36 protein-coding genes, 1 tRNA gene and 1 pseudogene are annotated in these 41,413 nt (G+C 63.7%); 17 read left to right on the forward strand and 21 right to left on the reverse strand.

Going from position 1 to position 41,413, the window contains the following annotated elements; all coding sequences use genetic code 11:
* Positions 1–173: 173 nt before the first annotated feature.
* The 11 genes from G3O06_RS26170 to G3O06_RS26220 all read right to left on the reverse strand — a co-directional run bounded on the left by G3O06_RS26170 (position 174) and on the right by G3O06_RS26220 (position 13,890).
* Positions 174–830 (reverse strand): TerD family protein, encoded by a 657-nt coding sequence (locus G3O06_RS26170; protein ID WP_174999532.1) that lies wholly within the window; start codon positions 828–830, stop codon positions 174–176.
* A 100-nt stretch (positions 831–930) separates the two neighbouring features.
* Complete coding sequence (locus G3O06_RS26175; protein WP_174917686.1) at positions 931–1,947, reverse strand: DUF475 domain-containing protein; 1,017 nt, start codon at positions 1,945–1,947, stop codon at positions 931–933.
* A 44-nt stretch (positions 1,948–1,991) separates the two neighbouring features.
* Positions 1,992–2,738 carry a VWA domain-containing protein gene (locus G3O06_RS26180; protein ID WP_205817962.1) on the reverse strand — a complete coding sequence of 249 codons (747 nt, stop codon included), beginning with the start codon at positions 2,736–2,738 and terminating at the stop codon, positions 1,992–1,994.
* A gap of 20 nt (positions 2,739–2,758) precedes the next feature.
* Positions 2,759–3,859, reverse strand: coding sequence for a toxic anion resistance protein (locus tag G3O06_RS26185; protein WP_205817963.1), 1,101 nt, complete (start codon positions 3,857–3,859; stop codon positions 2,759–2,761).
* A gap of 433 nt (positions 3,860–4,292) precedes the next feature.
* The gene (locus G3O06_RS26190) at positions 4,293–5,630 is read right to left on the reverse strand and encodes a virulence factor (protein WP_205817964.1); all 1,338 of its coding nucleotides are present in this window, start codon (positions 5,628–5,630) and stop codon (positions 4,293–4,295) included.
* Between the two features lie 127 nt (positions 5,631–5,757).
* On the reverse strand, positions 5,758–6,021 hold the full coding sequence (locus tag G3O06_RS26195; protein ID WP_089445997.1) for a PAAR domain-containing protein: 264 nt from the start codon (positions 6,019–6,021) through the stop codon (positions 5,758–5,760).
* A gap of 9 nt (positions 6,022–6,030) precedes the next feature.
* Positions 6,031–7,512 (reverse strand): virulence factor, encoded by a 1,482-nt coding sequence (locus G3O06_RS26200; protein ID WP_205817965.1) that lies wholly within the window; start codon positions 7,510–7,512, stop codon positions 6,031–6,033.
* Positions 7,509–9,773, reverse strand: a complete 2,265-nt coding sequence (locus tag G3O06_RS26205; protein ID WP_205817966.1) for a hypothetical protein — start codon at positions 9,771–9,773, stop codon at positions 7,509–7,511. The genes G3O06_RS26200 and G3O06_RS26205 overlap by 4 nt, the downstream gene beginning before the upstream one ends.
* A 23-nt stretch (positions 9,774–9,796) precedes the next feature.
* The gene (locus G3O06_RS26210) at positions 9,797–12,562 is read right to left on the reverse strand and encodes a type VI secretion system tip protein VgrG (RefSeq protein WP_205817967.1); all 2,766 of its coding nucleotides are present in this window, start codon (positions 12,560–12,562) and stop codon (positions 9,797–9,799) included.
* A 200-nt stretch (positions 12,563–12,762) separates the two neighbouring features.
* The gene (locus tag G3O06_RS26215) at positions 12,763–13,215 is read right to left on the reverse strand and encodes a hypothetical protein (RefSeq protein WP_205817968.1); all 453 of its coding nucleotides are present in this window, start codon (positions 13,213–13,215) and stop codon (positions 12,763–12,765) included.
* 45 nt (positions 13,216–13,260) lie between these two features.
* Positions 13,261–13,890 carry a LysE family translocator gene (locus G3O06_RS26220; RefSeq protein WP_205817969.1) on the reverse strand — a complete coding sequence of 210 codons (630 nt, stop codon included), beginning with the start codon at positions 13,888–13,890 and terminating at the stop codon, positions 13,261–13,263.
* Between the two features lie 347 nt (positions 13,891–14,237).
* Here G3O06_RS26220 and G3O06_RS26225 point away from each other — a divergent pair, with 347 nt between their 5' ends.
* The 4 genes from G3O06_RS26225 to G3O06_RS26240 all read left to right on the forward strand — a co-directional run bounded on the left by G3O06_RS26225 (position 14,238) and on the right by G3O06_RS26240 (position 18,289).
* Positions 14,238–16,418: a TonB-dependent siderophore receptor gene (locus G3O06_RS26225; protein WP_205817970.1), complete on the forward strand. Its 2,181-nt coding sequence runs from the start codon at positions 14,238–14,240 to the stop codon at positions 16,416–16,418.
* Positions 16,419–16,475: 57 nt separating this feature from the next.
* Positions 16,476–16,566, forward strand: a tRNA-Ser gene (locus G3O06_RS26230).
* Positions 16,567–16,919: 353 nt separating this feature from the next.
* Positions 16,920–17,528: a DUF2939 domain-containing protein gene (locus G3O06_RS26235; protein ID WP_174974253.1), complete on the forward strand. Its 609-nt coding sequence runs from the start codon at positions 16,920–16,922 to the stop codon at positions 17,526–17,528.
* A 182-nt stretch (positions 17,529–17,710) separates the two neighbouring features.
* Positions 17,711–18,289: a hypothetical protein gene (locus tag G3O06_RS26240; RefSeq protein WP_241020253.1), complete on the forward strand. Its 579-nt coding sequence runs from the start codon at positions 17,711–17,713 to the stop codon at positions 18,287–18,289.
* Positions 18,290–18,354: 65 nt separating this feature from the next.
* Here the strand turns inward: G3O06_RS26240 and G3O06_RS26245 are convergent, their stop codons facing one another.
* From G3O06_RS26245 to acs, 3 genes are all read right to left on the reverse strand, one after another.
* Positions 18,355–20,370, reverse strand: coding sequence for a sodium:solute symporter family protein (locus tag G3O06_RS26245; protein ID WP_205817972.1), 2,016 nt, complete (start codon positions 20,368–20,370; stop codon positions 18,355–18,357).
* 3 nt (positions 20,371–20,373) lie between these two features.
* Positions 20,374–20,718: a DUF4212 domain-containing protein gene (locus G3O06_RS26250; protein WP_205817973.1), complete on the reverse strand. Its 345-nt coding sequence runs from the start codon at positions 20,716–20,718 to the stop codon at positions 20,374–20,376.
* Positions 20,719–20,801: 83 nt separating this feature from the next.
* Complete coding sequence (gene acs, locus G3O06_RS26255; RefSeq protein WP_174999523.1) at positions 20,802–22,784, reverse strand: acetate--CoA ligase; 1,983 nt, start codon at positions 22,782–22,784, stop codon at positions 20,802–20,804.
* 316 nt (positions 22,785–23,100) lie between these two features.
* Here acs and G3O06_RS26260 point away from each other — a divergent pair, with 316 nt between their 5' ends.
* The 9 genes from G3O06_RS26260 (at position 23,101) to G3O06_RS26300 (ending at position 30,410) form a co-directional block, all read left to right on the forward strand.
* A complete protein-coding gene (locus G3O06_RS26260) occupies positions 23,101–23,997 on the forward strand; it encodes a DMT family transporter (RefSeq protein WP_205817974.1) in 897 nt (298 codons plus the stop codon).
* A gap of 113 nt (positions 23,998–24,110) precedes the next feature.
* Positions 24,111–24,734, forward strand: coding sequence for a TIGR00645 family protein (locus G3O06_RS26265; protein WP_205817975.1), 624 nt, complete (start codon positions 24,111–24,113; stop codon positions 24,732–24,734).
* Positions 24,735–24,768: 34 nt separating this feature from the next.
* Complete coding sequence (locus tag G3O06_RS26270) at positions 24,769–26,292, forward strand: fumarate hydratase (RefSeq protein WP_174918925.1); 1,524 nt, start codon at positions 24,769–24,771, stop codon at positions 26,290–26,292.
* Positions 26,293–26,486: 194 nt separating this feature from the next.
* Positions 26,487–26,963 carry a bacterioferritin gene (bfr, locus tag G3O06_RS26275; RefSeq protein WP_039370101.1) on the forward strand — a complete coding sequence of 159 codons (477 nt, stop codon included), beginning with the start codon at positions 26,487–26,489 and terminating at the stop codon, positions 26,961–26,963.
* A 39-nt stretch (positions 26,964–27,002) separates the two neighbouring features.
* Positions 27,003–27,863, forward strand: a complete 861-nt coding sequence (murI, locus tag G3O06_RS26280) for a glutamate racemase (RefSeq protein ID WP_205817976.1) — start codon at positions 27,003–27,005, stop codon at positions 27,861–27,863.
* A 150-nt stretch (positions 27,864–28,013) separates the two neighbouring features.
* Positions 28,014–28,250 (forward strand): (2Fe-2S)-binding protein, encoded by a 237-nt coding sequence (locus G3O06_RS26285; RefSeq protein WP_057929462.1) that lies wholly within the window; start codon positions 28,014–28,016, stop codon positions 28,248–28,250.
* A gap of 218 nt (positions 28,251–28,468) precedes the next feature.
* Complete coding sequence (locus G3O06_RS26290) at positions 28,469–29,200, forward strand: energy transducer TonB (protein ID WP_174918923.1); 732 nt, start codon at positions 28,469–28,471, stop codon at positions 29,198–29,200.
* A gap of 36 nt (positions 29,201–29,236) precedes the next feature.
* A complete protein-coding gene (locus tag G3O06_RS26295; RefSeq protein WP_174918922.1) occupies positions 29,237–29,968 on the forward strand; it encodes a MotA/TolQ/ExbB proton channel family protein in 732 nt (243 codons plus the stop codon).
* A gap of 13 nt (positions 29,969–29,981) precedes the next feature.
* Positions 29,982–30,410, forward strand: coding sequence for a biopolymer transporter ExbD (locus G3O06_RS26300; RefSeq protein ID WP_174918921.1), 429 nt, complete (start codon positions 29,982–29,984; stop codon positions 30,408–30,410).
* A gap of 424 nt (positions 30,411–30,834) precedes the next feature.
* On the opposite strand, the gene G3O06_RS26305 is transcribed toward G3O06_RS26300, so the two are convergent.
* Positions 30,835–31,809 carry a LysR family transcriptional regulator gene (locus G3O06_RS26305; protein WP_174974237.1) on the reverse strand — a complete coding sequence of 325 codons (975 nt, stop codon included), beginning with the start codon at positions 31,807–31,809 and terminating at the stop codon, positions 30,835–30,837.
* A 122-nt stretch (positions 31,810–31,931) separates the two neighbouring features.
* Between G3O06_RS26305 and G3O06_RS26310 the strand changes: the two genes are divergently transcribed.
* From G3O06_RS26310 to G3O06_RS26320, 3 genes are all read left to right on the forward strand, one after another.
* A complete protein-coding gene (locus G3O06_RS26310) occupies positions 31,932–32,804 on the forward strand; it encodes a pirin family protein (RefSeq protein ID WP_205817977.1) in 873 nt (290 codons plus the stop codon).
* A 99-nt stretch (positions 32,805–32,903) separates the two neighbouring features.
* Positions 32,904–33,386, forward strand: a complete 483-nt coding sequence (locus G3O06_RS26315; RefSeq protein ID WP_174918919.1) for an SRPBCC family protein — start codon at positions 32,904–32,906, stop codon at positions 33,384–33,386.
* Positions 33,387–33,524: 138 nt separating this feature from the next.
* Positions 33,525–33,770: a hemin uptake protein HemP gene (locus G3O06_RS26320; RefSeq protein ID WP_174918918.1), complete on the forward strand. Its 246-nt coding sequence runs from the start codon at positions 33,525–33,527 to the stop codon at positions 33,768–33,770.
* A 274-nt stretch (positions 33,771–34,044) separates the two neighbouring features.
* Here G3O06_RS26320 and G3O06_RS26325 read toward each other — a convergent pair whose 3' ends face one another.
* From G3O06_RS26325 to uvrB, 5 genes are all read right to left on the reverse strand, one after another.
* A complete protein-coding gene (locus tag G3O06_RS26325) occupies positions 34,045–35,442 on the reverse strand; it encodes a 4Fe-4S binding protein (RefSeq protein WP_205817978.1) in 1,398 nt (465 codons plus the stop codon).
* The gene (locus tag G3O06_RS26330) at positions 35,439–36,281 is read right to left on the reverse strand and encodes an FTR1 family protein (RefSeq protein ID WP_027784952.1); all 843 of its coding nucleotides are present in this window, start codon (positions 36,279–36,281) and stop codon (positions 35,439–35,441) included. Before G3O06_RS26330 ends, G3O06_RS26325 begins: the two co-directional genes overlap by 4 nt.
* Positions 36,282–36,338: 57 nt before the next feature.
* Positions 36,339–36,671 (reverse strand): cupredoxin domain-containing protein, encoded by a 333-nt coding sequence (locus tag G3O06_RS26335; protein ID WP_034190351.1) that lies wholly within the window; start codon positions 36,669–36,671, stop codon positions 36,339–36,341.
* A gap of 55 nt (positions 36,672–36,726) precedes the next feature.
* Complete coding sequence (locus G3O06_RS26340; protein ID WP_174918916.1) at positions 36,727–37,278, reverse strand: iron transporter; 552 nt, start codon at positions 37,276–37,278, stop codon at positions 36,727–36,729.
* Between the two features lie 220 nt (positions 37,279–37,498).
* Positions 37,499–39,589, reverse strand: a complete 2,091-nt coding sequence (gene uvrB / locus G3O06_RS26345; RefSeq protein WP_174918915.1) for an excinuclease ABC subunit UvrB — start codon at positions 39,587–39,589, stop codon at positions 37,499–37,501.
* Positions 39,590–39,852: 263 nt separating this feature from the next.
* On the opposite strand from uvrB, the gene G3O06_RS26350 reads away from it, so the two are divergent.
* Positions 39,853–41,052: an amino acid aminotransferase gene (locus G3O06_RS26350; RefSeq protein ID WP_043188767.1), complete on the forward strand. Its 1,200-nt coding sequence runs from the start codon at positions 39,853–39,855 to the stop codon at positions 41,050–41,052.
* Between the two features lie 119 nt (positions 41,053–41,171).
* Here the strand turns inward: G3O06_RS26350 and G3O06_RS26355 are convergent.
* Positions 41,172–41,413 (reverse strand): annotated as a pseudogene (locus G3O06_RS26355) (3-hydroxybutyrate dehydrogenase); the annotation flags it as partial.

A 41,413-nucleotide genomic window follows, 5' to 3' on the forward strand; every position in this document is an offset into this window, starting at 1 on the left:
TCGGGCGCACGCGCAACCGGCGTCGCGGCCGCGGGCGGCGCATCGAACGCAAGACGCCCGGGCGTACGCTCGGGCGTCGTATCGAACTCGAGCCGCTTGGGCTCGTCGGACGGATTCGTCATCGCTGCTTCCTGCCCGGCGCGGCGGTGTGCCGCCAGCCGGGCTGCCGCCAGTCAGACCGCGCCGCCGTACGCGCGCACGAAGTCGCCCAGGCCGCGGTTGTAGCCGGCGCCGACGGCCTTGAACATGAATTGGCCGTCGCGGCGATAGAAACTGCCCACCTGCACCGACGTCTCCATCGAGAAGTCTTCCTCGAGCGCGTACTTCGCGATCACCGCACCCGATACTTCGTCGGCGATCTGGATGTAGCTGTGGCGCACCTGGCCGAAATTTTGACGGCGCGCTTCGGCCTGGTCGATCGTCACGACCACCGAGATTTCCTCGACGTCGGCCGCGAGCTTCGTCACGTCGATGAAGATCACTTCGTCGTCGCCGTCGCCGCTGCCCGTGCGGTTGTCGCCGCTATGCACGACGCCCATGCACTTCGACGCGGGCATCCCGCGTTTCGGGAAATCGTCGCCCGGCTGGATGAAGGTTTCCTTGCGCTCCATCGTGCGCACTTCGCTGTTGTAGAACACGAAGTGCTGATCCGAGATCAGCTTCGGGTTGCTCTGCGCGTCGTACTTGCACAGGAACACCGACACGTCGAGATCGAAGTCCGTACCCGTGTCCGTCGCGTTCGCGTCCCAACCGAGACCGATGCGGAACTTCTGCGTGCCGGGCGCTTCCTTCGACAGGTTGACGCGACCGCCTTTCGACAAATTGATCATCTGAACCTCTTCTGCTGGAACCGCCGTTGCGCCGGCGGCAATGCCGGGCCGCCCTGCGCGGCCCCTCGTTGATGGTGTTCGACCCGCGAGTGACGCGTGGTCACTCGCCTGCGACGGCAGTGCGGTCTTCCTTGCGCTGCACGACGATCGACGACCACACGGCCGCGGCGATCATCGCCGCACCGATCAGGCCCGTGATGACCTCGGGCACCTCGAACTTCACGCCGAGGAACATGATCGTTGCGAGCGCGCCGATCGCCCAGAACGCGCCGTGCTCGAGATAGCGATACTGCGCGAGCGTGCCCTTCTTCAGCAGCACGAGCGTCATCTCCCGGATATAGGCCGCACCGACGCCGAGGCCCAGTGCGATCAGGAAGATGTTGTTCGACAGTGCGAATGCACCGATCACGCCGTCAAAGCTGAACGACGAATCGAGCACTTCGAGATACATGAAACCCGCGACGCCTTCGCGCACCACGCGCGTGCCCGTCTCCTCACCGCCGATCAGGTCGCCGATGCCGTGCGCGATCACGAAGCTGATCACGCCGAACGCACCCGCGAGCAGGAAGCTGACTTGCTCGGCGGCCGGCACGTAGAACGACGCGATGATCACGATCGCGAGCGTCAGCGCCACTTCCAGCGCCGTGACGCGGCCGAGATGGCGCATCGGGCCTTCGAGGAAGCCGATCCAGTGCTCGTCCTTCTCGGTGTCGAGCATGAACTTGAAGAACACCATCAGCAGGAACGCGCCGCCGAATGCGGATACCTGGTGATGCGCGGACGTGAGGATCGCCGCGTACTTCTCCGGCGACTCGACCGCGAGCGTCAGCGCGTCCCACATGCCGATGTGGCCGATCACTGCGACGATCAGCAGCGGGAACACGAGCCGCATGCCGAACACGGCGACCGGCAGGCCGAACACCATGAAGCGGTTGCGCCACTTCTCCGACCAGTTCTTGAGCACCGATGCATTGACGACCGCGTTGTCGAGCGACAACGAGATTTCGAGTACCGACAGGACCGCGACGATCAGCATGTCCTTTACGCCGCCGAGGAGATAGGCCGCAACCAGCGCGAGCACCGTGAGCGACAGCGGGATCTTGAAGTCTTTCAACATGATGGGGGTAATCGAGTTCTGGATAAAAGATGGGCGGGCCGTGCTTACTTCGCACGCACCCAGTCGCAGAATTCCTGCGTGATCAAATGTTCGTAGATCTGTTCGTCGCTGATGTCGAGCGATTCGAGATGCAGGAAGCCGACGTTCGGCATCTCGTCCGCGACTTCCGCGAGGAAGCCGAATTCGCTCGGATCGCCAACGCCGACGAGCGACCAGTACAGCGGGTAGTGCTGCGATTCGGCCAGCAGCTGGCGCACGCGCTTGCGGTCGTTCTTCGGATTCTGGCCGTCGGTGACGAACAGTACCCACGCGGGCAAGTGGCCGTTCACCGGCGCGGAGGCAGCCGGCGCGGGCGTGTCGTCCGCAGCGCCGAACAGCCGGCTCAGGAAGCCGCGCGTCTCTTCGCGCTTCGGCGACGGCTCCGGCGCGCGGAAGAAGAAGTCGACGATGTCGTTCATCACCGGCGCGTACTGCGTGCCGCCCCACTTGTCGATCCGCGCTTCGAGCACGTGGTCGGAGATGTACGAGCCGTAGTTCTCCGGCGTCGCGGTCGGCAGCCGGTCGTAGCCTTCGGTGAAGGTCCACGTGTCGACTTCGCCGTTGTCGTCGAACTTCAGAGCGATACCGAGGATCCGGTCGTGCGTGTCCTGGATGACGCCCGACTGATACAGCGGCTTCGCGGAGCCGGAGATGTCGAGCGCCGCGCCGACGCGCACGACGGGCGGCTTCAGGATCTGGCGTTTTTCGAGGACGATCGCGACCTTCGCCGCGCGTTTCTCAAGCGTAATCATGCGGTGTTCTCTCGGTTCTTTCAGTTGTGCTTCGGAGCGAATCGGGTGATCAGGTCCTGTTCGAGCTGGCGCAGGCGCGGTGCGTCCTGCTCACGCTGGCGCTTGCCGTCGGCGATGATCTGCGTGACGTCGTCGAATGCGCCGAACAGCTGCTGCTGCGCGTATTCGAACGTGTCGGTCGAGATCACCGGGCGCTGGCCGAGCCTCGCGACTTCCTGCGCGTTCTGGCGGTTCAGGTCGGCCTGCGCGCGGATCGCTTCGTCAGCCGCGTCGTACGTCGCGTTCGCGAGCGCTGCCGCGCGCTTCGTGCTGAGTTGCTCGAGGTAGAGCGCGAACGCGTTGGTCCACGCGGGGATCAGCACGGTCTTGATCGTCATGAACTTCGACGTCAGCGTGCGTTTCTGGTCCTGCTCCATCCGGATCTGCGGTGCGAGCTGCTTCGACATCAGCATCGCGCGGTCAAGGTCGTCGAGCTTGCTTTCGAGCGCGTCGACCTTGCGCTTCACGTCGAGCAGGCGTTGCGCGGCGAACGCGTCGTCCGCCGGCTGCTGGCCGGCCGCGAGGTGCGCGCGCAGCGTCGCGAGCGCCGTTTCGCCGTGCGCCTTCGACTGCGCGAGCTCCTGGTGCAGCGCGTAGTTGTCGTTGTACATCCGCTCGAGTTCGTCGATGCCGGCCTTCTGGCGCTGCGCATGGTTCTCGAGTTCGACGACGAGCGTGTCCATCCGCTTGCTCACCGATTCGTATTGCGACAGCAGCTTCTCCTTGGTCGAACGGAACAGCCGCGTGACCTGCGTGAGCAGCCCGCCCTTGTCGGCGCCGCGCGGGTCGAGCCCCTTCGCGGTCGCGATCAGTTCGTTGAGCTTGTCGCCGAACTGGTCGGCATCCGACGCGCGGACGCTCGCGAGAATCTGCTGGGAAAAGGCCGCGATCCGCGTGCCCTGCGTCGCGCCGAGCTGGTCGATCTCGTCGACGGTGATCAGGTGGACATTTTCCGCCGGACGTGCTGCCGGCACGGCAACGGCGGCGGGCACGGTGACGGGCGCTGCAAAGGGTGACGAAGACGGGGTGGAAGGACGATCGCTGACCGCATCGGAGTTCTTGTCGTCGAATAGCGGCTTCATGTGGCTACCACGTTTCCTTTTCTGCTTTTTGCTGCGTGTTGTCATGCGCGCGAGGCGCGCATCCGCGATTGCCGTCGTGCTCTCTCACGGGCGGCAGACGGACAATAAAGGGCGACGACGCGGTGCGTCAAGAGATGCAAATCTTTCAATTTCCATACGTCTTGTAATGTATGCGATGGAAATCTTGATACGGTTCCGAATGACGTGAGGACAAATGCCTTGATGGAGCGTGAATCTGCAATTCTCGGGAAACGTAGGCAGCGAGCAATGGAAAGTATTTTGAAAGAATTTATCTATTGCTATTCCGCTGAATGTTACAGATTGCTTAATGCGGCGGGAGCCATTGTCGCGACGCATCATGCGGCGGTGAATCCGCCGAAACCCGTCATGCAGGCACGCGCGATGCCTTGCGGCAGTCATCCTGTGGCGGGCTCTACTCCGAATAGCCCTGCGACGCCGGACGTGCATCGTGACGACGGCCCCACCACGGCAAGTACGCGTTGTTTTCACCGCGTGCGCGAAACCAGTTCTTGCTGGTGTCGATCGGTGTCAGCTTCGACGGTGCAACCACTACCACCGCGGTCGGATGGTCGGTGTCGGTCGTTCCCGCCACGAGCACGTTTCCGCCAAGGTGGTTCGCTCGGCCGATCGCCAGTGCTACATCGGTCAAGGCCGCGCCGGCACCCATATCACCGAGCAATGCCGACGTATTGAAGGTCTGTGCGCGGAGGTCGTATTCCGCCAGCACTTCGGTCAGTGATTGCGACAGCGTGGCGACCCTTGCCGACGCGGCATCGCTGCCCTTGCCTGCGTCGTGAATGACGTAGTTCAGTGACGAGACAGCGACGCCGGCATTGCTCACCGCTGCGTCGACCGTCGATCTCCATGCCTGCACTGCGCGAGTCGCGCCTTGCTTCGCGTCGAAATCGTCGACGTTGCTTCGCGCAGCCTTGCCGATCCATGCCAGCGGTTCGCGCTCGGTCTTCAGATTCGGGCTGGCAAGGAACAGCAGCACCATGTTCTCGTTGATCTGTTCGTCCTGCGGCGGAAAGCGCGGCGCGTCCCAGTTCATCACCCAGACGCTTTTGTCGGGGTGAGCGGCCAGATAGTTCAGTGCGGCGTTCAGCGACGTGAAACCGGCGTTGCCTTGACCTGACGTCACGTGCACATCGGGCGGCGTATCGTGGCTCCATAGATCTTTTGCGGACGGGTTGCCGATTTCGAACATGCTTGCAATCTCGTCGCGCAAATATGACGCTGCCCGCTTGGGGTTCAGTCGATCGCCGGGAATGGCCAGCTCGACGTGTATGCCAGCCAGTTCTCTCCAGTTCCACCGCCAGCGCGAGCTGACGGTATAGAAGTAGTCGCTGTTCATGAAATAGCGCGTTCGAAAAAGTACCAGGAGTTCGTTGATGTACTTTTCATAGAACCCGGAAAACGACTCACGGCCCCGGCTACCGTCCGCGACGATAGCTATCGGTTGCAAGGTCGTATATTTCGCGGGGTTGGTTCGCACCATATCGTCGTTGCTGTTCGGCTTGACCAGCCCGAGCGTCCACAGCAATTGCCACTCGGTCGGATAGTCACGTCGCTGCAGTGGATTGAGCCATGCAAGTCCAACGACCTGGGCAACGAACGGCACTGCGGATGCCCCCTCGACGGCCTGCGCCGTTGCGGTGTTCATCTCCGCACGCACCGGCAAGACCAACAGGATTGTCGCCGCCGCGATCACCACGGACCCGACGTGTCTGACAAGAGTGAAACGGGACATGAATATTCCTAATCGAACCGGTCAGCAAAGCGTTGACTGCCGACCCGGCGGCACCGGAGCCCGGTCGAAACCGGAACCCCGTCTTCAATCCCAATGGTGAGTTCGTCGCGGCAACCGTCCCGGCGACTCATTCCCGCCCGGACGATGCCAGACTCGAAATCAGCGTCGCGCCACACGATGTCTTGTGACCATCGAACGCGGCGGGCTTTCCGTCGACGATCACCTGCGGATCGCCTTCGGCGATAACGCAAGCCTGATGCCCCGAGATCGGACAGACACACGTGTCACCAAGCCGGGCCACCGGCCGCCCCATCACTTCGCTGACCGCGCTGCCGGTCACGACCTGGCCGCCGTGGCTCGTCGCGTCACCGACTCGAATGATTCCGCGCATGCGGGCTCCTTATTCCGAATAGCCTTGTGTCGTCGAGTCCGAATCGTTACGACGCCCCCACCAAGGCAAATACGCATTGTTTGCGCCACGTGCGCGGAACCAGTTCTTGTTCGTGTCTATTGGCGTCAATTTCGAAGGTGCGACGACAACCACCGCAGTCGGATGCTCACTGTCGGTCGTTCCTGCTACGAGCACGTTTCCGCCGAGGTGATTCGCTCGGCCGATCGCGAGTACGACATCCGTCAGCGCCGCGCCAGCGCCCATGTCACCGAGCAACGCCGACGTGTTGAAGGTCTGCGTACGGAAATCGTATTCCGGCAGCACTTCCGTCAGCGTTTGCGACAGCGAGGCGATCCGTGTCGATGCAGCATCGCTACCCTTTCCTGCGTCGTGCACGACGTAATTCAACGACGACACGGGTACGCCCGCATTGCTCGCCGCCGTATCGATCGTCGACTTCCATGCCTGTACCGCGCGGCTCGCGCCTTGCTTCGCCTCGAAATCCTTGACGTTGCCTCGTGCAGCCTTGCCGATCCAGGCAAGCGGCTCACGCTCGGTCTTCATATCTGGGCCAGCCAGAAACAGCACCACCATGTTCTCGTTGATCTGTCCATCTTGCGGTGGAAAGTTCGGCGCATCCCAATTCACTACCCACGCGCTTTTGTCCGGATGTGCAGCCAGATAGTCCAGCGCTGCGTTCAATGACGTAAAGCCCGCATTCCCTTGCCCTGCCGTCACGTGTACATCGGGTGGTGTATCACGGGTCCAAAGATTTTTCGCGGACGGATTACCGATTTCGAAGATGGTAACGATGCGATCGCGCAGATAGGTGCCAGCTAACGCAGGATCAATTCGGCCGGAAGGAACTGCCAGCTCGACATGCATGCCTGCCAACTCTCGCCACTTTCGTTGCTCGCTCGGGCTGACGGTATAAAAATAACCTTCGCCAGTAAAATACGGTACACGGAAGAGTATCAGCAGCTTATCGACATATTTCTCATAAAAACCAGAAAAAGATTCTCGCCCACGACGACCATCCGCAACAATGGAAATTGGCTGCAACGTCGAATATTTATTCGGATTCGTTCGAACCATATCATCGTTGACGTTCGGCTTGACCAGACCGAGCGTCCACAATATTTGCCATTCGGTAGGGTAATCCCTGCGTTGTAGCGGATTCATCCAGCCAAGCCCTACGACCTGAGCAACGAAGGGTTTGGATGAACCAGCTCCAGCGATCGAGGTTGCCTTATCTGCCGACGATGCAGCGACTGCGCGTGGAGTTGCAATCACCGTTGCAAATGCAAACACCATGACTGCCACGAGGCCAGGGACCAACACCAGTCGTTTCATCAGATTACCCATACTCAATAACTCTCCCGCCGGCTTGCCGGACGAAATCAATATCAAAAACGATGCCCCTAAAGCAAGGAACAATGCAAGACCAGCAACCCCGACCCGACGCGGCCAAGTGGCAATGACCGCTCTCATAACCTCCCCCCCAGTTTCAGGAAAAATCCGCCATCTCGCTCGTCATATATCTTTGGCGGCATCTTTGCATGCTCATCTTTCTTTGCCCACTCATGCAAAAATAAATCCCCATACTTTCCGGTTTTTATATAATCGGCCAAATTAGAATTCGGATCACCCTTCGCTGCATCACTGGCGAATCGCCAGTCTGCCTGAATTCTTGCATTCTCAAAGTCATCTTCGGTCAGATAACAAAGGCCAATCGCCACATCATAGGCCAGTGCCATTTCAGCATGGTCCTTGTTGGTCATGATGGTCGAATGGTTGGTGGGGTTGTTCTTGTCCCCTCCGTTCAAGATCGCGAAGATCTCCTTGTTTCTCCATTCGGTGTAGTCAGCGCTCGCTGCGTCCGGATTGTCCTCTCCGATCACTTTTCCTGCCTCGTTGACCCAGCGGCGATTCCCTGATCTCCGCGCTTCCATCCGGAGAATGGAACGATCCTCGTATCGCTGCGCAGCCTCGGATGCTGCGTCGCCCTTCGCTTTCAGCGCGTCGCCCTCAGGCGTCGCGAATTTTTCTGACTTTTTGTCGAAGTTATCGTAGGGATCGTCATCCCGTTTGTTCTCCTTGTTGGCATCGAGCCCAGCCGACGGCGGATCGTAGCCCTCGTTGAAGGCTCCTTCTTCGAGCCGTTTCCCGTCCCCATCGCACGCGCCCGATGGCTTGCCATAGCGCAACGCCTTTGGAAAGAAGCGCGTTTCCTTGTCGAGCATCGGTGCGGTAATCGGGATTTCCCATTTGTCCGGCGGCAGGGCATTGACCTCCATGTCCGACAAGTTGAACAGGTAGAGGGCCGGGCTCGTTACAAACGTGAAAAGCTTCGCGATCCACCCTTCATTGGAATGCATGCCTCGCGCAAAACCGTACCGCGCGGGCGGTGACGGCGGATACCAAAACCCCTCCGTTTTGTTCTTGCTGCTACGCCAGTCATCCTCCCAATACCGGTATAGCTTGTTGTCACCGCCGACTTCGAAGTTCGACGCGAACACACGTTGCGAGAAAACACCCCACGCGTTCGTCGCGCTGATCTCTTCGATGTTCATGCCGCGCCAGCCGATCCCTTGAACGGTCAACGCAGAAATGACCTGGTCATGCGGGCAGCAATACAGTGTCACTCTCCCGTAGGTGTTTTTCTGGTACAACCCGTGCGCCTCCCGGTCCTTGGCAGCGCTATACGGTTTACCCCCGTTCTTCGACGGTCTTGCGTTTTCCATTGCCCGATCGAGATCCTCCGCAGGCATTTCCAGATCGGCTCGAGCGCGCAGGATATCGAAGTACTCCCTAAGCGTTTCCTTGCGTGCGACATAGGTCTCGCGCCCCACGTGCCCGTTCTTGTCGCGTACCCCGCGCTGTGCCCAGGTATCGGTGAAGTTGCTCTCCACGAGGCTGTACGGCGGATTGGCGAGAACATAAGTGTCCGCGACGCAACGTCCTTTCTTGCCCCACTGATCCGTCACCTCGGGCAACCGGTCGCCGAGAAATGCAGCGGCGAGACCGATCATGTTTCCCTGGCTGTGGCACACGATCGTGATCGGCACGTCGGCCTGCCGCTTGCGGATCGATTCGACCAGGCGCGCAAGTCGCAGTGCCCCCAGCACGCCATAGGTGCGCGGCGGTGTCGAATAGATCTTGCGATTGCCGATCGAATTCATGTGCTGGACGGTCAGCCACAGAAAAAGCCGGTCGTGCAACCCGTCATTCCACAGATCCGGCAGACTCGAACACCCGCCCGCGAACGGCCCGCCGCCCCAGTAATTGTTCTCGTTGAGCATGATCTTGTCGCCATACTTCTTCAGCTCGTCAGCATTCGCTGAATAGCCCCACCGGAAGTGAATGACAGGCGAAAAAGACGGATCGGGCTTGATGTACGTCTGCGAGGACATTTCCGGATTCAGAAATCCGTCAGGCGTCAGGCTGTCGATATAGCTGACTGGCGTCATCTGCCCGGCAACCGGCCCGCACTGGAAAAGTTGATCGTCGTACCGCCCCATGCGCCGGTTCAAGCCATCGCACAACCCTTTCTCGGCGTCCTTGAACCACTCGCCCTCCGAATTCACCCCGTGAACGAAAATGACGACGCCCGGCAGCGGCATCTGCATCACGCATTGGAGGTCGTTGCGGTTGAACAGCGTCGTCCCCGCGCCACCACCCACTGCCGTCTGCGACGGGTCGTCCGTCGACGGCTGCCCGCCCGGGTTCTGCGAAAAGTTGTAGTTGAACATGTTGTTTTTCTTGAAGACTCAGCTCAGGTTCTCGACTTGAAGAAGCGCACCGCCAATTGTTCGAACTGATCGCTGCTGACCGGCGCCAGCTTGCCTTCCGCGTCGGTCTTCCCCTTGATCAACTCGCCCGATGCCTTGCGCACCTCGGCTTCCATCCCTTCGACCGGTTGCCCGTCGGTCGCCCGGACCAGCTTCGGCACCCGCCCCAGCGAGCCCTGGTCGAACTTCGGGAAATCGGTGCTCATGCTCGCCGGCCCGGCCCACGTATGCGACGCAGACTTGACGGTGAAACTCCCCGGACACCCGAGCTCGATATCCCCGCCCTGCAGCTTCAGATACGCGCCGCCCGACGTCACGAACACGACCTGCTCGCTGGCCATGCCCGCGAGCTTTCCGCCCCCCGCCGTCATCTGGATGTTTTTCGCGGAATCGATCTGCGTATCGTCGTTCTGGCTCTGCAGCGCCACCTTCCCCTGGTTGGCGATCGCCGAGACCCCTTCGCTGTGCGCGAACATCGCCACGCCATGGCCGGCCTGCAGGTTGATCCGCTGCCCGCTCGTGTACTGCAGGTGGTTCTGCGCGACGATATCGACGTTGCCGCCGGCATGGGTCGTGACGGTCTTCGGCGTCGCGATGCTGATCCCGGCCGGCGCGGTAATGCCGATCGCCGCCATCGACTCGCCGCCGCCGGCGGCTTCCCCGTTCGGCCAGCCTTTCACCGTGGTCATCAGCGCGTCGTGCGGCTGCGTATCGGGCGCCACACCCTGATGCTGTCCCGCATAGTCGCCGAGACTCTTGAACAACTCGACGCATTCCTGCATCAGTTGCAGATACTCGTCCCGCGCAAGATGGCCGTCGCTCGCGCGCAGCCGTTCCCAGGCCGAGATCAGCATCGCCTTGCCGCTGCGAATCGCCACGTGCGCATCGCTGCGCAACTCGGCACCCTCGCCACGCGCCGCGCCCTGGCCGTTGTCGCGTGGCTGCGTCAGATAGCCGAGGTTCAGCTGGCTATGCGCATGCTCGCTCGCCAGTTGGCTGCTGATCTGCCCCGGCGTATCGTCGAAGCGGATCTGGTTGTACCGCTGCCCCTTGATTTCCTTCGTCTTCGTGCCGGACAGGTAACGGTTGCCCGGCAGCGCGCCGGTGTGGCTGAAGGTCGCCGGCATGTTCGGCCCGTTGGCCAGCACGCCCATCACGACGAGCCGGTCCGGATCGCCGCTGATATGGCCGATCAGCACCTCCATGCCGACGCGCGGCAAGGTATTCGCGCCGAAGCTCGGCCCGGCGAGCGCGCAGGCGACACGCACCGGCGCGCTGTCGGTCGGCGTGCCGCTCGTGCCGGCGCCCTGCGCATGCGCGTGATCGTCCGCGCTCAGCCCCTGGATCTGCACCCGGATGCGGCCCATTTCATCGCAGAACACCTCTTCCCCGTCGGGTCCGACGACGACGGCCGTCATCGGATGCACGGGCGGCAGGTCGACATGGGGATCGTAGGCCGGGGTCAGCGGCACGCCGCGTCGCACGCACGAGAACGTGTTCTCGTAGCGCCTGTCGTTTTCATCGCCTGGCTTGCTGTTCACGTCAGTCGGCACCGCGTTGAACAGCACGCGGCTTGCCGCGAACAGCGACTGCGCGCGCTCGTTCAGTTCCTTCGGCAGGTTGTTCCGTACGCGATGATGAAGCGACGTGACGACGAACTGCCGCTGCTCGGCCGGCAATGTGTCGAGCTGCGGATGCTCGGCGAGCGCAAACCAGTGGCCGACGGCCAGATCGCGCACATTGCTCACGCCGTCGATCGATTCGGCGCGCAGTTCGTGCGCAAGCATGCGGTCCTTGCCGATCCGGTCAAGATCGGACGACGAATTTCCGGCGTGCGGAATATCGATGACACTGTCGGCCAGCACATGCCCGAGGTCGTTGCCGCCATCGCCCTGGTCGACGATCGTCGCCTGTTCGGTTTGCGACATCCGGCCGGTCTTGTAATCCCACGTCGGCCGCACGATCTTGCCCGGGATCAGGCTGCGGCTCGTCGCCCATAGCGTGATCGAGTCGCGCTCTTCAGTGGCGGCGTCGCGGTGATAGCGAACGGTACCGGCAACCGTCTCGTGCAACTTCATCGAATCGTCGGCAAAGACCAGCGTATGAACCGGCGTGTCGTTCGCGTTGCCGTTCGCCCGCTCGCCAGCCTTGCCTGCCTTGACGAAGACGGTCGCGCCGTCGCGCCGCAGCAGCCGCCGGATGAAGTGCGCGTCCGACTCATTGACCTGCCGCGTGAGTTCGCGCGCCGGGTACCGTTCGCCCTGCAGGCCGGACAGGTCGAATTCAAATGCGCCCGCAAGCGCCGAGCTGCGCTGGCGCCACTCCTGAAGCAGCACGCCCAGGATGTCGGGCAGGTTCTTGGTGCGGAACAGTCGCGAATTGGTTCGCCGCTCCATCACCGACAGCACATCGCGAACCGTCAACTGGTAACAGGTCAGCGAACCGTCCGACTGTCCGGCACGGACTTCGGTGACGATGCCGTTGATGGTGTGGAGACGCCCGCGATCGGTCGTCATCTCGACGGAAACCGGTAGCCCGATGAAGCTGCGGATCGGGAGATCGGCCCGTGCGGACACGCAGGTCAGATGCCCCTCGATGCCCGTCATCAACCCTTCGCGGATATCGGCATACTGGAGCGCGAGCACCTGCTCGAGCGTCTTCTGGGCAGGCCCCCAGTTCATGCGAACCGGTCGATTGTTCTGATCGACCACCCCGGACGCAAATGTGCGTAGCAATTCGGCTGTATTCACAGCATGACTCTCAGGATTTTGTTTTACTTCATTGTTCACCGGGCAATCACGCCCGCTGGTCCGTCCTGGGAGTGCTGCCCGCCTGGTTTTTTGGCGAGCATATCAAATTTGTCAGGCAGGTGACGAAATTTTGAAAGGATTTAGAGCGCTTTGTGTAATGCTCCTGACCAGATTTAAAACTTCACAATCTTTCTAATTGATTACGCGCCGTCCGGCGGCACCCGATCGTCGTCATGGCGTCGCTCCAGCACTTGCCGCATACCTAGCCGCGGCAACACGAACGGCACCGATCGGTCACGAATCGTGAAATCCCACCGTCCGTCGATGTCGACGAACGTCGCGCTGAAATGCCGGTCGTCGGCCCATGTCATGTCGTCCAGATGGCACGACACGTACATCGCGCCGACCGTGCGCCGCGCGAGCTCCTTCAACGGTTCCTTCGACACGAGCGTGAACGTGACGGCCTCCTCGAACAGGCAGTCGTAGTCGGTGACGAGCAGATAGGCGGACGGCGTCTCGAACTGGCGGAGCAGCACATAGCCGGACACGGTGAGGCCGCAACGCTCGCCGCTCACGAGCACATGAGTGCGCGACGGCCAGGTTTCATACGGACCGTCGTGCATTTCGAGCGTGAAGCGCTCGATCGGCTTCATCGCCGGGCCGGTTGGCCAGGAACGTGTTCCCGAAACATCGCCGCGTCAGTTCACGGCCTTGCGATACAGCGCGACATACCCCGCGAGCATCAGCAGCAGCGACCCGCTGACGCGGTTCAGCCACTTCTCCCCGGCTGCTTTCCACACGCGCACCGAATGCACGCCGAGCAGCGCGTAGCCGGTCATCCCGACAACGTCGATCGCGACGATCGTCGCCGCGAGGATCGCGTACTGCGGCGCGATCGCATGCGACCGGTCGACGAACTGCGGCAGCAGCGCGGACATGAACAGGTAGTACTTCGGGTTGCTCATTGCGACGAAAAAGCTCTTCAGGAACGCGGTCCGGCGATCGGGCGTCGCGGGATCGAGCGCCTGCGCAGCGGCAGAGCCGCCGGATGACAGCAGCATCCGTACGCCGACATAGGCGAGCCACGCAGCGCCGGCCAGCTTCAGCGTGACGAATGCCGTTTCCGACGCGTCGAGCAGCATCCCGAGACCCAACCCGACCAGCGCAACGAGCACGACATCGGCCGTGACGGCACCCAGCATGCCGACCATCGCGTGACGCAATCCGTACCGCGAGCCGTTGCTCATCGCGAGCAACACCGTCGGGCCGGGCGTCGCGACGCCGACGGACAGGATCAGGGCAAAAGCGAGCAAGGCGGACAGCGACATGGCGTGGCGTTCCTTCTGAAGGGAGCTTGCGTACGGGAAGGCGTCGCCGTCTCCCCCGCGCGGGCCGCTGCCGGCACGCGCGAATCATGACGACGAAGTTGAACGGCTCATGATCGCATGTTCGCTTCGCTGTCCGCTCGGTGGCGATGCGACCTCGATCCCGCCCCGCGCTCGCCCGCCATCCCGGATAGTGAGCGATCATTTTCGTAAACGACAATGATTCTCGTTTACGTTAGACTCCGCCGCTCGATAAAAAAAACGTCCGCGACAGCACGGACGCATCACACCGCCCGGATTCCGACTTGCCGCCCTGGGATGGATTACCGACCACACCCGATTTGCGTCCCATGTCGACACTTTCGTTACCCGCCCGGCGTCTCACGCCGATTGCCTTCGGCATTGCGCTGACCTGCGCGCTCGCTACCTCCGCGCAGGCCCAGCAGGCCGCGTCCGCCGCCACTGTCGTGCCCGACACGTCGGTGCTGCCGTCGATCAACGTAACGGGCGCCGCCGAGCCGCTTCCCGGCGACCTCGCGCCGACCTACGCGGGCGGCCAGGTCGCGCGCGGTGCGGACTACGGCGTGCTCGGCCGGCAAAAGGCGAGCGACGTGCCGTTCAGCATGACCACCTACACGTCGAAGCTGATCGAGGACCAGCAGGCACGCACCCTCGCCGACGTGCTCGACAACGATCCGGCCGTGCGCAGCGCGTCCGGTTACGGCAACTTCTCGCAGGTATTCATCATCCGCGGCTTCCAGCTCGCCGGCGACGACGTATCGCTGAACGGCCTGTACGGCGTCACGCCGCGACAGCTCGTCCAGACCGATGCGGTCGAACGCGTCGACGTGCTCAAGGGCGCGAATGCATTCCTGAGCGGCGCATCGCCGAACGGCTCCGCGGTCGGCGGCGGCGTGAACCTGCAGTTGAAGCGCGCGGACGACAAGCCGCTTACGCGCGTGACCGTCAACGGCGAGGTGTCCGGCTCGATCGGCACGCACATCGACATCGGCCGCCGCTTCGGCAGTGAGGGCCAGTTCGGCGTGCGCGTGAACCAGTCGATCGGCGGCGGCGACACGGCCGTCAGCGACGAGCGCCACCGCAACAACGTGACGGCCGTATCGCTCGACTGGCGCGGCGACAAGCTGCGCCTGTACGGCGACTTCCTGTACCAGCGCGAGCGGATCGACAACGGCCGCCCCGTCGTGCTGATCAGCGGCAACCAGGTGCCGGCCGTCCCGTCCGCGACGCACAACTATGCGCAGCCGTGGAGCTTCAGCGAGCTCGAGGATACGGTCGGGATCGTGCGCGCCGAATACGATTTCCTGCCCGCATGGACGGCCTATGTGTCGGCGGGCGCCCGTCATACGAACGAGCACGGCGACTACTACACGCCGACCTACTCGTCGTCCGGCACGACCGGCTCGCGCCTGAGCGTGCCGCACAAGGAGGATGCCCAATCGGCCGAAGCCGGTGTGCGCGGCCGCTTCACGACCGGCCCCGTGTCGCACTTCGTGACGGCCGGCGCGTCGTTCATCCGCATCGACAGCCAGTCTGCGTACACGATGTCGAGCGCGTTCCCGACGACGCTCTACGATCCGGCGCCGGTCGCGTTCCCGCCGACCGCCTATGCGGGCGGCGACATGAGCGACCCGGGCACGGTCACCAAGACCTGGCTGCGCAGCGTCGCGGTGTCCGACACGCTCGGCTTCCTCGGCGACCGCGTGCTGTTCACGATCGGCGCGCGCCGCCAGTCGATCTCCGTCGACAATTTCGACTACACCGGTGCCGTGTCGTCGACGTACAGCGACGCGATCACGACGCCCGTGTTCGGTCTCGTCGTCAAACCGTGGCAGAACGTATCGATCTTCGCGAACCGCAGCGAGGCGCTCGCGCAGGGCGAAATCGCGCCGAACACCTCGCGCAATGCGGGCCAGTCGCTGTCGCCGTTCCGGTCGAAGCAGGTCGAGGCCGGCATCCGCTACGACACCAGCAAGTACGGCGCGTCGCTCGCGCTGTTCCAGATCGAGAAGCCGATGGCATACACCGATCCGGTGTCGAAGCTGTTCGGCGCCAACGGCACGCAACGGCACCGCGGCGTGGAAACGGCCGTGTACGGCGAACCGTGGAAAGGCGTGCGGCTGATCGCGGGTGCGACGTACATCAACGCGACGCTGCAGAACACGGCGGGCGGCGCGAACGACGGCAACCGGCCGATCGGCGTGCCGACGTTCCTGCTCAACGCGGGCGCCGAATACGACGTGCCGATGCTGCGCGGCCTCACGCTGACCGCACGCTGGATCCACACGGGCCCGCAGTACGTGGACGTCGCGAACACGGCGTCGATCCAGGCGTGGGACCGCTATGATCTCGGTGCGCGCTACGCGACGGAACTGTTCGGCCGGAAGACGACGCTCCGTGCGACCGTGCGCAATGTCACGAACAAGTCGTACTGGTCGTCGACGACCGGCGGGTACCTGACGCAGGGCGATCCGCGCTCGGTGTGGCTGTCGATGACGACGGATTTTTGACGATCGCGGAAGGGAGTGGCGGGCTGCCGCAAGAGTTTGCTATACTCTCGATCTTCCGGAGAGATGGATGAGTGGTTTAAGTCGCACGCCTGGAAAGCGTGTATAGGTTAATCGCCTATCGGGGGTTCGAATCCCCCTCTCTCCGCCAGAGTTGATAAAAAAGCCCCGCAGAATCAATGATCTGCGGGGCTTTTTGTTTTTTGACCCATCATCAGGCCGAAACCCGGCCGGGTCACTGAACCGGCCGGGTCACTGAACTTCACCGCTTCTCATACCCACGGTAGTTGCTCGCTCCCACTACGTCACGCGCAATGAACGACGGCTCACCGTCAGGTTCTTGTCGCTCCATTGTCTTTCTCGGCCAGACGACGCCCATCCAGTCCGTCATTCGAAATTGAATAACGATCGCAAATCCGTATCACGGATTCAGCTTCTCAAATTTTCCGGCATGCCACCGTTAAAATGACACCCCGATAAGCAATATGAACGCGTGTAGAGACCATGAAGAAGAAACAACTGATGGCGATCGCCGGGATCGCAATAGCCGCGGGCGTGGCGTCCAGTTACGCGAGCCCGTACATCACCTTGTATCAGATGCGATCGGCCCTGACCGATAACGATGCCGACTCGTTTTCTTCCCATGTCGATTTTCCATCGATGCGCGAAAGCCTGCGTGCGCAAGTCATGACCATGATGCACGCGAAAATGGCGAACTCCCCCGAGATGAAAGGCAATTCATTCGCCGACCTGGGAATGGTGATGGCGATGGGCTTTGTGAATCAGGCCATCGACACGATGGTTACGCCGGCGGGAGTCATGACCATGATGGCTCAGGGCGCGGCCAAGCCCGCGCACGCCAATGCGCCGGCATCCTCTCCCGAACCATCGGAAACGGCTCATGCAGGGTCCGACGGTGGCGCCGCACCGCAAACAACGAGCAGCAAGCCGAAGGCCGACTATTCGGTCGGCTACAAGAACTGGTCGACTGTCACCGCAACTGCGCGAAAAGGAACGGACGACGAGGTGACGTTTATCTTCAAGCGTGACGGCCTCTGGTCCTGGAAGTTGAGCGCAGTCAATCTGCCGATCGACAAATTCGGTTCAAACTGATCGCCGGGAAACGGACCGGACCCGGCGCCCTTGCGTGGCCGGCCCCCGCTTCCTCGTCTGGGCCGAGCGTGCAGCGCGCAGCTAACCCCGAACACAGCACACTAAAGATGTGTATTCTCCTGACGATATCCAGGGTTTCATCACCGCGAGTCAGATCCATGCGATTGAGTCCACGGTTCGCCATGATGGCTGTCACGGCGACGATGCTGTCCGCTTGCGCAACGGCATTTTCGCCAGCGACGATCAGCACCACCGTCGCGGTCACATCTCCCCCGCCGCTCGAAAAATCGCAGCGCGACGGCGGATCGTCGACCGACCTGTCGGTCATCGGTCAGCCAGCATCTCCATTTCGAACGCTTCTTTCCGTTCGCGAATGCGCTGCCGCCAAATGCGCGGCGGGAATCGCCAAGCCGACGCTCGCGGTCACGGTTCAGCGCGTGTCCGAAGGACAGGCAGCAATACGCTTCTCGGTCAACGGAGAGATCGGCAGCAGCCAGACGCTGAAATCGCAAGCCGGGAAAGCCACGTCGGAAGTGACCATGTCGATCCCGTCGGGCGTGACGCCGATCAACGATCAATTTGCCGTTGAACGGGTCGCGACGATCAAGGTTGGCGAGTTCCGACACGTGGCCTTGCCGCATGGCATCCGTGCCTATGTCTGCGTCGCGATACCGAACGCAAATGGCGTGACGGACGGGAGCTGTGATTTCAGCCGGGTGCAAACGACCAAGGGCGCCGAGTTCGGAATTTCGGCACTCTGACCTGCTCGTCACGGCACCAGTAAGGGCTGGTCGCGGCACTTGAGCAATGCCGAACGACACCCGTGTCACGGATGCCGGATGTAGTCCACCAGCGCCCGCGTATATTCATCCGGCTTTCGATCGAACAGACTCACGACGATCGCCACCGCGAACCCCGCCGGCACCCCGAACACCCCCGAGCTGATCGGTTCGATCCCGAACCACGTGCGCCCCGCAAACCCCGTCAGCTGCGTGAAGTACGGATAGGTCGACACGATGTAGTACACGCGCACCGCGAGCCCGGTCACCATCCCGGCGATCGCGCCGCGCGTCGTCGTGCGCTTCCAGAACACGCCGAGCACGAGCACCGGAAAGAAGCTCGAAGCCGCGAGCGAAAACGCGGCGCCGACGAGAAACAGGATCTTCCCGGTATTGAGCGACGCGACATACGACGCGAACAAGGCAACACCGAGCAGCAGCACCTTCGAGATCGTCACGCGCCGCTGGCTTGATGCGTCCGGCGCGACCATGCAGTAATAGACGTCGTGCGACAGCGCGTTCGCGATCGTCAGCAGCAGCCCGTCCGCGGTCGACAGCGCCGCGGCAAGCGCACCGGCTGCAATCAGTCCCGACACGACATACGGCAGCCCGGCGATCTCCGGCGCGGCCAGCACGACCATGTCCGGCTGCATCTGGATTTCCGACCAGTGCACGATGCCGTCGCGAATCACCTCGACGACGCTGATCAGGTCGGGTTCGAAGTGATGCCATTGCGTGACCCACGCCGGCAATTCGGCGAACGGCCGCCCGACGAGGTTCGCGAGGATCTCGTACTTGATCAGCACCGCGAGCACCGGCACGCTCAGGTAGAACAACGCGATGAAGAACAAGGTCCAGCCGACCGAGCGCCGCGCTGACGCGACCGACGTGGTCGTGTTGTAGCGCGTCAGGATGTGCGGCAGGCTCGCGGTGCCAAGCGACAGGCACAGCAGCAGCGCGAGGAAGTTCCGCTCGCGCGGCTTGCGTTCGTCGTCGCTCGCGGCGGGAAACGGTTCGTGCATCGGCACGGGAGGCTCGGCCCGGGCCAGCAGATCGTCACGCGCCTGTGTCCACGCGACACGCGCCGCCGCCGGATCGCGCGGGAAGTCGGCCAGTTCGCGTTCGCGCTGGCTGATCTCGCGCAGCGGCCCGTTGTGGCGCCGCAGGTCGGCAAGCTGGTCGGTGAGATGACGGCGGGCGTCCGCATAGGATGCCGGCAGCCGGTCAAGGCGCGTCTGGATATCCGCGGCTTGCCGACGATACGCGTCGCGCACCTGCTGTTCGTCAGCCGCATCGCGCACCTGCGCCTCGCGCGCCGCGACGCGCTCCATCAGCTTGCCGTAGCTGAACTGGGGCACGGGGCCGAGCCCGTTCTTCATCGCGATCAGCGACACCGGAATCAGGATCGCGCTGATCAGGATGATGTACTGCGCGACCTGCGTCCACGTGACCGCGCGCATCCCGCCGAGAAACGAACACACGAGAATGCCCGCGAGCCCGCAGAAGATCCCGATCGCGAAATCGACGCCGATGAAGCGCGTCGCGATCAGGCCGATCCCCTGGATCTGCGCGACCAGGTACACGAACGAACACAGGATCGCCGCGCCGGCCGCCAGCGCACGCACGGCCGTGCTCGAAAAGCGCGTCCCGAGAAAATCGGGAATCGTGTAGCGCGCGAGCTTGCGCACATAAGGCGCGAGCAGGAACGCGACCAGGCAGAACCCGCCCGTCCAGCCCATCACGTAGGCAAGCGCGTCGTAGCCGGTCGCGTAGAGCGAGCCGGCCAGGCCGATGAACGACGCGGCCGACAGCCAGTCGGCCGCCGTCGCCATCCCGTTGAACGCGGACGGCACGCGCCGCCCGGCCACGTAGTACTCGACGAGATCGGACGTGCGCGACAGCAGCCCGATCACCGCATACACGGCGATCGGCACGAACAGGAACACGTAGCCGATCCAGACGCCGGAGCCGGTGGCACGCTCGATCCGCCACATCAGCAGCACGAATCCGAGAAACCCCAGCGTGTAGAGCGCGTATGCGCGGATCAGTCGGTGCGTCAGCATGAATCAGCGCCCGCCGTTCGCAACGCCAGCGCGTGCCGCATGATCGTCGTACGCACGGCGCAGCGTACGGTCCGCGCGTTGCATTAGCCCGATGTAGACGACGATCAGCACGAGGTACACGAGAATCGCGCCCTGCGCGCCGACATAGAACGGCAGGCTGAACCCGGCGAAGCGAACCTCGGCGAGCGCGGGCCCGAAGAACGGCACGATGAACGACACCGAAAAGCCGATCACCATCAGCACCGCGATCAGCGCGACGTTGAAGCGCCAGTAGCGCGCGTGGGCACGCACGAGCGGCTCGGGAACGGGCGGTGGCGCAGCAGGCGCCGAACGGGTCGGAACGGTCATGCCGTTATGTAACAAAAAGCCCCTGCGCGGGCAATCGGGATTGCCGCGCAGGGGCTCGTGCGCGTGATGCGCAACCGGTACGGTCAGCGCACTTCGGCGAGCTGCTCGAGGATGGCCGGGTTCTCGAGCGTGGACGTGTCCTGCGTGATCGCCTCGCCCTTCGCGAGCGAACGCAGCAGGCGGCGCATGATCTTGCCCGAGCGCGTCTTCGGCAGGTTGTCGCCGAAGCGGATGTCCTTCGGCTTCGCGATCGGCCCGATCTGCTTGCCGACCCAGTCGCGCAGCGTCTTCGCCAGCGCCGCGGCTTCCTCGCCTTCCGGACGCGAACGCTTCAGCACCACGAACGCAACCACCGCCTCGCCCGTCGTATCGTCCGGACGGCCGACCACGGCTGCCTCGGCCACGAGTTCGTGCGAGACCAGCGCCGATTCGATTTCCATCGTGCCGAGCCGGTGGCCCGACACGTTCAGCACGTCGTCGATCCGGCCCATGATCGTGAAGTAGCCGGTGTCCTTGTCGCGCACCGTGCCGTCGCCGGCGAGATACAGCGTGCCGCCGAGTTCCTCGGGGTAGTAGCTCTTCTTGAAGCGCTCCGGGTCACCCCAGATCGTGCGGATCATCGCGGGCCACGGGCGCTTGACGACGAGGATGCCGCCCTGCCCGTTCGGCACGTCCTGGCCGGTTTCGTCGACCACCGCGGCCATGATGCCCGGCAGCGGCAGCGTGCACGAACCGGGCACGGTCGGCGTCGCGCCCGGCAGCGGCGTGATCATGTGGCCGCCCGTCTCGGTCTGCCACCACGTGTCGACGATCGGGCAGCGCTCCTGGCCGACGTGCTTGTGATACCACATCCACGCTTCCGGATTGATCGGCTCGCCGACGGTGCCGATGATGCGCAGGCTCGACAGGTCATAGCTCTTCGGATGGACCTTGTCGTCGGCATCGGCCGCCTTGATCAGCGAGCGGATCGCGGTCGGCGCGGTGTAGAACACGGTGACCTTGTGGTCGCCGATCATCTTCCAGAAGCGGCCGGCGTCCGGATAGGTCGGCACGCCCTCGAACACGACCTGCGTGCCGCCGCATGCGAGCGGGCCGTACGTGATGTACGTGTGGCCCGTGACCCAGCCGATGTCGGCCGTGCACCAGAACACGTCGCTGGGCTTCCAGTCGAAGGTCCACTTCATCGTCTGAGCGGCCCACAGCAGGTAGCCGCCCGTGCTGTGCTGCACGCCCTTCGGCTTGCCGGTCGAGCCCGACGTATACAGGATGAACAGCGGATGCTCGGCACCGACCCATTCCGGCTCGCACTGGTCGGATTCGCCGGCCGTCAGTTCGTGCATCCACAGGTCGCGCTCGGCGTGCCAGTCGATCTTGCCGCCGGTGCGGCGATAGACGATCACGCTCTTCACGGCCTCGCAGCCGCCCAGCGCGATCGCTTCATCCGCGATGCTCTTCAGCGGCAGCGTCTTGCCGCCGCGCGCCTGCTCGTCGGCCGTGACGAGCGCCGTCGCGCCAACGTCGACGAGCCGCTCGTTCAACGACTTCGCGGAGAAGCCGCCGAACACGACCGAGTGCGTCGCGCCAATGCGTGCGCAGGCCTGCATCGCGACGATGCCTTCGATCGACATCGGGATATAGATGACGACGCGGTCGCCCTTGCCGATCCCGCGCTTCTTCAGCGCATTCGCGAAACGCGACACGCGCGCGAGGAGATCCGCATAGGTGACGCGCGTGACGGTGCCGTCGTCGGCTTCGAAGATCACCGCGACGCGCTCGCCGTTGCCGGCTTCGACGTGACGGTCGAGACAGTTGTACGACGCGTTCAGCTCGCCGTCGTCGAACCACTTGTAGAACGGCGCGTTGGACTCGTCGAGCACTTTCGTGAACGGCTTGTGCCACGCAAGACCCTCGCGCGCGAGACGCGCCCAGAATCCTTCGAAATCGTTCTCGGCCTCGGCGGCGAGCGCACGATAGGCCGGCATGCCGGAAATGGTCGCCGCCTGTTCGAGCGCCGCGGGCGGCGCAAACTGACGGGTTTCGTGAAGAACCGATTCAATCGCAGACATCGACTACCCCTTGGTGAACATGAATCCTCTGCATGGCGGCGCGATCGTGCGCGCCGCGTGTCTTGGCCGGCGCAAGCGCGCCGCTGTCTCCTACCCATCACCCGCGCACGGCCCGAGGGCTACTGCGCGATGCTGCGCCGCACCACGTCGCGCATGGCGACCGGGCGACCCGACAGTGTCCACAATAAGCGCTCGAACTTACCCGTCACTTACGCGGCACGGCCGTTTCGCCCGCCGGGCGGCGCCCGCTTGCAGCTTTACGCTGTAACGAGCGCGACCCTACAATCCTAACTGAACTCGCCTTCCGGATTCCAGCTTGAATCGCTACGCTTTCTTTCTCGTGCTGTCGATGCTGTTCGTCGGCAGCAATGTCGGTATCGGCAAATCGATCGTCGTCTTCGTCCCCGTCGCCATCCTCGCCACGCTGCGCTTCGTGATCGCGATCGCCGTGCTGTGGCCGCTGTTCAGCCCGGTGAAGATGCGCACGGTCAAGCGCGGCGAATGGCTGAACCTGTTCCTGCAGGCGTTCTTCGGCACCTTCATGTTCACGCTGCTGATGCTGAACGGTGTGCAACGCACGAGCGCGGTCGCCGCCGGCGTGATCACCAGCACGATCCCGGCGATCGTCGCGCTGTTCGCGTGGCTGATCCTGCGTGAAAAACCGAACGGCCGTGCGCTCGTGTCGATTGCACTCGCGATCGCCGGCGTCGTGACGATCAACCTCGCGAACGGCAGCGCGGCCGGGCACGGCGCGTCGTCGTCGCTCACCGGCAACCTGCTGATCCTTGGCGCGGTGTGCTGCGAATCGATCTACGTGATCCTGTCGCGCCGCCTCACGCAGACGCTCGCGCCGATCGACATCTGCGCGTACACCCACCTGTTCGGCCTGTGCCTGATGCTGCCGCTCGGCGCGACGGCCATGTGGCGTTTCGATTACGCGAGCGTGCCGGCCAGCACCTGGGCGCTCGTCGTCTGGTACGGCCTGTCGGCCAGCATCTTCTCGTTCTGGCTGTGGATGAAAGGCATCCGGCACGTGCCGGGCAGCCTGGCCGGCGTGTTCAGCGCCGTGCTGCCGGTCGCGGCCGCAGCGTATGGCATCGCGTTCCTCGGCGAGCGCCCGGCGCTCGCTCACGGCATCGCGCTCGCGTGCGTCGTCACCGGTATCGTGCTCGCGAGCCTGCGCGTGAAACGCGTGCCGGCTGCCGCCTCCTGATCCGTCCCTGGAAGAGCCGGCGCGTCACTGCAGTCGCGCCGGCCGACGCGTTACAATAGCGCGCCTTTTCAAGATTACCCCCGATACCTGCGCACCGCGCCCGACTTTCCACCATGTCTGCCCCGCATTCGCCCGGCCGCCCCGCGCGTCGCCCGCTTCGCCCCCTTCCCGCGCTGATTTTCATGAGCCGCTGGCTCCAGGTTCCGCTTTACCTCGGCCTGATCGTTGCGCAAGCCGTCTACGTGTTCCTGTTCCTGAAGGAAGTCTGGCACCTGCTGTCGCATGCGACGAGCCTGGACGAAGTCAGCGTGATGCTCGCGGTGCTCGGCCTGATCGACGTGGTGATGATCTCGAACCTGCTGATCATGGTGATCGTCGGCGGTTACGAAACGTTCGTGTCGCGCCTCGGCATCGAGGGCCACCCCGACGAGCCCGAGTGGCTCGACCACGTGAACGCGGGCGTGCTGAAGGTCAAGCTGTCGATGGCGCTGATCAGCATTTCGTCGATCCACCTGCTGAAGACGTTCATCAACCCCGACCAGCACACGATGCACGCGATCATGTGGCAGGTGATCATCCACGTGTCGTTCCTGGTGTCGGCGCTCGTGATGGCGTGGGTCGACCGCCTGACGACGCACACGCACCCGGCCCATTTCCACGAGCCGCACGCCCACGAGGCGCACGCGCCCGCAGCGAACGAGCCCCGCAAGCCGGCCGACGCAGCCGTCAACGCATAAACGCATTCCCCACAGTCCCCACAGAGTCTCAGCCATGACCGTCATCAAACAGGAAGACCTGATCCAGAGCATCGCGGATTCGCTGCAGTACATCAGCTACTACCATCCGCTCGACTACATCCAGGCCCTCGGCCGCGCGTACGAGCTGGAAGAAAGCCCGGCCGCGAAGGATGCGATCGCGCAGATCCTCACGAACAGCCGCATGTGCGCGGAAGGCAAGCGCCCGATCTGCCAGGACACCGGCATCGTCACGATCTTCGTGAAGGTCGGCATGGACGTGCGCTGGGACGGCGCGACGATGGGCCTCACCGACATGATCAACGAAGGCGTGCGCCGCGGTTACACGCACCCGGACAACGTGCTGCGCGCGTCGATCGTCAATCCGCCGGAAGGCGCCCGCAAGAACACGAAGGACAACACGCCGGCCGTGATCCACTACGAGATCGTGCCGGGCGACAAGGTCGACGTGCAGGTTGCGGCGAAGGGCGGCGGCTCGGAGAACAAGTCGAAGTTCGTGATGCTGAACCCGTCCGACTCGATCGTCGACTGGGTGCTGAAGACGGTCCCGACGATGGGCGCGGGCTGGTGCCCGCCCGGCATGCTGGGGATCGGCATCGGCGGCACGGCCGAAAAGGCGATGCTGATGGCGAAGGAATCGCTGATGGAGCCGATCGACATCCAGGAAATCATCGCGCGCGGCCCGAAGGACTGGGTCGAGGAACTGCGCGTCGAGCTGCACGAGAAGGTCAACGCGCTCGGCATCGGCGCCCAGGGCCTTGGCGGCCTGGCGACCGTGCTCGACGTGAAGATCATGGCCGCACCGACGCACGCGGCATCGAAGCCGGTCGCGCTGATCCCGAACTGCGCGGCGACGCGCCACGCGCACTTCGTGCTCGACGGCTCGGGCCCGGCCAAGCTTGAAGCGCCGTCGCTCGACGCGTGGCCGAAGGTCAACTGGGAGCCGAATACCGAAACCAGCAAGCGTGTCGACCTGAACACGCTGACGCCGGAAGAAGTCGCCAGCTGGGCGCCGGGCCAGACGCTGCTGCTGTCGGGCAAGATGCTCACCGGCCGCGACGCCGCGCACAAGCGTATCGCCGACATGCTCGCGAAGGGCGAGAAGCTGCCGGTCGACTTCACGAACCGCGTGATCTACTACGTCGGCCCGGTCGATCCGGTCCGCGACGAAGTGGTCGGCCCGGCAGGCCCGACGACGGCCACGCGCATGGACAAGTTCACCGAGACGATGCTCGCGCAAACCGGCCTGATCTCGATGGTCGGCAAGGCCGAGCGCGGCCCGGTCGCGATCGACGCGATCAAGAAGCACAAGGCGGCCTACCTGATGGCGGTCGGCGGCGCGGCTTACCTCGTGTCGAAGGCGATCCGAGGCGCGAAGGTGCTCGCATTCGAAGACCTCGGCATGGAAGCGATCTACGAGTTCGACGTGCAGGACATGCCTGTAACAGTTGCTGTCGATTCGTCGGGCACGTCGGTGCACCAGACCGGTCCGAAGGAGTGGCAGGCGAAGATCGGCAAGATCCCGGTCGCAGCCGCTTAAGCGCGATCGAACGAAAGGCCGGACGGAAGTCCGGCCTTTTTACTTCTCATTCTCATTATTGTGTGCGGCCGGTCATACGAGGCTGATTCTCATTACACGCAAAAGGCAGGCCCGGCAAGGCTTTGAGGCTTGGCTTTTCTCGTTCGAGCGATTATCTTTCGGTTTCTGAAGCCCCACTGAACAAGGAACAAGCCATGCAAGGCGACAAGAAAGTCATCGAATATCTGAACGCCCAGTTGAAGAATGAACTCACGGCGATCAACCAGTACTTCCTGCATGCGCGCATGTACAAGCACTGGGGCCTCGAGAAGCTCGGCAAGCACGAGTACGACGAGTCGATCGGCGAAATGAAGCACGCCGACTGGCTGATCGAGCGCGTCTTCATGCTCGACGGCCTGCCGAACCTGCAGGACCTGCACAAGCTGCTCGTCGGCGAGGAAACCGAAGAGATCCTGAAGTGCGACCTGAAGCTCGAGCAGATCTCGCAGTCCACCTGCAAGGAAGCGATCGCCTACTGCGAATCGGTTCGTGACTATGTGTCGCGCGAGATCTTCGAAAAGATCCTCGACGACACCGAAGAGCACATCGACTGGCTGGAAACGCAGATCGACCTGATCGGCAAGGTCGGCCTGCAGAACTACCAGCAAACGATGATGGGTACGCCGGAGTAAACTCTCTCCACGCTTCCCGTAATCGCCCCCAGCCCGTTCATGTCGACACCTTCCGTTATCGCAGCGACGGCCTCGGCCGTCGCCCCCATCGGCATCTTCGATTCAGGGCTGGGCGGCCTGTCGGTGCTGCGCGCCGTACGCGCGCAGCTGCCCGACGAATCGTTCATCTACGTCGCCGATTCGCACCATGCGCCGTATGGTCCGCGCGATGAGGCGTTCATTACGGAACGCACGCTGGCAATCGGCGAGTGGCTGGCCCGCGAAGGGGCAAAAGCACTCGTGATCGCCTGCAACACGGCGACCGCACGCGCGATCGCCGCGACCCGCGAACACCTGTCGATGCCGCTCGTCGGCGTCGAGCCGGGCATCAAGCCGGCCGCCGCCGTGTCCGCGAGCGGCGTCGCGGGCGTCCTCGCCACGCAGTCGACGCTGAACAGCCCGCGTTTCCGGGCGCTGCTCGACCGCTACGGCGCCGGCCGCCGCTTCATCTGCCAGCCCGGCCACGGGCTCGTCGAGGCCATCGAGCGCGGCGACACGAATTCGCCCGCGTTGCGCGCGTTGCTCGACAGCTACCTGCAACCGATGCTCGACGACGGCGCCGATACGCTGGTACTCGGCTGCACGCACTACCCGTTCTTCACCGAAACGATTCGTGACCTTGTGGGCGACCGCCTGACGATCGTCGACACCAGCGATGCGATCGCGCGCCAGCTCGTGCGGATGCTCGACGAGCGCCACCTGCGCGCCCCCGCCGGCACGCGCGCGACGCCGCCCCGCTTCTGCTCGACCAGCGACGGCCGCCAGTTGCAGGTACTCGCATCGACGTTGCTCGGCCTCACTGCGCCGATCGAATCCGTCACCATTTCCTCGCCGAACGCGCGCGCCTGCGCGACCGCCTGATACCGGCCGGCACGCCCTCTTCCGCGTGCCGCTCCCCCACCCCGACGTTTCAAGGGTCCGATGACCGTAAAAAAAGCCCGCCCCAGGCTTGTCAACGTCCGCAAATTTAATGATAATAATTCGCATTACCGTTAGCTATCGCAACTCATCATGATCGTCTGCGTGTGCAAGTCTGTTTCCGATCGCAAGATTCGCGCGTCCCTCGCTGAGGGCGTGAACTCTTTCGATGAACTCCAGTTCGAGCTCGGCGTGGCCACGTGCTGCGGCAAGTGCGAGGAGTCCGTACGCGACCTCATGGCCGAACAAGGCGTCTGCGCGAGCCAGTGCGGTGTCGAGCACCATGCTCACCCGATCCCGGTCACGTTCTACGACCGCAAGGCCGCCTGACCGGCGCCGAGTGTGCGTATGCGGCCCAGGCCGCATTTTTTGTTTTGACCGTCAGCAAGCCACCGTCTGCGCGAGCCAGCGGCTTACCTGCCAAGGAGCCTGTCATGGAATTGCTGATCGGATTTGTGACCACCGTTTGCATCTCGCTGCTGATCTTCCGCAAGTGATGCCGATTCACCCGCCGCGCCCCGGGTGCGACATCGTTCTTTCAAGCTAACATGCAGGCTTCGCATCTCGCTCCTGCCGGCGCCATGCCGGCTGCACCACGTATGAATCCCCGTGTGATCGTTGTCGCGGTCGGTGTGCTTGCCGCACACGCGATCATGCTGACGGCCGCCTGGCTCCATCGCAACGCACCGCCGCCGCCGAAGGAGATCGAGGTTCAGTCGATCACCGCGCAACTCATTCCGCCTGCGCCCCCTGCCCAGCCGGTCGCGGTCCAGTCGGCCGCGCAGCAGCCCACGCCGCCCAAGCCCACGCCGCGCGTGAAGCCGAAGGTCGAGCCGAAGCCGGTGCAGAAAGCAGTGCCGACGCCTCAGCCGGTCTCGCAGGCACCGTCGCCGACGCCCGCGCCGGCAGCCGTCGCTCCGACACCGGCTCCCGCCGCGCCGGCGCCTGCTGCGCCCGCTGCGGCGCCTGGCCCGGCTCGCGAGACGATGCAGGTCAGCGCACCGAAGAACGTCTCGGCGCTCACCTGCAATTTCGTGAAGCCGACCTATCCGTCGATGTCGCGCCGTCGCGGCGAAACGGGCACGGCCTATGTTCACTTCATCATCGGCGTGACGGGCAAGATCGAAAGCGTCCAGCTGCAGAAGAGCAGCGGCTATCCGCGTCTCGACGAAGCCGCGCTCGACGCGACGCGCGCCAGCACCTGTCCGCCGTATATCGAGAACGGCCAGGCGATCCGCGCCGCCCATACGCTGCCCTTCAACTTCACGCTTGACGACTAACCCGTCATATTCGGTAGATTCAAAGGAAACAAGAAAATGCAAAGCTACGGTATCGCGCACGTCTGGGCGCAAGGTGATTTCGTCACGCGCGCCATCGCGATCACGCTGCTCGTGATGTCGGTCCTGTCGTGGATCGTGATCGTCATCAAGGGCTGGAACGTGATCCGCCTGAACCGCCTGACGAAGAACGCCGAACAGGCGTTCTGGCATTCGGACGACTTCGACGACGGCATCAAGAAGCTCGGGCTCGCCGCCTCGACGCCGAACGACAACCCGTTCCTCGCGCTCGCGCTGTCGGGCAAGGAAGCCGCCGATCACCACCACCAGACGCAGCCGCACCTGCACGACCGCATGGACGTGTCGGACTGGGTCACGCGCTGCCTGAAGGACACGATGGACGAAGGCATCTCGCGCATGCAGAGCGGTCTCGCGATCCTCGCGTCGATCGGCAGCACGGCGCCGTTCGTCGGCCTGTTCGGTACGGTCTGGGGGATCTACCACGCACTGCTCGCGATCGGCGCATCCGGCCAGACGTCGATCGACCAGGTCGCGGGCCCGGTCGGCGAATCGCTGATCATGACCGCCTTCGGCCTGTTCGTCGCGATCCCGGCCGTGCTCGGCTACAACGCACTCACCCGTGCGAACAAGGGTGTCGTCAGCAAGCTGCGCCGCTTCGCACACGGCCTGCACGCATACTTCGTGACGGGCGCGAGCCTCGCGTCGTCGTCGGCTCGCGACGGCCTGCGTCTCGCGACGCGCGCCAGCTGAGGCGGGGTGAACCATGGCAATGAACACCGGTTTCAGCGACGATGACGACGATGCAGTGATGAGCGAGATCAACATGACGCCGCTCGTCGACGTCATGCTCGTACTCCTGATTATTTTCCTCGTGACGATCCCGGCGATGCAGCATGCGGTGAAGATCGACCTGCCGCACGCCAGCAGCCAGCCCGTCGACGAAAAGCCACAGACGGTCGACGTCGCGATCCAGGGTGACGGCACGATCCTGTGGGACGACCACACCGTCACGCGCGCACAATTGCAGGAACGCATCGCGGAAGCGGCAAAGCGCACGCCGCAACCGGAGTTGCACCTGCGTGCCGACCGCAAGGTCGCCTACGAACACGTCGCGGAAGTGATGTCGGATGCGCAGGCAGGCGGCCTGACGAAGCTCGGCTTCGTGACGGAGCCGACCGCGAAAGCGAAGTAACGTACGCACGGTACGAGGCGTCGGTAGCACCTCGTCGGCCACACCTAGCCGGCCGCGCCTCGCCGGCCACACCTCGCCGGCCGCACCTCGCCGGCCACGCACAAAGTAAAAGGCCTTCATCGCCAGATGAAGGCCTTTTTTCATGCGCACGCGGGCGCCTTCGGGCGGCGGGCTCTTTGGCGGTATCGGTTGCGCCTCGAGCAACGCAAATGCGACTCTGCCGTGGTCTGCACGGACTGCGCGTTCTGCCCTATCTGGCTCGCAATATATGCGGCCACCTGATTTCGCTCAGAACTTCCTTCACGAAATGGGATTTCAATATAGGCCCGCGCGCCCGCGCATTCAAGGTTCTGGCGATTGAAACTTGCGATTGCAGGCGACGCTTCAATGACAAAACAAATTTGCCTCGCCGTGCACGTCGTGTTCAGGTCGCCGAAGCATCGGCCGCCGCTTCCTTCTTCGCACGCTCCGGGCACCCCGGATCCTTGTAGGCGCCGTGATCGAGCTTCTCGACCAGATAGTCGACAAACGCACGCACCGCGGGCGGCATCCCCTGCCGCGACACGAACACCGCGTACAGTTGCGGCACCGGAAGCGTCCAGCCCGGCATCACGGGCGACAATTGCCCCGCGCGCAGCGCGTTGCCATACATCATCTCCGGCAATGCCGCGATGCCGAGGCCATCGAGCACGGCTTCGCGGATCGTCATCAGGTCGGCCGTCACGAGCCGCGGGTCGTGCTCGTGCACGTGACGCGTACCGTCCGGCGCGATCAGGTTGAACACGTGCCGCCCGTCGACGCTCGGCGTATCGAGTGTCTCGAATCCGCTCAGGTCGTCCGGCACCAGCGGCGGCGCATTCTGGCTCAGCAGGCTCGGCGCGCCAACCAGCATCTGCTCGGTGCGCCACAGCGGCCGCACGACGATGTTCGCGTTCTGCGGCGGCTCCGAGCGCACGCGCAGCGCGACGTCGATCGAATCCTCGAACAGGTCGATCACGCGATTCGTCACGCGGACGTGCACCTTCACTTCGGGATAGCGGCGCAGGAATTCGGGCAGGATGCGCGACAGCATCGTCTGCGACAGCGTCACGGGCACGCTGACGCGCACCGAGCCGCGCGGCGACGAGCGCAACTGCTGGACCGCGTTCATCGCGGCCTGCGCTTCGGCCAGCATCGCCTGGCAATGCTGGTAGAACAGCTCCCCCGCCTCGGTCAGTGCGAGCTTGCGTGTCGAGCGCTGCAGCAGGCGCACGCCGAGCGCCGCCTCGAGTTCGGTCAGGCGCCGCGACAGGCGCGATTTCGAGATGCCCAGCACGCGCTCCGCGGCCGAGAAACCGCCGTGTTCGACGACCTGCGAAAAGTACATCAGGTCGTTCAGGTTATGTGCATCGATATTCATCTCATCGTTCCATTTTCAGAACAATCCATTGCGAACCGTCGCGAATCGAACGGTAAAACGCCCAATATAATAGCGCTATGTTTCAAAAATAACGCTATTCCGATCATTTCGAGGGAATCCCCATGACGACCGCCCGCTCGCTTGACCGTACGTACCCCGCGCTTCGCACGACCGAAGGCGGCGGTTTCGTGGTTCACCGCCCGTTCCCGACCCGGCTGCTGATGGATTTCGATCCGTTCCTGCTGCTCGACGAAATGGGCCCCATCGACTACGCGCCCGGCGAGGCCAAGGGCGCCCCCGATCATCCGCATCGCGGCTTCGAGACCGTGACCTACGCACTCGACGGGCGCTTCCGCCATCGCGACTCGTCCGGCCATGCCGGCACGCTCGGCCCGGGAGACGTGCAATGGATGACGGCAGGCGCTGGCGTCGTGCACAGCGAGATGCCGGATCCGGAATTCGCGCAGACGGGCGGGCGCACCCACGGCTTCCAGCTGTGGGTCAACCTGCCGCGGCGCGACAAGCTGATCGCGCCGCGCTACCAGGAGATCCCGGCCGACCGCATCCCGACCGCGACATCACCTGACGGCCGCGCCCGGGTGCGCGTCATCGCCGGCGAAGCGTTCGGCGTCCGCGCCGCGATCGAGACACGTACACCGATCCTCTACCAGCATTTCACGCTACAGCCCGGTGCAACGGTCACGCAGTCCGTTCCTGCAGGCTATCGTGTGTTCGCCTATCCGATCGACGGAACGGGCCTCTACGGGCCCGCCAGGCAGGCGGTCGACGCACGGCATATGGTCGTGTACTGCGACGACGGCGACACGGTCACGTTTGCCGCCAGCGACACGCCGCTCGACCTGCTGCTGATCGGCGGCGTACCGCTTAACGAGCCGATCGTCCGCTACGGCCCGTTCGTGATGAATACCGAAGAAGAGATCCGGCAGGCGGTCGTCGACTACCAGGCCGGTCGCATGGGCCGCATCGAAGCATGACGCCCGGACGGGCGCGCACGTGCCGCGAAACCGCCCGTTTTGCGTCACAATGACTTCTTGAACCATGTGGCCGCCCGCCACCAGAAGGAACCCGTCCCCTTGAACTTCGAACATCTGATCCAGATCAATTCCGACGATCCGGCCGTGCCGACCCTCACCCGCGACCAGCTCTGGGAAGGTCTCGTGCTGCGCGCCGAACAGCCGCAACTGTTCGTGCTCGGTCTCGACAGCTGTGTCGTCCACGAACGGACGGACACGACGCTCGAACGTGAGCTGCACTACGGTCACGCGACCGTGCGCGACCGCGTCACGTTCACGCCGAATCAGCAGGTTCGCTATGACATCCTCGCCGCCGACGGCGAGATCGGCGGCTCACTGACGATGACGATCGAGGAACGCGACGACCACGAGCTGTTCCTGCGTTTCGAATACCGCACGACGCTGGTCGTCACGGACGACAGCGAAGACGCGCGTCAGACACACGGGATCGTCAAGGAAGCGTACCGCACGTCAGATATCGACACGGTCCGCCTGATCCGCGAGTACGCGCAGGGCCGCAAGGCCCCCGATCCGCTGCACTGAACCCGGTGGCGGCCTGCGGGCCGCCCCTTTGAGTCAAGCTATCAGATTCGCCTTTCCGATCGATAAAGAGTTTTTGTAAATGGGAATAGTTATCATTTAGAATTCATTCCATCGTATCGACAGTCACCGATCAACCGAATGACCGACACCATGCGCCCGACCACGCTGACCTTGCGCCACACGACCGGCACCGCAGGCAGCAGCCGACAGAAGACGGCAGCGGTCACCACGCCGGCGAAACCCGCCGGCAACCGCGATGCAGGCACGCGGGTCGTCAGCAGCGATGCGCTGCTGCAAGGCCAAAGCCACGTCAGCATCGCGCATAACGGAGAGACTTATCAGTTGCGCGCCACACGGCTCGGCAAACTGATCCTGACGAAGTAACGACAGAGTATTGTGGGGACCACCTCCCTGAGAGGTGTTGGGCAGTAGCCAGCGTAACGGCTTGCACGCGAGATCTAGACCCCTTCGTGCAAACACACTCAAGCAGCCGTTGCAGCAAGCCAAGCCACTTTTTTTGGTTCTCGCACAAGGAAGAAAAAAAGCGACACGTCATCCGACGTGTCGCTTTTTTGTTTGGGCGGCCAATGCGTAAAGCATGCCGCCCAGATTCGTTACCGCGTCGATGCGTAACCGCCGAAGCGGCACGCGATCCGCTTCAGAAACCCCAGAACATCAACCACCATGCGCTGTCGATGACGGCAAGCGCGGCGGCGAACCACGCGAATGCCGCAAGCCGGCGCGGCCAGCCCGCATAGCGCCCCGTCACTTTCAACGCGAGCCACGCACTCCATGCGTTGGCGCCGACCAGGATCGCGAGGCGCACATCGGTCGCCCAGCCGAGCGGCACATGTTCGGCACGCAGCAACGACAGCGTCGTGGCCGACAGGCCAAGGAACACGCCTGCGCCTGCGATCGGAATCAACGCCTGCGCGAGATGATGCAACCGCACGCGATCGAAGCGGCCGAGCATCAGCGTGGCACCGGCCAGCAGCACCAGCAGCGCCGTGCCGTACACGAGCCCCGTGCCGACGATATAGCTGACGACCAGCCCCCCGTCGAGCCAGGAGAACACGTCGTTGCGATCCGGATAGTGCGTGAGCAGGAACCACGGCGCATTGGTTTCGAGCGGCCACGTGATGTCATGGTCGATCAGCCAGCCCGCGAGCCATTGCTTGATCTGCACGAACCACGGGCTGACGGTCCAGTGGAACGCACCGATCGCGACGCCGAGCAGGCCGTACAGGATCAGCGCGGTGTCCCACGGGTTCGCCTGCTGCGCGCCGAGGTTCACGACTTCGTCGGACGGCGAGCGCAACGACAGCGAGATCGCGTCGCGGTGCCCGCTGCAGCGGCCGCACATGTGGCAGTCCGCCGCGCCCTTCATGTTGCGCAACGGCACGAGCGGCGCGCAGTTGATCGGAATCACGCGATGGCCATGCTCGCCGTTCTTGTACGAGCGGCGCCATGCATCCTCGTCGACCTTGTAACGCATCGGCGCGAGCCGCGCGAGCAGCCCGAACACGCCGTTGACCGGGCACAGGTACTTGCACCACACACGCTTCTCGCGGCCGTACAGCACGCCGATCACGATCGCGCCGACGGTCGAGCCGCCGAGCACGAACAGCACCGCGAGCGGGTACTGATACACGCTCACCATCTGCCCATAGATCGTCGTGAGCCCGAACGCGACGAACGGCCAGCCACCCCACCGCATCCAGCGCGGAATCGGGCCGCCGCGGCCGAACTTGCTCGCGAATTCGGTGAGCGCGCCTTCCGGGCACAGCACGCCGCACCAGACACGGCCGAGCATCACCATCGACAGCAGCACGAACGGCCACCAGATGCCCCAGAACGTGAATTGCGCGATCAGCGTGAGGTTGTTCCACAGGTGCGCGGAGTCGTCCGGCAGCGGCAACACCGCCGGCACGATGATCAGGAACGCATAGATCGCAACGACGGCCCACTGGATGCCGCGGATCAGCGCGCCGTGGCGCTGCATCCACTGGCCGGCCTGCGCGAGCCAGCCCTGCTTGGCTGCGGCGACAACGCTCATGCCGCGCGACCTGCAGCGACGGCCGGACGACGGCTCGCGCGCTTCATCAGCAGCCAGACCACCGCCCAGTACACCGCATAAGCGACCAGGTTGGTCAGTGCCGGGTGTGCGCGATAGCCTGTCAGCGTTGCGACGAGCGAGCCGAAGGTGCCCGAATCATCGAGGATCGCGGACGTGTCCCACACCTGCGAAATGCCGAGCGGCAGGATTTCCTTGTCGATCAGCTTGTCGACGCCGGTCTGGAACAGGCCTGCGCCGAGGAACAGCAGCATCACTTCGGTGACGCGGAAAAAATGCCGCCACGAGAAGTACTTGCCGCCGAGTTGCAGCAGATAAAACGTGAGGAATGCAAGACCAAGGCCGATCACGACCGCGAGCATCTGGCTGCCATCGACATGGCCCGACTGGCCGAAACCGAGGCCGTACAGGAAGATCACAGTCTCGCTGCCTTCACGCGCGATCGCGAGCGCGACCAGCACCGCGACGCCCCACCAGTTCGAATCACGCGTGCTCTGCTGCAGCGATTGTTCCATGTCGCGCTTCAGCGTGCGGCCGTGCCGGCGCATCCACAGCACCATCTGCACGATCAGCACGCATGCGATCAGCACCATGGCAGTCTGGAAGTAGTCCTGCGCGTCGCCGGACAGCACTTCGGTGAAACCGACCAGCGCGGCGCCGAGGCCGACGGCCATCAGCAGGCCGACACCGACGCCGGCCCAGAGAAAAGGCAGGCCGCGGCGCGCGTCGTCGTCGCCGTTTTTCAGCCATGCATAGAGAATGCCGACGACGAGCAGCGCTTCGACGCTCTCCCGCCAGACGATGAACAAGATCTGACCCATCGATACCTCCTGACGCGCAGTACACCGGGCAGGTGGCCTGCGCGCAGATAAAACGCGTTACTTCGCGACGATCACGCCCTGCGCCTGCTGGTGGAAATCGTCGAAAAACTTGTATTCACCCGGTGACAACGGTGCGACGACCACGAACGAATCGGCGCCCGGTGCGAGCACCTTTTCCTTGCGCAGTTGCACGCTCTCGAATTCGGCGGCGCCCTTGCCGGTGTTCTTGATCTCGATCTTGAAACGCTGGCCGGCCGGCACTTCGATGCGGGCGGGATTCAGCTTGCCGTCCGTCATCTCGAGCTTGAACGTCGGCAGATCGGCAGCATGCGCTGCGCCGGCAAGCCACAACGCAGCGGCTGCGGCAACGATTTTCTGGGGAATTTTCATTCTGGGTTCTCTACGCCGACGGCGCGCCGAAGCGCGCCGTCCGTGATGCCACCGATCAGTAACCGCCCTTCTTGCCGATACCGGCGAACGGGAAGTCGTACTCGAGGGTAACGGGCTTGAACCACGCGCCCACACCCGTTTCCTTGTCGATGTGACGGCCGAACGCCATGTGGCCCGTCTGCATCGGCGGCTTGACGACCATCGTCAGGTGGTACTTGCCCGGGCCGTTCAGCTTCACGTTGTCGCCGTAGTGCGGACCATCGCTCGCAACCATGCCCATCAAGTCGCCTTCAGCCTTCCACTTCGTGTCGCCCTGCTTCGTCAGCTTGTACGTGACCTGCAGGTACGGCATCCAGTCGCCTTCCGCGAAACCCGTCGGGTTGTTCTTGACCGCATGGATGTCGGCCTCGAGGTGGATGTCGGAATCCGACGCCTTGCGCATCATCCCTTCCGGGTCCATCGTGATCGGCTGCAGGTACACCGCGCCGATTTCCATGCCGCCCTGGATCTGCTGCTTGCCGATCGGATATTCGGCAGCCGAGGCCGACATTGCGGCAAGCGCCGCCGCTACCGCAACCGTCGTGCGGATGAACGAAGAACCCAACATGGACACTCCTTGTTATTTGATCTGGAACCATGCGGACCGACCGCCAAGCCTGCCCGCCGAAAACACTAACGCGATGAAGAACGTTAATGCGAACAATTCTCAATAATTGCGGAGTTTAGCACCGAACCTGTTTCCGAACAAACGGGGAGCCGTGTAAACCCCTGATCCGACAAGGCTTACAGGCTCGTTACCGCACGGTTTCGGTGACGCTTGGAAAGATTTACCGGCCGCCGTTGACGTGATCGCCGACGTTCGCGCCGAACACGCGCTCGCGCAGCAGCGCAAGCTGGTCGCGGGTCGCGGCGGCCTTCTCGAACTCGAGGTTCTTCGCGTAGTCGGCCATCTGCTTCTCGAGGCGCTTGATTTCCTTGGCGAGCTGCTTTTCCGACATGTCCTCGAATTTCGCGCGCTGCTGCGCTTCCTTCAGCTCGGCGCGTGCCTCATCCGCGTTGTAGACGCCGTCGATGATGTCCTTGATGCGCTTCACGACACCGCGCGGCGTGATGCCCATCTTTTCGTTGTGCGCGATCTGCTTCGCCCGGCGGCGCTCGGTCTCGCCGATCGCGCGCTTCATCGACTCGGTCATGTTGTCCGCGTACAGGATCGCCTTGCCGTTCACGTTCCGCGCGGCACGGCCGATCGTCTGGATCAGCGAGCGCTCGGCGCGCAGGAAGCCTTCCTTGTCCGCGTCGAGGATCGCGACGAGCGACACCTCGGGAATGTCGAGCCCTTCCCGCAGCAGGTTGATCCCGACCAGCACGTCGAACGTGCCGAGCCGCAGGTCGCGGATGATCTCGACGCGCTCGACCGTATCGATGTCGCTGTGCAGGTAACGCACCTTGACCCCGTGGTCGGCGAGAAACTCGGTGAGCTGCTCGGCCATGCGCTTCGTCAGCACGGTGATCAGCACGCGCTCCTCGGCCTTCACGCGCGCGTTGATCTCGGCCAGCACGTCGTCGACCTGCGAGCTCGCCGGCCGCACTTCGATTTCCGGATCGACGAGGCCCGTCGGCCGCACGACCTGCTCGGCGATCTGCCCTGTCACGCGCTTCTCGTAGTCGGCCGGCGTGGCCGACACGAACACGACCTGGCGCATCTTGCGTTCGAACTCGGGGAACTTGAGCGGCCGGTTGTCGAGCGCCGACGGCAGCCGGAAGCCATAGTTGACGAGGTTTTCCTTGCGCGCGCGGTCGCCGTTGTACATGCCGTTCAGCTGGCCGATCAGCACGTGCGATTCGTCAAGCAGCATCAGCGCATCGGGCGGCAGGTAGTCGACGAGAGTCGGCGGCGGATCGCCGGGCTCAGCGCCCGAGAAATGCCGCGAGTAATTCTCGATGCCCTTGCAGAAGCCGAGTTCCTGCAGCATCTCGAGATCGAAGCGCGTGCGCTGCTCCAGGCGCTGCGCCTCGACGAGCTTGCCGTCGCTGTGAAAGTACTCGAGGCGCTCGCGCAATTCGTCCTTGATCGTCTCGACCGCGCGCATCACGGTGTCGCGCGGCGTCACGTAGTGCGACGACGGATACACGGTGAAGCGCGGAATCTTCTGCCGCACGCGCCCCGTCAGCGGGTCGAACAGGTGCAGCGTCTCGACCTCGTCGTCGAACAGCTCGACGCGCACGGCCAACTCCGCGTGTTCGGCCGGGAAGATGTCGATCGTGTCGCCGCGCACACGGAACGTGCCGCGCTGGAAATCCTGGTCGTTGCGCGTGTACTGCATCGCAATCAGCCGCGCGATCACGTCGCGCTGGCCGAGCTTGTCGCCGGTGCGCAGCGTCAGGATCATCTGGTGATATTCGGACGGGTTGCCGATACCGTAGATCGCCGACACCGTCGCGACGATCACGACGTCGCGGCGCTCCATCAGGCTCTTCGTCGCCGACAGCCGCATCTGCTCGATGTGCTCGTTGATCGACGAGTCCTTTTCGATGAACAGGTCGCGCTGCGGCACATACGCTTCAGGCTGGTAATAGTCGTAGTACGAGACGAAGTACTCGACCGCGTTGCGCGGGAAGAACTCGCGAAACTCCGAGTAGAGCTGCGCGGCGAGCGTCTTGTTCGGCGCGAACACGATCGCCGGGCGGCCGAGCCGCGCGATCGTATTGGCCATCGTGAAGGTCTTGCCCGAGCCCGTCACGCCGAGCAGCGTCTGGAACGAGAGACCGTCCTCGACCCCTTCGACGAGCGTCTCGATCGCGGTCGGCTGGTCGCCTGCGGGCGGATACGGTTGATACAGCTGGAACGGCGACCCTTCGAAGGTCACGAATTTCGATTCGTCGAGCGCGTCGCCGGTTTCGGCTTTATGTTCGGACATGGAATGCGGCCGGAGCGAGGGCAAAGAAAGCATTCTAGCGCTTCGCGGCCGCGCGAACTGCTGTCGGCTCCTGACGCGCGACGGCCGCCCGGAATCGCGATTCCCGGCCGAATTTCGCCGCTGAAACGCCGCCCCCGCCTGCGTGAATTCGCTACAATGTCAGGCTGCTGCGCTTTCCGGCGTCGTGCCTGCCTGCGCGCGGTCCGCCGCGCCCGCCCCGCCCGTTGAAAGCCTGACCCTCTTTTCACTACTGCCGAATCATCATGTCGCTCTTCTCCGCTGTCCAGCTTGCTCCCCGCGACCCGATCCTGGGCCTGAACGAAGCCTTCAACGCCGATGCACGTCCGACCAAGGTCAACCTCGGCGTCGGTGTGTACACGAACGAAGAAGGCAAGATTCCGCTGCTGCGCGCGGTTCGCGAAGCAGAGAAGGTGCGTGTCGAGGCCGGCCTGCCGCGTGGCTACCTGCCGATCGACGGGATCGCCGCCTATGATGCGGCCGTGCAGAAGCTGCTGCTCGGCAACGACTCGCCGCTGATCGCAGCCGGTCGCGTGGTCACGGCCCAGGCACTGGGCGGCACCGGCGCGCTGAAGATCGGCGCCGATTTCCTGCGCACCGTGAACCCGAACGTGAAGGTCGCGATCAGCGATCCGAGCTGGGAAAACCACCGCGCGCTGTTCGAAGCAGCCGGCTTCGAAGTCGTTGCGTACCCGTATTACGACGCTGCCACCAACGGCGTGAACTTCGAAGGCATGCTGTCGGCACTGAACGGCTACGCGGCAGGCACGGTCGTCGTGCTGCACGCGTGCTGCCACAACCCGACCGGCGTGGACCTGACCGAAGCGCAATGGCAACAGGTCGTCGACGTCGTGAAGGCACGCAACCTCGTGCCGTTCCTCGACATGGCCTACCAGGGCTTCGGCGAGAACATCGAAGCCGATGCTGCCGCCGTGCGCCTGTTTGCCGCGGCCGACCTGAACGCATTCGTGTCGTCGTCGTTCTCGAAGTCGTTCTCGCTGTACGGCGAGCGCGTCGGCGCACTGTCGATCATCACGTCGAGCAAGGAAGAAGCAACGCGCGTGCTGTCGCAACTGAAGCGCGTGATCCGTACGAACTACTCGAACCCGCCGACCCATGGCGGCGCCGTAGTCGCAGCGGTGCTCGCATCGCCGGAACTGCACGCTTCGTGGGTGCAGGAACTCGGTGAAATGCGCGATCGCATCCGCGCGATGCGCAACGGTCTCGTCGAGCGCCTGAAGGCCAGCGGCGTCGATCGCGACTTCAGCTTCATCAACGAGCAGCGCGGGATGTTCTCGTACTCGGGCCTGACCTCGGCGCAAGTCGATCGCCTGCGCGACGAGTTCGGCATCTACGCGGTCGGCACGGGCCGGATCTGCGTCGCCGCGCTGAACACGCGCAACCTGGACGCGGTCGCCAATGCGGTCGCAGCCGTCCTGAAGTAACTCGGCGTGAGCGGGCGGCAGCCGTCATCGGCCCCGCCCTGCCGAAATGAAAACGCGCTCCACGGAGCGCGTTTTTTTATGCCGTTCGCCGGCGGGCGGCTACATCGCCCGCGCCCGCCTCACTGCATGAACCAGCCGTGGCTGACGACGACCGACTGGCCCGTGAGCGCCGCACTCGGGAAGGCCGACAGGAACAGCACCGTCTGCGCGACGTCCTGAACGGTCGTGAACACGCCGTCGACCGTATTGCCGAGCATCACCTTCTTCACCACTTCCTCTTCGCTGATCCCGAGCTCCTTCGCCTGCTCCGGAATCTGCTTGTCGACCAGCGGCGTGCGCACGAAGCCCGGACACACGACGT

This window comes from Burkholderia sp. Ac-20345 (assembly GCF_017104825.1).
Taxonomy (GTDB): domain Bacteria; phylum Pseudomonadota; class Gammaproteobacteria; order Burkholderiales; family Burkholderiaceae; genus Burkholderia; species Burkholderia lata_B.

Coding starts and splice junctions, on each gene's coding strand:
- G3O06_RS26170 (WP_174999532.1), bottom strand. CDS start 830: ATGATCAATTTGTCGAAAGGCGGTCGCGTCAACCTGTCGAAGGAAGCG.
- G3O06_RS26220 (WP_205817969.1), bottom strand. CDS start 13,890: ATGTCGCTGTCCGCCTTGCTCGCTTTTGCCCTGATCCTGTCCGTCGGC.
- G3O06_RS26200 (WP_205817965.1), bottom strand. CDS start 7,512: ATGAGAGCGGTCATTGCCACTTGGCCGCGTCGGGTCGGGGTTGCTGGT.
- acs (WP_174999523.1), bottom strand. CDS start 22,784: ATGTCTGCGATTGAATCGGTTCTTCACGAAACCCGTCAGTTTGCGCCG.
- G3O06_RS26270 (WP_174918925.1), top strand. CDS start 24,769: ATGACCGTCATCAAACAGGAAGACCTGATCCAGAGCATCGCGGATTCG.
- G3O06_RS26325 (WP_205817978.1), bottom strand. CDS start 35,442: ATGAGCGTTGTCGCCGCAGCCAAGCAGGGCTGGCTCGCGCAGGCCGGC.
- G3O06_RS26300 (WP_174918921.1), top strand. CDS start 29,982: ATGGCAATGAACACCGGTTTCAGCGACGATGACGACGATGCAGTGATG.
- G3O06_RS26225 (WP_205817970.1), top strand. CDS start 14,238: ATGTCGACACTTTCGTTACCCGCCCGGCGTCTCACGCCGATTGCCTTC.
- G3O06_RS26265 (WP_205817975.1), top strand. CDS start 24,111: ATGTCTGCCCCGCATTCGCCCGGCCGCCCCGCGCGTCGCCCGCTTCGC.
- murI (WP_205817976.1), top strand. CDS start 27,003: ATGTCGACACCTTCCGTTATCGCAGCGACGGCCTCGGCCGTCGCCCCC.
- G3O06_RS26340 (WP_174918916.1), bottom strand. CDS start 37,278: ATGTTGGGTTCTTCGTTCATCCGCACGACGGTTGCGGTAGCGGCGGCG.
- G3O06_RS26310 (WP_205817977.1), top strand. CDS start 31,932: ATGACGACCGCCCGCTCGCTTGACCGTACGTACCCCGCGCTTCGCACG.
- G3O06_RS26335 (WP_034190351.1), bottom strand. CDS start 36,671: ATGAAAATTCCCCAGAAAATCGTTGCCGCAGCCGCTGCGTTGTGGCTT.
- uvrB (WP_174918915.1), bottom strand. CDS start 39,589: ATGTCCGAACATAAAGCCGAAACCGGCGACGCGCTCGACGAATCGAAA.
- G3O06_RS26185 (WP_205817963.1), bottom strand. CDS start 3,859: ATGAAGCCGCTATTCGACGACAAGAACTCCGATGCGGTCAGCGATCGT.
- G3O06_RS26330 (WP_027784952.1), bottom strand. CDS start 36,281: ATGGGTCAGATCTTGTTCATCGTCTGGCGGGAGAGCGTCGAAGCGCTG.
- bfr (WP_039370101.1), top strand. CDS start 26,487: ATGCAAGGCGACAAGAAAGTCATCGAATATCTGAACGCCCAGTTGAAG.
- G3O06_RS26190 (WP_205817964.1), bottom strand. CDS start 5,630: ATGTCCCGTTTCACTCTTGTCAGACACGTCGGGTCCGTGGTGATCGCG.
- G3O06_RS26295 (WP_174918922.1), top strand. CDS start 29,237: ATGCAAAGCTACGGTATCGCGCACGTCTGGGCGCAAGGTGATTTCGTC.
- G3O06_RS26235 (WP_174974253.1), top strand. CDS start 16,920: ATGAAGAAGAAACAACTGATGGCGATCGCCGGGATCGCAATAGCCGCG.
- G3O06_RS26195 (WP_089445997.1), bottom strand. CDS start 6,021: ATGCGCGGAATCATTCGAGTCGGTGACGCGACGAGCCACGGCGGCCAG.
- G3O06_RS26285 (WP_057929462.1), top strand. CDS start 28,014: ATGATCGTCTGCGTGTGCAAGTCTGTTTCCGATCGCAAGATTCGCGCG.
- G3O06_RS26180 (WP_205817962.1), bottom strand. CDS start 2,738: ATGATTACGCTTGAGAAACGCGCGGCGAAGGTCGCGATCGTCCTCGAA.
- G3O06_RS26320 (WP_174918918.1), top strand. CDS start 33,525: ATGACCGACACCATGCGCCCGACCACGCTGACCTTGCGCCACACGACC.
- G3O06_RS26245 (WP_205817972.1), bottom strand. CDS start 20,370: ATGCTGACGCACCGACTGATCCGCGCATACGCGCTCTACACGCTGGGG.
- G3O06_RS26175 (WP_174917686.1), bottom strand. CDS start 1,947: ATGTTGAAAGACTTCAAGATCCCGCTGTCGCTCACGGTGCTCGCGCTG.
- G3O06_RS26250 (WP_205817973.1), bottom strand. CDS start 20,718: ATGACCGTTCCGACCCGTTCGGCGCCTGCTGCGCCACCGCCCGTTCCC.
- G3O06_RS26305 (WP_174974237.1), bottom strand. CDS start 31,809: ATGAATATCGATGCACATAACCTGAACGACCTGATGTACTTTTCGCAG.
- G3O06_RS26215 (WP_205817968.1), bottom strand. CDS start 13,215: ATGAAGCCGATCGAGCGCTTCACGCTCGAAATGCACGACGGTCCGTAT.
- G3O06_RS26205 (WP_205817966.1), bottom strand. CDS start 9,773: ATGTTCAACTACAACTTTTCGCAGAACCCGGGCGGGCAGCCGTCGACG.
- G3O06_RS26240 (WP_241020253.1), top strand. CDS start 17,711: ATGATGGCTGTCACGGCGACGATGCTGTCCGCTTGCGCAACGGCATTT.
- G3O06_RS26290 (WP_174918923.1), top strand. CDS start 28,469: ATGCAGGCTTCGCATCTCGCTCCTGCCGGCGCCATGCCGGCTGCACCA.
- G3O06_RS26350 (WP_043188767.1), top strand. CDS start 39,853: ATGTCGCTCTTCTCCGCTGTCCAGCTTGCTCCCCGCGACCCGATCCTG.